Genomic DNA, 56,084 nt, shown 5'->3' with positions numbered 1-56,084 from the left:
GATCGGGGGTCGCGGCATCCACGCCTTCCACGCCGAGGGCGCCGGCGGCGGTCACGCGCCCGACATCCTGGCGGTGGCCTCGCTCCCCCACGTCATCCCCGGTTCGACCAACCCGACGCTGCCGCACACGGTCAACACCGTGGCCGAGCACCTCGACATGCTGATGGTCTGCCACCACCTCAACCCCCGCGTACCCGAGGACCTCGCCTTCGCCGAGTCGCGGATCCGGGCGACCACCATCGCGGCCGAGGACCTGCTCCATGACCTCGGCGCCCTCTCGGTCACCAGCTCCGACGCCCAGGCGATGGGGCGCATCGGCGAGGTCGTGTGCCGCACCTGGCAGGTCGCGCACGTGATGAAGGCGCGCTACGGCGACCTCGGCGGCCCCGCCGACAACGTCCGGGCCAAGCGGTACGTCGCCAAGTACACGATCAACCCGGCGATCGCCCACGGCATCGACCACGAGGTCGGGTCGATCGAACCCGGCAAGCTCGCCGACCTCGTGCTGTGGGACCCGCGGTTCTTCGGCATCCGGCCCCAGGTCGTCATGAAGGGCGGTGCCCTCGTGTGGGGCGCGCTGGGCGATCCCAACGCCTCGATCCCGACCCCGCAGCCGCAGCTCATGCGCCCGACGCTGATCGACCCGTCCGAGGGTTCGGGCGCCGACCACGCGGTGACCTTCGTGGCGCCGTCCGCGCTCGAGGACGGGCTCGCCGACCGCCTCGGGCTGCGACGACGCCTCCTCGGCGTCCGACCGACGCGGGACCTGACGAAGGCCGACATGGTCAACAACTCCTACCTGCCGACCATCGTCATCGACCCCGAGACCTTCGCCATCACCGTCGACGGCGAACTCGTCGAGCCCGCCCCGGCCACCAGCCTGCCGCTCGCGCAGCTCTACTCGCTGTTCTGACCCGGCCGCGATGACGTCCTCCTCCGCTCGCAGCGCCCCGGCCGAGATCGTCGCGATGCTGCTGGCCGACGCCCGGCTGCCGGTCGCCGGCCACACCCAGTCCGCCGGACTCGAGCCCGCGCTGGCCGACGGGATGGAGCCCGCCGACGTGCCGGTCTACCTCGAGCTCCGGCTCGCCACCGTCACGGCCATCGAGGCCGGCACCGCGGTCGTGGCGCTCCATCACCTCCGCGCGGGTCACGACCTGGCGAGCGTGGTCGAGGCCTGGACGGCGCGGACGCCCAGCCCGGCGCTGCGCGAGGTCGCCCGGCACCAGGGCCGTGCGCTGCTGCGGCTCCTGGTCCGCCTGTGGCCGCACGAGCCCGCCATCGCGGCGGTGGCCGACCTGCCCGCCGCGCCACGTGCCGTCGTCCTGGCGGCGGCGGCCCAGGCCGGTGCGCTGCGGCCGATCACCCTCGCCCGCATCGTCGGGTACGACGACGTCCAGACCGTGGTGGCCGCGGCCCTCAAGCTCACCCCCATGGACCCCGCGGATGCGACCGCATGGGTGCTCGACGCCGCCCCGGAGATCGAGGCGATGGCCGAGCGCGTGGCGACCCTGACCGACCCCGACCGGATCCCCCGGATCGGTTCTCCCCAGATCGAGGCGTGGGCGCAGGCCCACGCCGTGAGCACCCGGAGGTTGTTCCGTGCCTGACTCCACCCGATCCCTGCGTCTGGGCGTGTGCGGCCCCGTCGGCACCGGCAAGAGCTCGCTCATCGCGTTGCTGTGCCGCGAACTCTCCGGCGACCTCGCCCTGGGCGTGGTCACCAACGACATCTACACCGACGAGGACGCCCGCTTCCTGCGCTCCGCCGGGGTGCTGGACGCCGAGCGGATCCGCGCCGTGGAGACCGGCGCCTGCCCGCACACCGCCATCCGCGACGACATCACCGCCAACCTCATGGCCGTCGAGGAGCTCGAGGCCGACTTCCCCGGCCTCGACATCGTGCTGGTCGAGTCCGGCGGCGACAACCTCACCGCCACCTTCTCCCCCGCGCTCGTCGACACCCAGATCTTCCTCATCGACGTCGCCGGCGGCGGCGACGTCGCGCGCAAGGGAGGGCCCGGCATCACCCGTGCCGACCTGCTGGTCGTCAACAAGACCGATCTCGCACCGCATGTCGGGGTCGATCCCAAGCAGATGGTGCGCGACGCCGGATCGGTCCGCGACGGCCGACCCGTCATCGCCCTCTCCCGTACCGATCCCCGGTCGGTGGCCGCCCTCGTCGACTGGGTGCGCGGGCGCCTGGCGACCTACCGCGCCGGAACGCTGGAGCCGGCCGATCCCGGTCCGATGGCCCCGCACTCGCACGGCGACGGCGTCGTCCACACCCATGCGCACGCTCACTGACGGTTCCCACACCCGGATCGCCGTCGAACGCGTCGGGGTCCGCGACCGGGTGCACCTGGAGGCCTCGGGTGCGCCCGGCCGTCCGGTCATGCGGCCGATGCTCTGTCCGCTGCCGGGCTCCTCGGTCACCCGCATCTCGCTCGTCCCGGACGGCGCGCTGCTGCTGGCCGACGACGCCGTGCACCTCCAGGTGCACGTGGGGGCGGGGTCGACGGTGGAGATCGTCGAGCCGGGCGGCACCGTCGCCTACGACATGCGGGGCGGCTCGGCGCTGTGGCGGGTCGACGTCGAGGTCGAGGACGGCGGCACCCTCACGTGGGCGGGGCGGCAGTTCGTGGCCGCTGCCGGGTCGACCACCCATCGCGCGACGCGGGTCGAGCTCGGTGGGACCGCGCGTCTCGCGCTGCGCGAGACGCTGGTTCTCGGTCGCCACGGCGAACCGGTCGGCGGCTGCGTGCACAGCGACCTGGAGGTGCGTCGGGCCGGCCGCCCCCTGTTCCTCGACGGTCTGGCGCTCGATCAGCGTCGGGTGGCACGCCTGTCCCTCGGCGACCGGCGGGTCGTCGGTTCGGTGCTCGTCGCCGGCGTCCGCCTGCCCGACGACGTCGGGACGCCGGGTGCGCGGTTCGATCTCGACGGTCCGGGAACGCTGCTGCGCTCGCTTTGCGACGACGCGCACGACGCGGTCGATCCCGGCTGGTGGAGCGCGGCCCTGGCAGCCGTGACCGCGCCATGACCCGGCACTCAGGTCGCGGTCGCGATGCGCTCCTGCACCTCGAACTCCAGGCCGTCGGCGGCGGCCAGGTAGACGTCCTGGTCGACGAGGTTGCCGGCCAGTCGGAGCAGCCCGCGGGGGCTGTCGTAGTGATGTCCCTCGGTGAGGGGCCCCAGCCGGGCGATCTCGAGCGACCCGCACAGGTCGGCGACACGGGCCAGGAACCAGATCGCCTCGTAGCAGGACTCCCCGACGGCGTTGAGCGCCGGGGCCCACGGACCGTAGCGGGCGTGGTAGCTGCGGGCGAGCTCATGGCTCTCCAGCGTGTTCAGGCTGTCGAAGTAGGCGGCTGCGGCGTACAGGTTGCGATGCGCACCCGCGCCGCCGCCGAGCAGCGTGTTCTCCTCGACCGCGGGGCTGAGCCGCGCGAGACGATGGTCGAGACCGTGCCGGGCGAACTGACGGTTGAAGTGGACGGCGTCCTGCCCCATGAGCAGCATGACGACGCCGTCGCACTCGGTGCGTTCGAGCTCGGAGAGCACGGCGCCGAAGTGCTGGGTGCCGAGCGGCACGTAGGTCTCGCTGACGATCGAGGACGCCGTGTCGGCCAGTGCCAGGCGGGTGGTCGCGCCCGTGACCCGCGGGAAGACGTAGTCGTTGCCGACGATGGCCCAGCGACCGACGCCGAGCTGCTCGCGCATCCAGGTCACGGCGGGGAGCAGCTGGTTGAGGGGCCGCTCGCCCAGCATGAAGACGCCCGGGGTGTCGTCGCGGCCCTCGTGCATCGCGGCGTAGGCGTAGATCACGCGCCCGCCGATCCGGCGGGTGATCGCCTGGCGCACCGCGGAGATGTGCCAGCCGGCCACCGCCTCGACGCGGCCGGCGTCGACGAGCGCCCCGACGTCCTCGGCGACCTCGGCGGGGCCGCGCCCGGCATCGACGACGACCAGCTCGACCGGACGACCCAGGACGCCGTCGGCGGCGTTGAGCTGTTCGACGGCCAACTCACCGCACGCCAGACAGGAGGCACCGTAGATGCCGGTCGGCCCCTGCAGGGGCACCACGAACGCGATCGGGAGCGGACGGACCATGGGCACTCCCTCGTCGGCGATGCTCGCAAGCACGGGACGGCGGGCCACGGTGACCGCTGTTGCCCGACACCCTAGTCTTGGCAGCGACCGGACGGGAGCTCCCGATGCACGATGAGACGAAGTCGACGCCCACGCCGACGCGGCGTCAGCGGAGTGCGCGATGACCGAGCAGCTCACCGCTCCTGCGTCCAGCGACTCGCACCTGCGCCCACCGGAGGGCGGCAGCCTCGCCCTCCAGCTGCGTCGAGGCGCCCATGAGCTCGGCCAGCGGCTGATCCCGTCCCTCCACGAGCACGGACTGTCCCCCGAGCACTGGCAGATCGTCTCGGTGCTGCTCGCCCGCCCCGGCATCGGCATGTCGGAGCTGGCCGCCGCCGCGGTGCTGCCGGCCGCCACGCTCACCCGCCACATGGACCGCCTCGTCGAACGGGCGCTGGTCGTGCGGCGCATCGACCCGGCCGACAAGCGCCGGGTCGTGGCCGCACTCTCCCCGCGCGGACACGCGATCGCCTCGACGATCCGCGCCACCGAGCACCGGATCGAGCAGGAGTGGGTGGCCCGCCTCGACCCGGCGACCCGTGCTGCCCTGACCGGCCTGACCGACCTCACGGTCCAGCTGGATCAGCCGGCTCAGTCCTCCAACGCCGAGTAGGCCACCACGCCGCGGCGCATCCGTCGCACGACCTCCTGGGCCGTCGCCCGCAGGGGCGTGCCGGACGCCGCGTCGGCGATCTGGCCGGCGAGGTCGAGCAACTGCTTCATCCAGCGCACGAAGTCGCCGGCCGCCAGCTCGGTGGTGCCGAGCACCTCGTCGAGATCGTCGCCCTCGCACCAGCGGTAGGCGATCTGGGCGAAGCCGAGGTCGGGCGGGCGCAGGAAGTCGAGCCGGTTGTCCTTCTCGACCGCGTCGAGCTGGCCCCACAGGCGCACCATCGCGGCGATGGCGTCCTGCGTGGCTCCGCCCGGCAGGCGGGGTGCGGAGGCGTCGTCGGGACGCCGCGCCTCGAAGACCAGGGTCGAGAGGGCGGCCGCCAGGCCGGAGGGCGTGAGCTCGTCCCACAGGCCGGCCCGCAGGGATTCCGCGGCGAGCAGGTCGAGTTCGGAGTAGATGCGCCGCAGGCGCATGCCGCGGTCGGTGACCTCGTCGCCGTCGAGGTAGCCCAGGGTCGTGAGCACGTCGCAGACCCGGTCGAAGAGGCGGGCGACGGTGTTGGTGCGCTGTTCGACGCGCCGCGCGAGGGTGGCGGCGTCGCGCTCGAGCTTGAACCAGCGCTCGGCCCAGCGGGCGTGGTCCTCACGATCGGGGCACTCGTGGCAGGGATGCGCGCGCAGCTGGGTGCGCAGGTCGCGGACCTCCTCCTCCCACTCGCTGGGCTGCGCGCCGGCACCACGCGATCGCGCGGCCGTGTGGGGCGGGAGTTCCTGGACGCGACGGCGCAGTGCGGCCGCGAGATCGCGCCGCGACTGCGGATTGCGCCCGTCGAAGGAGCGCGGGACCTTCAATCGGGCCACCGGCTCGACCGGCGTCGGGAAGTCGATCATGGCCAGGCGGCGGGCCTGCCGCTCCAGGGTCACGACGTAGGGCCGGGGCCCTTCCGGGGACCACCCGGGATCGACGACCACGGCGTAGCCGGCGAACTTGCCGGTCGGGACGACGATGACGTCGCCCTGCTTCAGCTTCTCCAGGGAGGCCACCGCCTCGGCGCGCTGATCGGCGCGCCGAGCCCGGCTGGCCCCCTTCTCGAGCTCGCCGATACGCCGTCGCAGACCCGCGTAGGCCATGAAGTCGCCGCGATCGCAGGCGGCCGCCTCGGCGTAGCCATCGAGGGCCTCCTGGGCCTTGCGGAGCTGACGGGCCAGCCCGACGACGGCCTTGTCGGCCTGGAACTGGGCGAAGGACTGCTCCAGCAGTTCGCGGGCGCGCTCGCGGCCGAACTGGTGCACGAGGTTGACGGCCATGTTATAGGAGGGCCGGAAGGACGAGCGCAGCGGGTAGGTGCGCGTGGAGGCCAGACCGGCCAGCTCGCGGGGGTTCATGCCCGGCTGCCACAGGACGACGCCGTGCCCCTCGGTGTCGAGTCCGCGGCGTCCGGCCCGGCCCACCAGCTGGGTGTACTCCCCCGGCGTGATGTCGGCGTGGGTCTCGCCGTTCCACTTCGTCAGCTTCTCGATGACCACGGTGCGAGCCGGCATGTTGATGCCCAGTGCCAGGGTCTCGGTGGCGAAGACGACCTTGCACAGGCCGCGCAGGAACAGTTCCTCGACGATCTCCTTGAACACCGGGAGCATGCCCGCGTGGTGGGAGGCGATCCCGCGCGAGGCGGCGTCGAGGAAGTCGTGGTACCCGAGCACATGGAGGTCCTCCGGCGGCAGGTGCCGGCTGGACTCCTCCACGAAGGCGTAGATCTCGTCGCGCTCCTCCGGCGTGGTGAGCCGGACGCCGGCCTGGAGGCACTGCGTGACCGCGGCGTCGCATCCGACGCGGCTGAAGATGAAGACGATCGCCGGCAGCAGCCCGTCGCGCTGGAGCCGGTCGATCAGGTCGGGCCTGCTCGGAAGCCAGACGCGTCGACCGTTGCCGACCTGCTTGCCCTTGCCGCCCGGAGCGCCGCGGCCCTTGGGCGAGCGGCGGTCGCGGATGCGCGAGGAGGCCCAGTCGTCGCGGGCGACCTTGAGCAGCTCCTCGTTGACGGGGGCGCCCTCCTTGACGAAGCCGGCCGAGGCGTCGACGTCGGAGGAGGCGAAGAGGTCGAGCAGGCGGCGTCCGACCAGGACGTGCTGGTAGAGCGGCACCGGACGCCGCTCCTCGACCAGCGTGGCCGTCTCGCCGCGCACGGTGGCCAGCCACTCGCCGAACTCCTCGGCGTTCGAGACAGTCGCCGAGAGGGAGACGAGGGTGACCGACTCGGGGAGGTGGATGATGACCTCCTCCCACACCGCGCCGCGGGAGCGGTCGGCGAGGTAGTGCACCTCGTCCATCACCACGAAGCCCAGGCCGAGCAGGGTGCGCGAGCCCGCGTAGAGCATGTTGCGCAGCACCTCGGTCGTCATGACGACGATCGGGGCCTCGCCGTTCACGACGTTGTCGCCGGTCAGCAGGCCGACCTGCTCGGGGCCGTAGCGGCGCACGAGGTCGGCGTACTTCTGGTTCGACAGCGCCTTGATCGGCGTGGTGTAGAACGCCTTGCGGCCGGTCGCCAGGGCCAGGTGTATCGCGAACTCGCCGACGATCGTCTTGCCCGACCCGGTGGGGGCGGCGACCAGCACGCCGCGCCCGGCCTCGATCTCCTGGCAGGCCCGCAACTGGAAGTCGTCGAGCGGGAAGTCGTACATCGCCTGGAAGTCGCGCAGCACCGGGTTGGCCTGGGTACGGCGGTACTCCGCGTAGCGCTGCGCCGGGCTGAGTTCCTCGGTCATGCGTCGTCCCCTCCCAGGCGCCACTGCACCGACCACCGTCGCGGGTCGGCGCCCACGGCCCGGGCGAGCCGGGCCAGCGCTTCGAAGGCTACGGGGGCGTCGATACGGCGTCCCGGAACCGCCACCACGACGGCGTCCGCGGGCCCCGGATGCGGGGCGAGGACGACGATGCTGCCATGGCGCCACGCTTGGTGGGCGCGGGTGCGCAGGTCGTCCTCCATCACGGGCGCGGGGAACGCCTCGTCGACGGCAAGCACGTCACAGGCCAGCGCAGGCGGGCCGGCGGTCTCGGGGAGCAGGGAGCCGGGCAGGCGGTGTGCGGCGCACGCGGCGCGGTCACCGACCCGCCACACGACCTCGGTCGTGCCGAGCCACTCGGGGAGGTCGAACGGATCGACGTCGTGCCACGGCGGTCGGGCTGCCCCCGACGCCGACGTCACAGCTTCGACGCCTCGTCGACCGAGAGCCCCGCCCCCGGTCGCTGCCGGTCGCGACGGCGGTCGTTCACACGGGCGATCACCACGGAGATCTCGAAGAGGAACCACATGGGGAACGCCATGAAGCACATCGTGAAGGGGTCGGTGGACGGCGTGGCGGCCGCGGCGAAGATGAAGATGCCGATGATGACCCAGGGCCGGTAGCGGCTCAGCGTGCGGCCGGAGACGATGCCGGCGCGGTTGAGCAGGACGACGAAGACCGGGATCTCGAAGGCCAGGCCGAAGACCAGCAGCGTGCGCGTGTAGAACTGCAGGTAGTCGCCGAACTCGACGATGTTCGTGACGTCGTCGGGGTTCAGCCCCAACAGCACCCGCAGGCCGGTCGGCAGCGTGAGGTAGCCGAGCAGCACGCCGCCGAAGAACAGCGGGATGCCGGTGGCGAGGAAGATGTAGCTCCAGCGGCGCTCGTTGGCGTGCAGGCCGGGCATCACGAAGGCCCAGATCTGGTAAAGCCAGAACGGCGCGGTGCCGAGGACGGCGACGAAGCCGGCGAGCTTGAGGTGGAGCATGAGGCCGCCGCCGGCCCCGTTGGTGGTGATGAGCGTGCGCTGGTCGGCCGGCAGCGCCTGCCGGGCATCGACGTAGGGGCCCGAGACGAACTCGAAGAGCTGCGGGAAGTAGAAGAGGCCGATGATGAAGGCCAGCGAGACGACGAGTGCCACCTTCAGCACCCGGCCCCGCAGTTCACGCAGGTGGTCGGACAACGCCATCCGGCCGTCCGGGCCGACCGGATGCACCGGACGGCCGCGGAAGAGCCCGACGACGCCGGAGATCATCGCCACAGGGCGTCCTTCTCAGTCGCGGTCGGTTGGGTCGAGCTGGAGCAGGTCAGGCCGCTCAGGCCTGGTTCTGGTCCTTGCTCGGCGCAGCCTCGGGCGCGGCGTCCTGGACGCCCGGCAGCTCGGAGGTCGGCGTGGCGGCCTTGGAGTCGTCGGACTCGCGCAGGCTCTTGGTCTCGGCCTTGAAGATGCGCAGGGCCTGGCCCGAGCTGCGGGCGAGGTCGGGCAGCTTCGCAGCGCCGAAGACGAGCACCACGATGGCCAGGATGACCAGCCATTCGGCGCCCTGCGGCATCGCGATCAGGGGGTTGGTCATGGTTCGCACTCCAGTCATCGGTGAGGTGAAACGAGCTCGTGATCAGTCTACGACCACGGTGTCGAGCGGGGGGTCGTACCGGTGCAACGCCGACTGTACGGCCCGAAGGTGAGCATCGTGGAAACCGTCCGGCTCGACGACCCGCGCGAACGGCGTCAGGCGCAGGAGCAGGCGATGGAGCCACGCGTCGTCGGCCACCCGCATCCGCACCATCAAGCGGCCCTCGCCGAGCTCCTCGGCCTGCTCGACCGGGTAGTACTCGACCACCCAGCGCGCCTCGCGGGCGAGCTCGAGGGCGACCGTGCGGGTGCGGGAAGCCGGCGTGAAGGGGCCGTCGGCGAGATCGCGGGGCGGCTCGGGCTCGGTGAGGACCGGCTCGGCGGTCACCTCGGCACTGCGGATGCGGTCGAGCCGGAACAGACGCGGAGCCTCGGCGGTGTGGCACCACGCGTCGAGATAGCGCTGACCGCCGGAGGTGACGACACCGCGCGGGTCGACCGTGCGCTCGGAGACCTCGTCGCGCGCCGGAACGAAATAGGCCAAGCGCACCTGGACGGCGTCGCGGGCGGCGCGCTCGAGATCGGCGCCGAGGGCGTCCTGGGCGGCGTCGGTGACCGGCGCGCCCGGATCGATCAACGCCGCGGCCGAGCCCTCGGCCAGCGCCGTGTCGAGCTTGGCCAGCGTGCGGTCGACGATCTCGCGGGTCTCCTCTCCCGCACCGTTGCGCAGCGCCCGGAGCGCCACGACCACCGCCGTGGCCTCGGTCGGGGTCAGCCGTAGCGGACGCGCGAGGTACTCGGCGTTGGACACGCGGATGACGCCGTCGCCGTCCGGGCCCTCCAGCGCGTCGAGGTCGACGTCGATCAGGTCGTCGGGATAGCCGCCCGGCAACCCGCACATGAGCAGCACCTTGAGGTCGCGCAGCAGCTGACGGGGCGTGACGTCGAGGGCCCTCGCCGCCTCCTCCAGGTGCACGCTGTCGCGGGCGTGGAGGTAGGGCACCAGCGTCAGGAGTCGGGCGACCTGATCCTTGGAGTTCGCCGCCCGGGCGATCGGTCGCTCGCTCATGACAGCGCCTCCGCGCATCCGGTGGTCGAGGTGCGACGAGCGCCAGCGAGGAGCCGCGAGACCCCCGCACCCTCGCCGCCACGGTACCCACCGCCCTGCGCCACTCCCGGGGTCTGGCGGGTCGGCGCCAGAGCGCCTCCCACCCCGACCACCGACCTCGTCCACACGCTCACCGCGTCACCTCCGCTGGCGCTCCGGTCGCGATGACGCACTCGATGGCTCGCTCGCTCCGCTCGCTCACCGCGTCACCTCCGCTGGCGCTCCGGTCGCGATGACGCACTCGATGGCTCGCTCGCTCCGCTCGCTCACCGCGTCACCTCAGCCGGCGGGAAGCCTGCGAGTGCTGCGCGCAGGCGGGCGACGACTCGATCCTGGAGCTCCGCGGGCTCCTCGACGACGACGTCGGCGCCGTGCGCGAGCACCTCGTCGACCATCCCGAACGGGCTGCGGGTCAGCACCACCCGGTGCCAATCGTCCGCTCCGTCGGGGCCGGTCACACCGGTCTGGATGCTGTCGGCGCCCGTGCGCAGGGAGTGCCCGGCGTCGGGTCGCACCAGCAGGCTGATCCGGGTGCGCTCGGGGGGCGGCGCCAGTCGACGGGCCACGGCCCGCACATCGGTACCGGCCGGCACCTCGTACGCACCGGGCTCCCCGACCGTGCGCGCGTCCCCGACGACCCGGGAGAGCCGGAAGACCCGCTCGTCACCGCGGTCGACGTCGAATCCGACGACGTACCAGCGCCCCGCATGCCGAGCCACCCCCCACGGCTGGAGATGGCGTCGTGTCGTGGTTGTCTCACCCGTGCGTCGGTAGTCGAAGACCACCGCCTGCCGGGCCTGCACGGCCTCCCAGAACACGTCGAAGACCGGCTCGTCGGCACTGAGCCGCGGTTGGGCGATCTCCAGCGCCGCGAGATCGACCTCCAGACCCTGCGCCGTGAGCTTGCGCACCGCCTCCGAGGTCGCCTCGGCGAGCTTGGCGTGTTCCCAGACCCGGGTCGCCAGACCGACGACGGCGGCCTCATCGGGTTCGAGGCTCACCGGCGGCAGGGCGAAACGGTCGGGCCGGATGCGGTAGCCGGGCTCGTCGTCGAAGAGCGGGTCCAGCTGGCCGACCTCGATCGGGACGCCGAGGCTGCGCAACTCGTCCTTGTCACGGTCGAACATCCGGTCGAAGGCCTCGTCGGAGGCGTCGGGGTAGAGGATCGACCGGATGCGCGACTTGGGCACGTAGTGGCGCTGGACGAGCAGCATGATGAGCAGGTTGAGCAGCCGCTCGCTCTTCCGGACGCTCATCGTGCGCTCGTGCTACCCCGCGCCCCGACCTCAGCCGGCGGCGAGGATGTCGATGGCGAAGACGATGGTGTCGGTGCCCTTGATGCCCGCGCTCGGCTGGCCGGCGCTGCCGTAGCCGTACTTCGGCGGGATCGAGAGCAGCACCCGGCTGCCGGCCGGGAGCCCGACCAGCTCCTTCTGCCAGCCCTTCACCAGACCGGAGAGCTTGCCGACCAGCGGCTGGCCCTTGGAGTAGGACTGGTCGAACGGCTTGGACGCGCCGTAGACCTGACCGAGGTAGTCGACCGCGAGCGGGCCGTCGAGGGTGACGGCGGGCCCGGTGCCCTTCGAGACCACGGTGAGTGCGAGCTTCGGGTCGGGCTTGGAGGCCGCGAACGTCAGACCGGTCGGCTTGCCGTCGCCGTCGACCGTGACCCCCGGGACGGTGCCCTTCGCGGTGGCCGGGAAGGTGCCGGAGGGCGTGAACGGCCCGAGCACGTCGAGCACGAACAGCAGCGGGTCCTCGTTGCCGATGCCCAGGCTGGAGTTGCCCGCACCGCTGAAGACGTCCTTGGCGTTGGCGGTCACGAGGATGCGCGAGCCGACCGTGGCGCCGACGAGGTTGTCCTTGAGCACCGGCAGTGTGTCGGCGCCGGAGAGGTCGACGCTCTCGAGTCCCGAGCCGTTGGTGTAGCTGGAGTAGACGGTCTTCTTGTCGAAGCCGTTGCCGATGGTGAGGGCCACCAGGGCGGTGTCGGCGTCGGTGAGCTTGGGCCCGTCGCCGGTGACAGCCGTCGTGGTGTCGTCCTCCGAGTCCGCCGCCATGGCCTCCTTCCACTCCACCTTCGGCTCGGCGCCCACGTCGCCGGTGACCGAGACGGCCGCGAGGCCGTCGGCGGTGCCGGCGTCAGTGCCGCTGTCGTCGCTGCCGCAGGCCACCAGGGCGGGCGCGATCAGCAGGGGCAGGAGGGCGAGCTTCCAGGGGGCGGGTCGGGACACCGGTCCATCCTTCGTCGTCACGTCGGGGGACGGCGTGGCGCCGTCCGAGCGCATCCTACGAGCAGGCGGTGTCCGACCGGTGACGGCGGGGCCGCACGGCGTGGGACGTCACATGCCGTCGATGAGGCGCTGCACCCGCTCGTCGTGGGCACGGAAGGGGTCCTTGCACAGCACGGTGCGCTGTGCCTGGTCGTTGAGCTTGAGGTGCACCCAGTCGACGGTGAAGTCGCGGCGCCGCTCCTGGGCGCGACGGATGAACTCGCCGCGCAGCCGCGCCCGCGTGTTCTGCGGCGGGATCGACTTGGCCTCGAAGATCGCCAGGTCGTTGGTCACCCGGGCGACCGACCCGCGCTTCTCCAGCAGGTAATAGAGACCGCGGTTGCGCCGGATGTCGTGGTAAGCGAGATCGAGTTGGGCGATGCGCGGGTGGCCGAGCGGCAGGCCGTGGCGGGCCCGGTAGGCGTCGATCAGCTTCCACTTGATGACCCAGTCGATCTCGCGGTCGACCAGGCTGAGGTCGTCGGACTCCACGGCCTTCAGGCCGCGCTCCCACAGGTCGAGGGCCCGCTCGAGGGTGGGAGTGGCGATGCCGCGTCGGTCGACGAAGTCGCGGGCCTTGGAGAGGTACTCGTGCTGGATGTCGAGCGCACTGGCCTCCCGGCCGTTGGCCAGGCGGACCTTGCGGCGTCCGCTGACGTCGTGGGAGATCTCGCGGATGGCCCGGATGGGGTTCTCCATCGTGAGGTCGCGCATCACCACGCCCTCCTCGATCATCCGCAGCACGAGGTCGCAGCTGGCGACCTTGAGCATCGTCGTCGTCTCGCTCATGTTGGAGTCGCCGACGATCACATGCAGACGGCGGTACTTCTCGGCGTCGGCGTGCGGCTCGTCGCGGGTGTTGATGATCGGGCGGCTGCGGGTGGTGGCCGAGGAGACGCCCTCCCAGATGTGCTCGGCACGCTGGCTGACGCTGTAGGAGGCGCCCCGCGGGGTCTGGGTGACCTTGCCGGCGCCCACGATGATCTGGCGGGTCACCAGGAAGGGGATGAGGACGTCGGCGAGCCTGCTGAACTCACCGGATCGGCTGACCAGGTAGTTCTCGTGGCAGCCGTAGGAGTTGCCGGCGGAGTCGGTGTTGTTCTTGAACAGGTAGATCTCGCCCGCGATGCCCTCGTCGTGCAGCCGCTGCTCGGCGTCGATGAGCAGCCCCTCGAGGATGCGCTCGCCGGCCTTGTCGTGGGTGACCAGCTCGACGATGTCGTCGCACTCGGGCGTGGCGTACTCGGGGTGGCTGCCGACGTCGAGGTAGAGCCGGGCACCGTTGCGCAGGAAGACGTTGCTGCTGCGCCCCCAGCTCACGACCTTGCGGAACAGGTAGCGGGCGACCTCGTCAGGACTGAGGCGACGCTGTCCTTTGAACGTGCACGTGACGCCGTACTCGTTCTCGATCCCGAAGATCCGGCGGTCCATACCCCGACCCTACGCGCCCGATCCTCAGGACAGGAGGGATTCGAGCCGGGCCGGGGCCAACCGGGCGAACTTCCGCGGCTGCACCCGCGTGCGGTCGAGGACGGCGACCTCGAGGTCGCCGACCGCGATGGCACGGTCCTCGGTGTCGGTGTGGCCCAGCGCCGCGACTGCCAGCTTCAGCGCCTCGGCGAGCGGTGCGCCCTCGGCGTAGCGCTCCTCCAGGTAGGCCGCGACCGATTCGGCGGCGCCGCCCATGACGGCGTACTGGTGGACGTCGGCGACCTGCCCGTCGTAGGTGAGGCGGTAGATCTGGTCGTCGGCGGCGGTGTCGCCCACCTCGCCGACGAACAGCTCGACCTCGTAGGGCTTCTCGCCGCCGCTGGAGAACACCGCGCCGAGGGTCTGGGCGTAGGCGTTGGCCAGGCCCCGACCCGTGACGTCGCGCCGGTCGTAGGCGTAGCCGCGCATGTCGGCCAGCCGGACGCCCGCGATGCGCAGGTTCTCGAACTCGTTGTAGCGGCCGACCGCCGCGAAGGCGATGCGGTCGTAGATCTCCGAGACCTTGTGCAGGGCCTGCGAGGGGTTCTCGGAGGCGAAGAGGATGCCGTCGGCGTACTGGACCGCCACGACCGACCGGCCGCGGGCGATGCCCTTGCGCGCGAAGTCGGCGCGGTCCTTCATCAACTGCTCGGGCGAGACGTAGAACGGCATGCTCATGCGGAGGCACCTCCCTGCTCCAGCGCCCCGGCCGGGGCGGCGGCGCCGAGGGCCGCGACGGGGCCGTCGGGCTGGCCCATGCGGGCCGCCACCACACGGTTGGCGGTCTCGGCGACGCTCTCCTCGGTGAGGCGGCGTCCGCCCTCGGCGGTGATGACGTGGACGATCGGGAACAGCCGCCGGGTCAAGTCGGGCCCGCCGGTCGCGGAGTCGTCGTCGGCGGCGTCGTAGAGCGCCTCGACGGCGATGGTGACGGCCTCGGCCTCGGTGAGATCGGGGCGGAAGAGCTTCTTCAACGAGCCCTTGGCGAAGATCGAGCCCGAACCGACGGCGTGGTAGCCGGTCTCCTCGTAGCGCCCGCCGGTGACGTCGTAGCTGAAGATGCGGCCCTTGCCGGCGGCGAGGTCGTAGCCGACGAAGAGTGGCACGACGGCCAGGCCCTGCATCGCCATGCCGAGGTTGCCGCGGATGAGGGTGGCGAGCCGGTTGGCCTTGCCGTCGAAGGAGAGCGAGGTGCCCTCGATCTTCTCGTAGTGCTCGAGCTCGACCTGGAAGAGCTTCATCAGCTCGATCGCCAGGCCCGCGGTGCCGGCGAAGCCGCCCGCGCTGTACTCGTCGGTCGGGTAGACCTTCTCGATGTCGCGCGAGGCGATCATGTTGCCCATCGTCGCGCGGCGGTCGCCGGCGATCAGGACGCCGCCGGGGAAGGTCAGGCTGACGATCGTCGTGCCGTGGGGGGCGAGCTCGCCGACCTGTCCCGGCGGGAGGGCACGACGGCCCGGCAGCAGGTCGGGCGCCTGGGCGCCCAGGAAGTCGGCGAACGACGAGGTGCCGGACGACAGGTAGGCGTCCGGCAGGCGGGGGTCGCTCATTCTCCGCCCTTCTGGATGAACGACTTCACGAAGTCCTCGGCGTTCGTCTCCAGGACGTCGTCGATCTCGTCGAGGATGTCGTCCACGTCGGCGTCGAGGGCCTCCTTGCGCTCCGCGACGTCGGTCTCGGTGACATCCTGCGTGGCCTCGTCGGTCTCACCCGACCGCTTCGGCTGCTTCTGCTCCTGTGCCATGGTCCGACACTATCCACTCCCCCGGCATCGCACAGGGGTGCGGCGCGCGCGTTCGCTCTCAGCGGAGCCGCGCGGGGTGCGTGTCGCCGCGCCGGTCAGCGGGTGAGGCGGGCGAAGAGGTCGGCGGCGGTCGCGGACTCCTCGATGAGGCTGCCGACGTGGGCCCGGGTGCCACGCAGGGGGTCGATGGTCGGGATGCGCTGGAGCGATTCGCGGCCGGGCAGGTCGAAGATGACCGAATCCCAGGACGCCGCGGCCACCGCGTCGGCGTACTTCTCCAGGCAGCGGCCCCGGAAGTAGGCCCGCGTGTCGTGCGGCGGCTCGTGCATGGCCTCCTCGACGGCGGCGTCGTCGAGGAGGCGCTGGATGCGGCCGCCGGCGACGAGGCGGTGGTAGAGGCCCTTCTCGGGCCGGATGTCGCTGTACTGGAGGTCGATCAGCTGGAGCTTGGCGTCGTCCCAGTCCAGGCCGTCGCGGTCGCGGTACTGCAGGAGCAGCTTGTACTTGGCGACCCAGTCGAGCTCGCCGGCCAGCGTCATCGGGTCGTTCTCGAGGCGGTCGAGCACCGACTCCCAGCGTTCGAGGACATCGCGGGTCTCGGCGTCGACGTCCTGACCGAAGCGGTCCTCCACGTACTTGCGGGCGAGGTCGAGGTACTCCAGCTGGAGCTGGACGGCGGTGAGCTTGCGGCCGTCCTGGAGCGTGACGAGGTGGCGCAGGGTCGGGTCGTGGGAGACGGCGCGCAGGGCGGCGACGGGGCCGTCGACGGCGAGGTCGCGGGTGATGAAGCGATCCTCGATCATCGCGAGCACGAGGGAGGTCGTACCGACCTTGAGGTAGGTGGAGATCTCGGCGAGGTTCGCATCCCCGATGATCACGTGCAGGCGGCGGTACTTGTCGGGGTCGGCGTGCGGTTCGTCGCGGGTGTTGATGATGGGTCGCTTGAGGGTGGTCTCGAGACCGACCTCGACCTCGAAGAAGTCCGCGCGCTGGCTGATCTGGTAGCCGTGCTCACGACCGTCCTGCCCGATGCCCACCCGACCGGCCCCGCACACGACCTGACGGCTCACGAAGAAGGGGGTCAGGTGGCGGACGATCTCGGCGAACGCGGTCGAACGCCGCATCAGGTAGTTCTCGTGGGCGCCGTAGGAGGCGCCCTTGTTGTCGGTGTTGTTCTTGTAGAGCACGATCGGCGAGCCGCCGGGCAGCACGGCCGCGCGACGGGCGGCGTCCAGCATGACCTGCTCGCCGGCCTTGTCCCAGCGCACGATGTCGAGCGGCGTGGTCACCTCGGGGGTGGAGAACTCCGGGTGGGCGTGGTCGACGTAGAGCCGGGCGCCGTTGGTGAGGATGACGTTGGCCAGGCCGAGGTCCTCGTCGGTGAGCTGCGAGGGGTCGGCCACGTGCCGCGACATGTCGAACCCGCGCGCGTCGCGCAGCGGGGACTCCTCCTCGAAGTCCCATCGCGCGCGGCGAGCGGTCAGGGTCGCGCTCGCGTAGGCGTTGACGATCTGGGAGGAGGCCACCATCGGGTTGGCCAGGGGCTGCCCCTGGACGGCGATGCCGTACTCGACCTCGGTCCCCATCACGCGGCGCACGGTCATGGATCGAGCCTACGGGGTCGGGCGGCACCTGACAGGATGGGTCCGTCCGAGGAGCGAGGAGCGTGGTGCACGGCGATGTGGGGTGCTGGATCGAGACGCGACGAGCGAGCGGCTCGGGTCGAGGTGGAGGATCCGCGCACCGAGGTCGCCGACCTGGGGTACGTCTTCATCGTCACCTACGCCCGGTCGGGCTCCACCCTGCTGCAAGGCATCCTCAACAGCATCCCGGGCTATCTCGTCCGCGGTGAGAATCTCGGCGTCGTCGAACATCTCTACCGCTTCCACACCGTCGCCGCCGCCAAGCGTCGGTCCAACCGGCGACGCCGGCGACGTCAGGGCGTCACCGAGCCCTCCGGGCCCTCGACCCCGTTCTACGGCATCGAGGACTTCGCCGTCAGGCGCTCGCTCGACCATGCCCGCACGATGGTCGTCGACACCTTGCTGCGCCCCGAGCCGGATACGCGGGTTACGGGATTCAAGGAGATCCGCTACAACCTCGAGGATCTCCTCGGCTACGTCGACTGGATGCGCGAGGTCTTCCCCGGCGCCCGGTTCGTCGTCAACACCCGTGACCTCGACGCGGTCTCGCGCAGCAAGATCTGGTCGGATCTGGAGAACCCGCTGGAGATCCTGGTGGAGTCCGAACAGCGGCTCATGCTGCTGCTCGAGCATCTCGGGGACGCCGCGTTCCACGTGCGCTACGACGACTACATCACCGATCCGTCACGGCTGAGCGCGCTCTTCGCGTGGCTGGGCGAACCGTTCGACCTTCCCACGATCGAGGCCGTGCTCGCCGTCCCGCACTCCTACTGAGCATCCTCCGGGTCGCCCCGAGGCGGCTCGGGTGCCGCTGGTGGCGGAGCAGTGGCGGCCGGGACGACGATCAGTCCGTCGCGCTGGTCGCGGCGCACGGTGCGTCCGAACAGGGCCGTAACCCCGATGACGAGGACCGCCACCACGGCGACGATCTCGGCGACACCCATCCGGCGACTCCTCCCGGTGCGCGCGACCCTCGCGCCACCTCGGCCACCGTAGGTCGACCGGCTGAGAGCATCCCGACCGCGAACGTAAGGAACCCCTGAGGCCGCAGCCTCAGGGGTTCCCGGTGGTTCTGTCCGAACCGGCTCAGAGGTACTGGCCGGTGTTGGAGACCGTGTCGATGGAGCGGCCCGGCTCGGTGCCCTGCTTGCCCGTGATGAGCGTGCGGATGAAGACGATCCGCTCGCCCTTCTTGCCCGAGATGCGGGCCCAGTCGTCGGGGTTCGTGGTGTTCGGGAGGTCCTCGTTCTCCTTGAACTCATCCACGCACGCCTGGAGCAGGTGGCTGACCCGCAGACCCCGCTGCTGGTGCTCGAGGAGGTCCTTGATCGCCATCTTCTTGGCGCGGTCGACGATGTTCTGGATCATCGCGCCGGAGTTGAAGTCCTTGAAGTACAGGACCTCCTTGTCGCCGTTGGCGTAGGTGACCTCGAGGAAACGGTTCTCCTCGGTCTCGGCGTACATCCGCTCGACCGTGGCCCGGATCATGCCCTCGACGCACGCCTGCGGGTCGCCGCCGAACTCGGCGACGTCGTCGGCGTGCAGCGGGAGCCGTGCGGTGAGGTACTTGCTGAAGATGTCGCGCGCGGACTCGGCGTCGGGACGCTCGATCTTGATCTTCACATCGAGACGGCCGGGCCGCAGGATCGCGGGGTCGATCATGTCCTCGCGGTTGGACGCACCGATGACCAGCACGTTCTCGAGGGTCTCGACGCCGTCGATCTCGCTGAGCAGCTGCGGGACGATCGTGTTCTCCACGTCGGAGGAGACACCCGAGCCGCGGGTGCGGAACAGGGAGTCCATCTCGTCGAAGAACACGATGACCGGGGTGCCCTGGCTGGCCTTCTCGCGCGCCCGCTGGAAGACCAGGCGGATGTGCCGCTCGGTCTCGCCGACGTACTTGTTGAGCAGCTCGGGGCCCTTGATGTTGAGGAAGTAGGACTTCCCCTCGGCGCCGGTCTTCGCCGCGACCTTCTTGGCCAGCGAGTTCGCGACCGCCTTCGCGATCAGCGTCTTGCCGCAGCCCGGAGGGCCGTAGAGCAGGATGCCCTTGGGCGGCTTGAGCTCGTGCTCGGCGAACAGCTCGGGGTGCAGGTAGGGCAGCTCGACGGCGTCCTGGATCATCTCGATCTGGTTGCCCAGACCGCCGATCGACTCGTAGGCGATGTCGGGGACCTCCTCGAGGACGAGCTCCTCGACCTCCGACTTCGGCACCTTCTCGTAGACGTAGCCGGCCCGGGAGTCCAGCAGCAGCGAGTCGCCGGCGCGGATGGTCTCGGTGAGCAACGGCTCGGCGAGCCGCACGACCCGTTCCTCGTCGGCCCCGGCGATGACGAGCGCCCGCTCGCCGTCGGCCATGACCTCCTTGACCATGACGACCTCGCCCGTGCGCTCGAACTCCAGCGCGAGGACGACGTTGAGGGCCTCGTTGAGCATGACCTCCTGGCCGCGGCGCAGGGAGTCGAGCTCGACGTTCGGGCTCACGTTGACGCGCAGCTTGCGGCCGCCGGTGAAGACGTCGATGGTGTCGTCGTCGTTGCGCTGCAGGAAGGTGCCGAAGCCCGCCGGCGGCTGCGCCAGCCGGTCGACCTCCTCCTTCAGCTTCATGATCTGGTCGCGGGCGTCGCGCAGGGTCTGCGCCAACCGCTCGTTCTGCGACGTCAACGCCGCCAGCGAGCGCTGGGCGTCGGCGAGCCGCAGCTCGAGACCCCGGGACGAACCGGGCGCGTCGCCCGCACGGCGGCGGAGGTCGGCGACCTCGGCCTCGAGGAAGCGGACCTGGGCACGGAGCTCCTCGGGACTCTCGCCCGAGGAGCCGGTGGAACTGGATGTCGACATGAGCGCACCTCCTGTGTCCTCGACCCTACCTGCGCACCCCCGACGGCGCAGTGGGCTGGCGCGATGTCTCGGATCACGATTCGGCGACGCCACCGTGATCCTGACCCGTCCGGGTGAGAGGGCTGCGCTGGTCCGGTCCGGTGCTGGACCGGGGTCAGTCCAGGCCGCTGACCGCGTTCCCGGCGTCCTCGGCCCCGAACCCGGCACCGGTCTCGGCGCCGTTGCCGGCCTCGTGGGCGACGTCGGCCGGCCGGGGGCCGGTGTAGTCGACCCCGTAGGCCCCGGGCGCCGGACGCCGCGTGCGGCGCGGAGGCTTCGCGCCGGGCGCGAGGCGCCGGGCGGTGACCAGGAAGGCGGTGTGGCCGATCATCTTGTGGCCGGGACGGACGGCGAGGCCCTCGACGTGCCAGTCGCGCACGAGCGACTCCCAGGCGTGGGGCTCGGTGAAGCCCCCGTGCACCCGCACGGTCTCGACGAACCGCGAGAGCTGGGTCGTGGTGGCCACGTAGGCGCACACGATGCCGCCGGGCACCAGGGCGTCGGCCGCCGCCTCGAGGCACTCCCAGGGGGCCAGCATGTCGAGGATGATGCGGTCGCAGCGCTCGCCGCTCGCCGGCAGCGCCTCGGCGAGGTCGCCCAGGGTGAGGGTCCAGTTCGGGTGCGAGGCGCCCTCGGGGGCGCCGAAGAACTGGTGGACGTTGCGGCGGGCGACGTCGGCGAACTCCTCGCGACGCTCGTAGGACAGCACGTGGCCGTAGGGGCCCACGGCCCGCAGCAGCGAGCAGGTCAGGGCGCCGGACCCCACGCCGGCCTCCACGACGCGCGCGCCGGGGAAGATGTCGGCCAGGGCGACGATCTGGGCGGAGTCCTTCGGATAGACGACCGCCGCACCGCGGGGCATCGAGACCACGAACTCCGAGAGCAGCGGCCGGAAGACGAGGTACTCCCCGCCCATCGAACTGGCGATCGTGAAGCCCTCCTCGCGGCCGATGAGGTCGTCGTGCTCGAGGTGGCCGCGGTTGGAGAAGAAGCGCTTGCCGGCCACGAGCTCGAAGTTGTGCTTGCGCCCCTTCGCATCGACCAGACGCACCCACTCACCGGCGCGCAGCGGACCGCGGTGGACCCCCGACCAGGCCTCGGCCGGGACGTCGTCGAGGGCGCCGGGACCGGTCGCGGGGGTGGTGTCCATGGGGCCGCACCCTAACGAGTCGGCGCGGCGGGACCCCAATGCGCGGCGTGCGCCCGGGGGACTGCTCAGCGGGACACGTGCTCGCGGAACGCCCGATCGACGTCGGAGGTGGTCAGCACGCCGTACACGGTGCCGTCGGCCTCCACCAGCACGTACTCCCCGGCGGGGGTGCGGGAGATCGCCCGCACGAGCTCCTCGCCCGCGAGATCGGCCGGCAGGCGCAGCCCGGGATCGAGGTGCCGGGCGACGGCCGCGGTGGCCACCCAGGGACGGCGTTCCTCCGGCGTGGCGAGGAGGGCCGCCTCGTTGACGACGCCGACGGGGACTCCCGCGGGGTCGAGGGTGATGATGCTGCCGGCCTGGGCCTCCCGGGCGAGCCGGACCGCCTCCGCGAGCGGCACGTCGGCCGCCACCGCGACGGTGCGCCGCGCGAGTCGCCGGGCCTGGAGCGCGGGGAGCCGGCTGCGCAGGCGGGCGGATCCGAGCGCGGCGGTCGCCCCCGACCAGAGGAAGGCGGCCACGACGAAGGCGAGGATGAAGTCGAGGAGGTCGGGCGTGCTGCCCAGGACGGCCTCCTGGAGGAACGGCCAGGCGATCGCCGCGAGGGCCGTCACGCGGCCACCCCACGCGGCCGCGATGGTGCCGCGGTGCTGGTTGCCCGAGGCCTGCCAGACCGCCGCCTTGAGCACCCGGCCGCCGTCCAGCGGGAGACCCGGGATGAGGTTGAGGATGCCCACGAGGAGGTTGGCGCCCGCGAGGCCCTCGACCACCAGGCCGATGAGACCGCCCGGCACGACCAGCAGCAGCGCCAGCGCGCCGATGCCCACCGCGAGGCTGGTCAGCGGGCCGACCACGGCGATCATGAACTCCTCGCGCGGACGCCGAGCCTCGCCCTCGATCGCGGTCATGCCGCCGAGGAAGTGCAGCGTGATCGAGGTGACCGGCATGCCGTAGTGGCGCGCGAGGAAGGCGTGGGAGGCCTCGTGCAGCAGCACCGAGCCGTAGAGGACGACGGCGAAGACCAGGCCGGCCACGAACCGCCAGGGCCCCAGCCCCGGCTGCACCTGGTCGATGCGCGGCGCCATCACCGCGGCGATGAGCAGAGCGACCACGAACCACGAGGAGCTGACCAGCACGTCGCTGCCGGCGATGGAGCCGATGCGCACCGTGCCCGGGGGCCGGGGTGGGGGTGCGGCGGCGTGATCGGCGGGCGGTTCGGACACGTGGCGAGGCTAACCGACCGCTCCATGCCGGAGCGTCCGCTCCGGTTGTGTCGGCGCCATCGCCTAGCGTGCTCCCATGACGACGCGGACGGATGCGGAGGTCGGCGCCGACCGGGCGTCCAGCCCCGCCGAGCGGCGCTCGACCCCGGTCGACGGTGTCGAGGTCGTCGGAGCGCTCTCCCCCAGCCGGGCGGCCGACTTCCTGGGCTGTCCGCTGCTCTACCGCTTCCGCACGGTCGACCGGCTGCCCGAGCCGCGCTCGCCCGACGCCGTCCGGGGCACGCTGGTGCACAAGGTGCTCGAGGAGCTCTTCGACCTGCCCGCCCACGACCGCACCCCCGAGCAGGCGGTCGCGATGCTGCGACCGGTCTGGGAGCGCCTGGTCGAGACCGAGCCGGAGCTCGGTGAGCTCTTCGCCGCGGACGCCGCGTCGGGTTTCGAGGGCTGGCTGGCGGAGTGCTCCCGCGTGCTGAGCCGCTACTTCACCCTCGAGGACCCCACCCGCCTCGAGCCCCATGCGCGGGAGGAGTACGTCGAGACGCTGCTGGAGTCGCGCCTGCTGCTGCGCGGCTTCGTCGATCGCATCGACGTGGCGCCCGACGGCGCGATCCGGGTGGTCGACTACAAGACCGGACGGGCGCCCGGCGAGGGCTTCGAGGGTCATGCCCTGTTCCAGATGAAGTTCTACGCCCTCGTGCTGTGGCGCACCCGGGGCGTCGTCCCGGCGATGCTCCAGCTGGTCTACCTCGGCGACGGGCAGGTCGTGCGCTACGAACCCGACGAGCAGGACCTGCGCGGTGTCGAGCGCAAGCTCGAGGCGTTGTGGCGGGCGATCTCGGCCGCCCACGAGAGCGGGGACTGGCGCCCCAATCCCGGCCGCCTGTGCGGCTGGTGCGCCCACCGGGCCCTCTGTCCGAGCTTCGGGGGCACACCGCCTCCGCTGCCGACCTCGGACTGAGCCTGACGGCGCCCCCGTCTGAGCCCGGAGGCCGGTCGGGTCAGAGGCCGTTGCGTTCGGCCCAGAGCGCGGCCTGGGTGCGGTCGGTGACCCCGATCCGGGCGAACGCCGAGGTCAGGTGGGCCTTGACCGTGCGCTCGCTGATCTCCAGGCGTCGGGCGATCTGCTTGTTGGCCAACCCCTCGCGCACGAGCGCGAGCACCTCCAGCTCGCGGTTGGTCAACTGCCCCTGGCCGGTGCTGGGGCGCGAGCCGAGGAGCGCACGGGCCGCCTTCGGGTGCATCGGCGACTCGCCCCGTGCCACGGCGCGGATGCCGGCGATGACGTCGTCGGGGTCGGCGTCCTTGAGCAGGTAGCCGACGGCGCCGGCGTCGAGCGCCCCCAGGATGCGCTCGTTGTCGGAGTAGGAGGTGAGCACGAGGACGTCGATCGGGAGACCGGACTGCTTGATGCGCCGGGTCGCGGTCACGCCGTCGGTGCCGGGCATCTGGAGGTCCATGAGGACGACGTCGGGCACGAGGGTGGTCGCCACCTCGACGGCCTGGGCGCCGTCGGAGGCCTCGCCGACGACCTCGATGTCGGTGGCCGCGGCCAGCAGCTGGGCCAGGCCGGCCCGGATGACGGCGTGGTCGTCGACCAGCACCACCCGGACGATCTGCTCCCCGTTCACCGTCGACTCACCACCATGCGCACCTTCGTACCCTCTCCCACAGCGGAGGTCACTTCCAGTTCACCGCCCACATCGGCCACCAGCGATCGCATGCCGCGCAGACCGAAACGGTCGGAGGCGCGGTCGCCGGAGGGGTCGAAGCCCACCCCGTCGTCGACCACCTCGAGCACGATCTGCTCGGCGGTCGCCCGCACGGTCACCGCGAGCGTCGAGGCACCCGAGTGGCGGGTGGCGTTGCGGACCGCCTCCTGAGCGACCCGCCAGACCAGCGCGACGGAGGCGTCGGCGGCGTCCTCGACGCCGTCGACACTGACCGAGGCCGCGATGCCCGCGCTCGCGGCCGGGGCGGTGAGGTCCTCCAGTGCTGCCCGCAGGCCGGCGGCGCGCAGGTCGGGCGGGTGGATCTCGGCCAGCAGCGACCGCAGCGACTTCAGGCCGTCGCGCAACGAGTCCGAGGCCGACTCCAGCAGCGTGCGGCTGGCCTCCGGAACGGCGGGATCGCGCGCCAGGCCGGACACCGTGAACGCCGTCCCGGCGATGTCCTGGACGACGCCGTCGTGCAGGTCGCGGGCGATCCGGCGACGCTCGGCGTCGGAGGCCTCGATCGCCGTGCGCAGCAGACGCTCGCGCTCCCGCGACGCGCGGCGCACCTGCCGGGTCAGCAGCTGCAGCATGACGGCGGCGAACAGGGTCATCGCCACGAGCGGGGCGAGGGTGTTGAAGCGGAAGACCGAGAGGATCTGCTCGCGGCGGCTCGTGATGTCGTCGAGTCGGTAGTAGGCCTCGAACAGCAGGCGGCCGTTCTCCTTCGACCGGACCCGCGTGTAGATCTCCACCAGACCGTCGACCGACGTCGCGCTGGCCCGGTTGCGGGGCGAGTCGGGGTCGGCGGTCTCATAGCCGGTTCCCCCGCGCTCGAGGACGCGCTGCTCGCCCGGCGTGAGCTCGAACTTCTGGCCGACGAGCGCGAGATCCGTGCTGTAGACCAGCGTGCCGTCGGCGCGCCACAGGTTGATGCGGACGACGTCGCCGCCGATCTCGAGCGCCCGCTGGTCGATGTTGTCGATCGCCTGGGGCCGGCCCTCGACCAGCCGGTCGCGCAGCCGCGGCTCGAGCAGGGAGCGGGTGAGCAGGCGGGTGGTGTCGATGCGCGCGCTGATGCCGAGGTCCTGCGCGGCGTGCTCGGCCGCGCGGTTGGTCACCACCGTCATGCTGGCCAGCACGACACCCGCCACGATGAGGAAGGTGGCGACGGGCGTGCGCAGGATCGTGCGGAGCACGCCGGTCAGTCGACCACGACCTCGGCCCGGCAGACCTCGTTCGTGGTCTGGTTGACGGCCCGGAACACGATGTCGTCGGTGCCCGCGAGGTCGACCATGCTGCGCTGGATGCGGAAGGAGAGGTCGGCTGCCTTCGCCTGCACCTCGCCCTTGTAGGAGACGTCGTCGTTGTGGAGCATCCGCCACGACCAGATGTCGGAGTCGTCGCTGAAGACGACGCCGATGACGTTGAAGCGGCCGGAGTCGTCGACGTCGATCCGCAGCCGGACGTCGGCCGTGGAGTCGCCCTTGCACGGGATGCGACCCGAACTCGGCGGGTCGCCGGCCACCGCGACGGACGCGAACGCGAACGTCGTCACACCCAGCGCGGCGCCGAGGGCGAGGGTGGTCTTGAGCCGGGACGGCACGGATCCTCCTGTCGAGGGAGCGCAGGACTCCCGGTGGTACCCCATCGTGACGGAGTGCGGGGGCGACGTCACTTGTCCGGTGGTACTAGGACCCCGAGGGGGCGTCGTGCCGAGGACGTGACGACCGTCCCATCCTCTCAGCCGGTCTGGACCTGCGCAGCCGTTTCGCGAGCCTCGTCGAGAAGTCCGGCCAGATCGTCGGTGCCGAGGCCCTCGAGCGTGGTGCGGAACACCCGCCGCTCCCCCGCTGGCACCTCGACGTGGTTGGGCACCACCAGGACGGCGCAGCCCGCTGCCGCCGCCGACGCCGCGCCCGGCGGCGAGTCCTCGATCGCCAGGCAGGCCGCCGGGTCGAGCCCCAGACGCTTCGCCGCGACCAGGTACGGTTCCGGATGCGGTTTGCCGTGCCGGACGGCGTCCCCCGTCACGGTGGTGACGAAGGTGCCCTCCGGCAGGTGGGCGAGGATCGGCTCGACGAAGCGGGTGTAGGACATGGTCACGAGCGCGCACGGGACGCCGTCGGCGTGGAGCCGCTCGAGCAGCTCGCGCGCGCCGGGCTGCCAGGGCACCCGCCGGGCGATCCGGGCGACGACGCCGTCGAGCAGCTCCTCGACGATCTCCTCGGCCGTGCGGTCGATGCCCATGTGCTCGCGGATGTAGCGGCCCGACTCCATGAGGTCGTTGCCGACGAGCTGGAGGGCGTGCTCGTGCGACCACGTGCCCCCATGGCGCTCGGCGAGCTCGTACTCGGCCTCGATCCAGTAGGGCTCGGTGTCGACCAGCGTGCCGTCCATGTCCCACAGGACGGCGGCGGGCCGGCGTTCGGCCTCAGTCATCGGGGTCGTAGCCGAGGTTCGGGGAGAGCCACTTCTCGGCCTCCTCGACCGACCAGCCCTTGCGCTCGGCGTAGTCGACGATCTGGTCGCGGGAGAGCCGCCCGACCACGAAGTACTGCGACTCGGGGTGGCTGTAGTACACGCCCGAGACCGAGGCGCCGGGCCACATCGCCATCGACTCCGTGAGGCTGATGCCGGTGGTCGCCTCCGCATCGAGGAGGTCCCACAGCACGAGCTTCTCGGTGTGGTCGGGGCAGGCGGGGTACCCGGGGGCCGGCCGGATGCCGGTGTAGCGCTCGGCGATGAGGTCGTCGTTGCTCAACGCCTCGTCGGCGGCGTGACCCCAGAACTCGGTGCGCACCCGCTGGTGCAGCCGCTCGGCGAACGCCTCGGCGAGCCGGTCGGCGAGCGCCTCCAGCAGGATGGCGGAGTAGTCGTCGAGCTCGGCCTTGAAGGCCTCCACCCGCTCGGGCAGGCCGAGGCCCGCGGTGACGGCGAAGGCGCCGACGTGGTCGGGCAGCCCGGTGGTCTCGGGGGCGACGAAGTCGGCCAGGGAGCGGTTGGGGATGCCGTCGCGGTGCTGTCCCTGCTGGCGCAGCTGGTGCAGGACGGCGCGCTCGGCGACCCGGTCGGCGTCCTGCCAGACCACGACGTCGTCGCCGCGGGAGTTCGCGGGCCAGAAGCCGTAGACACCCCGCGCCTCGAGCCACTTCTCCTCGATGATGCGGTCGAGCATCGCCTGGGCGTCGTCGTAGAGCTTGCGCGCCGCCTCGCCCGCGTGCGGGCTGTTGAGGATGTCGGGGAAGCGGCCCTTCATCTCCCAGGCGTTGAAGAACGGCTGCCAGTCGATGTACTCGCGCAGCTCGGCGATCGGGTAGTCCGCGAGCACGTGCACACCCGACTGGCGCGGCGCCGGAGGCGTGTAGCCCTCCCAGACGACCGGGGTGGCGTTGGCGCGGGCCTGCTCCAGGCTGAGCTGCGGACGGTCGGACTTCTGCGCGTGGCGGGCACGCAGGCTGTCGTAGTCGTCGCGGAGGTCGGCCAGCAGCGGCTCGCGCCGCTCCTCGTGCAGCAGCGCGGCAGCCACCGGCACCGACCGCGAGGCGTCCTTGACCCACACGACCGGGCCGTCGTACTTGGGATCGACCTTGACCGCGGTGTGGGCGCGCGAGGTGGTGGCGCCGCCGATGAGCAGCGGGATCTCCAGGCCCAGGCGCTGCATCTCGGTGGCGATGCCGACCATCTCGTCGAGCGAGGGGGTGATCAGCCCCGACAGGCCGATGATGTCGGCGCCGACCTCGACCGCGGTGTCGAGGATCTTCTGTGCCGGCACCATGACGCCGAGATCGATGACCTCGAAGTTGTTGCACTGGAGCACGACGCCGACGATGTTCTTGCCGATGTCGTGGACGTCGCCCTTGACGGTGGCCATCACGATCGTGCCGTTGGTGTCCTTGGCCGTCGCGAGCTCGGGGTTCGCGGTCTTCTCGGCCTCGATGAAGGGGATCAGGTGGGCGACGGCCCGCTTCATCACGCGGGCCGACTTCACGACCTGCGGGAGGAACATCTTGCCGGCGCCGAAGAGGTCGCCCACGACGTCCATGCCGTCCATCAGCGGGCCCTCGATGACCTCGATCGGACGGCCGCCGCGCGCCTCGATCTCGCGGCGCAGCTCCTCGGTGTCGGCCTCGATGTGGGCGTCGAGGCCCTTCACCAGCGCGTGGGTGATGCGCTCGGTGACCGGACGCGTGCGCCACTCCTCCTCGGCGGCCTCGTCCTTCTCGGCGGCGGCGTTGTAGGACTCCGCGACCTCCAGAAGCCGCTCGGCGGCGTCGGCACGGCGGTTGAGGACGACGTCCTCGATGCGCTCGCGCAGTTCGGGCTCGACCTCGTCGTAGACCGCCAGGGCGCCGGCGTTGACGATCGCCATGTCCATGCCGGCAGCGATCGCGTGATAGAGGAAGACGGCGTGGATCGCCTCGCGCACGGGGTTGTTGCCGCGGAAGGAGAAGCTCACGTTCGAGATGCCGCCGCTGACCTTCGCGCCCGGGAGGTTCTGCTTGATCCATCGGGTGGCCTCGATGAAGTCGATGCCGTAGGTGGCGTGCTCCTCGATGCCGGTGGCGACCGCGAAGACGTTGGGGTCGAAGATGATGTCCTCGGCCGGGAAGCCCACGCGGTCGACGAGGATGCGGTAGGCACGCTCGCAGATCGCGATGCGCCGCGCGTAGGTGTCGGCCTGACCGGCCTCGTCGAAGGCCATCACCACGGCCGCGGCGCCGTACTTGCGGCACAGGCGGGCGTGCTCGATGAACGCCTCCTCGCCCTCCTTGAGCGAGATCGAGTTGACGATCGGCTTGCCCTGCACGTTCTTCAGGCCCGCCTCGATGACCTCCCACTTGGAGGAGTCGACCATCAGCGGCACCCGGCTGATGTCGGGCTCGGAGGCGATGAGCCGCAGGAAGCGGTCCATGGCCGCGACGCCGTCGATCATGCCCTCGTCCATGTTGACGTCGATGATCTGGGCGCCGCTCTCGACCTGCTGCGCGGCCACCGACAGCGCGGTGTCGTAGTCGCCGGCCTTGATGAGGTTGCGGAAGCGCAGGGAGCCGGTGATGTTGGTGCGCTCGCCGACGTTCACGAACAGGCTGTCGTCGTCCATCGTGAACGGCTCGAGCCCGGCCAGGCGCATCGCGGAGGGCCGGGTGGGCACCTCGCGCGGCGCCAGGCCGCTCATCGCGGCGCCGATCGCGGCGACGTGGGCCGGGGTGGTGCCGCAGCAGCCGCCGACGATGTTGACCAGGCCGGCCTCCGCGAACTCCCGGACGACGGCGGCGGTCTCCTCGGCGGCCTCGTCGTACTCGCCGAAGGCGTTCGGCAGACCCGCGTTCGGGTAGCAGGACACGAAGGTGTCGGCCACGCGGGAGAGCTCGGCGATGTAGGGCCGCATCTCCTTCGCGCCGAGCGCGCAGTTCAAGCCGACCGCGAGCGGGCGTGCGTGCCGCACCGAGTTCCAGAACGCCTCGGTGACCTGGCCCGAGAGCGTGCGACCGGAGGCGTCGGTGATGGTGCCGGAGATGATGACCGGCCAGCGTCGTCCGGTCTCCTCGAAGAGCGTCTCGACGGCGAAGATCGCCGCCTTGGCGTTGAGGGTGTCGAAGATCGTCTCGATCACCAGGAGGTCGGAGCCGCCGTCGACGAGGCCGCGGGCCGCCGTGAGGTAGGCGTCCACGAGGTCGTCCCAGGTGACGTTGCGGGCGCCGGGGTCGTTGACGTCGGGCGAGATCGACGCCGTCCGCGTGGTGGGGCCGAGCGCGCCCGCGACGTAGCGGGGGTGCTCGGGGGTGTCGAACTCGTCGGCGACCCGGCGGGCCAGGCGCGCGGACTCCAGGTTGAACTCGTAGGAGTACTCCTCCAGGCCGTAGTCGGCCAGGGAGACGGCGTTGGCGTTGAAGGTGTTGGTCTCGACGATGTCGGCGCCGGCGGCGAGGTACTCGCGGTGGATGCCGGCGATGATGGCCGGCTGGGTGAGCGTCAGCAGGTCGTTGTTGCCGACCAGGTCGCTGGGCCAGTCGGCGAAGCGCTCGCCCCGGTAGCCGGCCTCGTCGGGCCGGTCGCGCTGGATCGCGGTGCCCATCGCGCCGTCGAGCACCAGGATCCGCTCCCGCATGAGCGACGCCAGGGCGTCGGTCGCGTCGGGGCGCCAGGCGGCGCGCGGATCGGTGCGGTCGGACACGGGGACTCCTCTCGGGCGGCGGTTCGCAGCGCCGCTCCCCTCCACCGTACGGACGGGTGTCCGAAGGGTGGAACGGTTTCCCAGATCGTGACACCGCGCGGGTGGGCGGACGAAATCCCGGCCGGGCGCGCCGGGTGTGTCCTTCCTCGCTCGCCGTCCTCGCGGAAGACCTAGGCTGGAGGCGTGATCGAACTCGAGCACGCGCCCGATCTGCAGGACCCTCTGGTCATCGCCGCCTTCGAGGGCTGGAACGACGCGGCCGACGCCGCCTCCGCCGTGATCGACCACCTCATGCGGGTCTGGAACGCGCGCGTCGTCGGCGCGGTCGACCCCGAGGACTTCTACGACTTCCAGGTCAACCGGCCGCTCATCGGCACCGACGAGCACGGGCACCGCCGCATCACCTGGCCCAGCACCCAGATCGCGATCGCCTCGCCGCCCGACCTCGGCCGCGACGTCGTCCTGATCCGCGGCATCGAGCCGAACATGCGGTGGCGTCAGTTCTGCGCCGAGCTGCTGGCTGCCTGCGACGACCTCGGCGCCGAGATCGTCGTGACGCTCGGGGCGCTGCTGGCCGACACCCCGCACACCCGCCCGATCCCGGTCACGGGCACCGCCACCGAGCCCGACCTCGTCGACCGGCTCAAGCTCGAGCAGTCCAACTACGAGGGGCCGACCGGCATCGTCGGCGTCCTCCAGGACGCCTGCATGCGCATCGACATGCCGGCCGTCTCCTACTGGGCGGCGGTGCCGCACTACGTCGCCCAGCCGCCGTGCCCGAAGGCCACCCTCGCCCTCATCGGCCAGCTGGAGGACCTCCTGGAGATCTCGATCCCGCTCGGCGACCTGCCCGAGGACGCCCGGGCCTGGGAGCGCGGCGTCGACGAGCTCGCCGAGGAGGACGAGGACATCGCCGAGTACGTCCGCTCGCTCGAGGAGACCCGCGACACCGCCGACCTCCCCGAGGCCTCGGGCGAGGCGATCGCCCGCGAGTTCGAGCGCTACCTCAAGCGCCGCTCCGAGGACGACTGACCCGACCCACCTATCGCTGAACGAGCGCACCCAGCCCGACCGCTGGTCGAGGTGCGAGCGCAGCGAGCCGCGAGACCCCCGCACCCAAGGCACCCACCGGTAGCGCACGCCGCCCGTCTCACCGGGTCTCGCGGCTCGTCGCTAGCGCTCCTCGCACCTCGACCACCGCAGCTCCCCGAACCGGTGGTTGAGGTGCGAGCGCAGCGAGCCGCGAGACCCCCGCACCCGAGGCACCCACCACTCCCGCACGCCGCCCGTCTCACCGGGTCTCGCGGCTCGTCGCTAGCGCTCCTCGCACCTCGACCACCGTCCCGAGCGCAGCGAGCCGCGAGACCCCCGCACCCAAGGCACCCACCGGTACCGCACGCCGCCCGTCTCACCGGGTCTCGCGGCTCGTCGCTAGCGCTCCTCGCACCTCGGCCGCTCGTTCAGACGGCACCGGTACCGGACGCCGTCCGGGGGCCTCAGAGCGCTAGCCCCAGGGCGGCGTCGAGGAGCCGGGCGATGGTCAGCGCGGCCTCGGGGTCGCTGGCGTCGGCCAGACCGTGGGTGCCGAGCGTCGCGCGGACCCAGGCGTCGACCGCGGCCACCGCGCGCGGGGCGTCGAGATCGTCGGCGAGCGCGGCCAGCACCTCGGTGACCACCGGCTCGGCCGGTGCGCCCGCGCCGAGGGAGAGCGCGCGCCGCCAGTCGACCAGGGTGTCGACGGCGTCGAAGAGCTGGTCGTCGGTCCACTCCCAGTCGCTGCGATAGTGGTGGCGCAGCAGCGTCAGCCGGATGGCCATCGGGTCGACGTCGGAGTTGCGCAGCGCCGAGACGAAGACCAGGTTGCCCTTCGACTTCGACATCTTCTCGCCGTCGTAGGCGACCATCCCGGCGTGGTTGTAGATCTGCGCGAAGGACGTGCCGCCGGTGGCGGTCTGCACGTGGCCGGCGCACATCTCGTGGTGGGGGAAGATCAGGTCGCTGCCGCCGCCCTGGACGTCGAAGTCGCCGCCGAGGTGCTCCAGCGCGATGGCCGCGCACTCGATGTGCCAACCCGGACGACCGGGCCCGAAGGGGCTCTCCCAGGACGGCTCGCCCTCGCGGCGCGCACGCCACACCAGCGGGTCGAGCGGGTCGCGCTTGCCCGGACGGTCGGGGTCGCCGCCGCGCTCGGGGAAGATCCTCAGCATCTCCTCGCGGCTGTAACGCGACTCCTCGCCGAACCGCGGGTCGGCGCCGACGCTGTAGTAGAGGTCGTCGTCGACGCGGTAGATCGCGCCTGCGGCGTCCAGCTTCTCGATGAGCGCGATCACCAGCGGAATCGACTCCACCGCGCCGACGTAGGCGGCCGGCGGGAGCACCCGCAGCGCCTCCATGTCGTGGCGGAACAGCTCGGTCTCGCGCTCGGCGAGCTCGACCCAGTCGACATGCACCTTCTCGGCCCGCTCGAGCAGCGGGTCGTCGACGTCGGTGACGTTCTGGACGAAGGTGACGTCGTGGCCGGCGCTGCGCCAGGCCCGGTTGAGCAGGTCGTAGGCGACGTAGGTGTTGGCGTGGCCCATGTGGGTGGCGTCGTAGGGCGTGATGCCGCAGACGTAGAGGCGGGCCCGCTCGCCGGGGGTGGTGGTCACCGGTCCGCCCGAGGAGGTGTCGAACAGGGCGACCGCCGGACCCGTGACGGGCAGGGCGGGCACCTCGGGAGCAGACCAGGCACGCATGCTGCGCAGCCTAGCCGGGGCACGACTCAGAACGGCGGCCAGGGGATCGCGGGCCACTCCCGCGGTTCGGGCAGCCGGCCCTGGGCCAGCAGCCGGTCGCAGCGACGCGCGATGCAGTCGATCTCGAGATCGGTGAGCAGGCCGCTGAGGGCGTCGCCGAGGCTCCCGCCGATCGCCTCCCGCACGGTGCGGACGACGTCCTGCTCCTCCTCGGTGAGCGGTGCGCCCGCCCACCCCCAGAGCACGGTGCGCAGCTTGTGCTCCTCGTGGAAGGCGATGCCGTGGTCGACGCCGTAGCGGTGGCCGTCGGGCATCTCCAGCACGTGGCCGCCCTTGCGGTCGGCGTTGTTGACGACGACGTCGTAGACGGCGAGGCGGCGCAACGCGACGGTGTCCTCGTGCACCAGGGCGATCGGCTGGTCGCGGGCGTCGACGCCGTCGAAGACGTGCAGGTAGCCCTCGGGCGTCTCCCCCTCGGGGACGAGCGTCACCGCGGCCTGCTCCGGGTCGGGCTCGCACCACAGCTGCACCATGCCGGGGCCGTGCGGCCCCTCCCGCACGACCGTGGGAGGCACGAGCCCCCAGCCGGTGGCCTCGGAGACCAGGTAGGCCGCCTCCTCGCGACGCGCCAGGACGGCGCCCGGGAAGTCCCAGAGCGGTCGTTCGCCGCTGACCGGCTTGTAGACCACGACCGTGCCGCTGCCCGGACCGCCGTCACCGCCGACACGACCGATGAAGGTCGCGTTGGAGGCCGGCATGATGCGGCCCTCGAGCTCGAGATCGCCCTCGCGGAGGACCGCGCAGGCGTCGGGGCGCGGGTCAGGGATCACGTCGCCTGAACCCGTTGGCCCGCACGCACAGGTGCCCGTCGGGGTCGATCGGCTCGGCGCAGAACGGGCACGACGGGCGCCCGGCCTCCAGCACCCGTTCGGTGCGCTGGACGAAGGCGCGCGCCTGACCCGCGCTCATGCGCACGAGCAGCAGCTCCTCGGGCTCGGGCTCCTCGAAGTCCTCGTCGAGCTGGTCGGGCGAGACGACCGCCGCCTCGGTGAAGGGGAAGACCTCCACCACGACGCGCTCGTCGTCGGAGTCCCAGGCCAGCGTCATGGTGCCGGCACGGAACTCCTCCTGGATCGGCTGCTCGAGCGGGTCGGTGTCGACCAGGTCGAGCGGCGCGACGGCCGGGACGACGCCGCGCGACAGCTCGCTGCTCATGATCTCGTCGAGGAGCTCGTCGATGCGCTCGGCCAGAGCCGCGACCTGCTGCTTCTCCAGCGCGACGCTGACGAGCCGGACGCCGGCACGCGCCTGGAGGAAGAAGGTGCGCTGGCCCGGAGGGCCGACCGTGCCGGTCACGAACCGCTCCGGCGGGTCGAAGCCGTGGATCACTGGCATGTCGTCACCCTCTCACGCGTTCGCCGAGCCGGACGCCGACGGTCCCGCTCCCCCGCCGACCATCGCGTCGGAGGACGCCGCCCGACGGGTCGAGCCGCGTCGTCCCTTGGCCGGTGGCGGCGCCAACCAGGCCAGATCGCCCTCGTGCGTGTTGGTCGCGAGCACGTAGGGCCGGGTCTCGGTGTAGCGGATGATCGAGATCGACGCCGGGTCGACGTTGATGCGCTGGAACAGGTCGAGATGCATGCCGAGCGCGTCGGCGAGGATCGACTTGATGATGTCGCCGTGGGAGACGGCCACCCACACGGCGTTCTCGCCGTGCTCGGCCGCGATGCGCGCGTCGTGGCCGCGGATCGCCGCCACCGCCCGCGACTGCATGGTGGTCATGGCCTCGCCGCCGGGGAAGGCCGCCGCCGAGGGCTGCGCCTGCACGGTGCGCCACAGCTTCTCCTTCGCGAGCTCCTTCAGCGGCCGGCCCTGCCAGTCGCCGTAGTCGCACTCGGTGATGCCGCGCTCGCTCACGATGCGCGGCGCGGACTCCCGACCGGCGACCAGCAGCTTGGTGGTCTGGCGGCAGCGCTCCAGCGGGCTGGTGACGACCTCGGCCACCGGCACGGGCGCCAGGCGTCGTCCGGCTCGCTCGGCCTGTCCGCGGCCGACGTCGTCCAGCTTCACGCCGGGCAGGCGTCCGGCCAGCATGCCGCTGGCGTTGGCCGTCGTCCGGCCGTGGCGGACGAGGATCACTGTTGCCATGCCGGTCAGCGTAGAGGGGCCTTCAACGCCGGGGATGCTCAGCCGATGCGCCCACGGAGCGCCTCGGGATCGGCCGGTCGTTCCTCGGCGAGGACCTTCACCGCCTCGTCGGCGCGGTCCCAGACGTTCCACAGCAGGACGCCCCGGACGCGCTCGTCGTCGAGGTAGTACACGACCGTGCCGTCGCCGACGGCGTCGACCACCGTGGTCAGCCGGGTCGAGAGCGTGCCCACGGCCTCGTACCCGAGGTCGCCGATGTCGGACCAGAAGATCGGGGTGTGGTCGTAGAGGTCGCGGGCACCGGCCATCGCCCGGCCCGCCGCCTCGCCCATGGACGTCGCGTTGTCGACGTGCTCGACCCGGGTCGAGCCGAGCACCGGGTCGGGGTAGCGGGCGATGTCGCCGGCGGCCCACACGTGGGCGGCGGAGGTGGCCAGGTGGGAGTCGATGACGACTCCCCCGTCGTCGTCGAGGGTGACGGCGTCGCCGAGGAAGCCGGTGGCCGGGGTGACGCCGAGGCCGACGACGACGGCGTCGGCCTCGAGCGTGGTGCCGTCGTCGAGGTGCAGCACCACGCCGCCGGCGGCCACCTCGCCGCGCTCGACCCCGGCGCCGCCGCGCAGGACGACGTCGCGTCGGGTCAGCTCCTGCTCGATCTGGGAGGTGATCGCGGGCGGGAACGCGTGGTCGCCGACCTGCTCGCCCGGGTGCACGAGCACGACGGTGGCCGGGGTGCCGCTGAGAGCGGCGGCGATCTCGGTGCCGATGAACCCGGCGCCGACGACGGCGATCCGCGGGGCGGGCTCCTGCTCGGCGAGCGCGCGCAGGTGGCGGTAGTCGGCGAGGGTGCGGAAGTGGACGACGCGATCGCCGGCCGGCAGCCCGTCGATCGTGCGGGGCGTGCCTCCGGTCGCCAGCAGCAGCGCGCCGTAGGAGTGCTCGGCGCCCGCAGCCGTGCGGACGACCCGACGCTCGACGTCGACAGCCACCACGGGATCGCCGAGGTGCAGCGTCGCGCCGGTCTCGCCTGCGGTGTCGCGGATCGCGCCGGCGCCGTCCCGGTCGTCGGTGCCCCAGAGGTCCTTGCTCAGCTGCGGCCGCTCGACGGGCGGGTCGACCTCGGCGCCGAGGATCGCGATGGAGCCGGTGGCGCCCTCCGCGCGGATGCCGGTGGCGGCAGCGTGGGCCGCCATCCCGGCGCCGACGATGAGGAAGTCGTGGTGCTGCGGGTCGCTCATGGGTCCTCCGAGACGGTGGGGTGCGGTCCTTCCACCCTGACGCGCCGATCACCGCCGGACACCACCGAAAGGGCGGGACGGGCTAGCGTGGTGGGGTGATCGTCGACAGCGCGGTGTACCGCTCCGGTGCCCGGATCGACGTCTCCTGCGCCCACGGCGACTACCGGCGGCTGCGCGAGGCGGCCGCGGAGGAGGGCGGCTTCGTGTGGGTCGGGCTCCTCGAGCCGGACGCCGGCGAGCTGGCCGAGGTGGCGAAGGCCTTCGACCTCCACCCGCTCGCCGTCGACGACGCGCTCTCGGCCCACCAGCGCCCGAAGGTCGAGACCTACGACGCCAGCCTCTTCCTCGTGCTGAAGACCCTCTGGTACATCGACGACGCCGACGCCGTGGAGACCGGCGAGATCCATCTGTTCGTCGGCTCGGACTTCATCGTCAGCGTGCGTCACGGTCAGGGCAGCGAGCTCGCGAGCGCGCGGCGGGCCCTGGAGTCCCAGCAGTCGGTGCTCACCCACGGGCCCTCGGCGGTCGTCTACGGCGTCTGCGACCGGGTCGTCGACGAGTACGAGCGGGTGCTCGACGAACTCCAGACCGACGTCGACGAGGTGGAGGCCTCGGTCTTCTCCACCGCCCGCACCGACGACGCCGTGCGCATCTACACCCTCAAGCGCGAGATCGCCGAGGTGCGGCGGGCGGTCACGCCGTTGCGCGAGGCGATGCGCCGTCTCGCCGCCGGCGAGATGGTCGGGATCGAACCGGCCGCCGCACCGTTCCTGCGCGACGTCCACGACCACCTCCAGCGGGCCGGCGAGTCCGTCGACGCCCTCGACAGCCTGCTGTCCACCGCGTTCGACGCCCACCTGGCGCGCATCTCGATCCAGCAGAACGACGACATGCGCAAGATCTCGGCCGGCGTGGCGCTGGTCGCCGTCCCGACCCTCCTCGCCGGCATCTACGGCATGAACTTCCAGCACATGCCCGAGCTGTCGTGGACCTACGGGTACCCGCTGTCGCTGCTGCTGATGGCGGCGATCTCGCTCGGGCTGTGGGTGGTCTTCAAGCGCTCCGGCTGGCTCTGAGCAGGGTCAGGCGGCGATGACGCCGCCGGCGACCAGCAGCAGCGTGAGCGAGCCGAGAGCGACCCGGTAGAGCACGAACGGCGTGTAGGAGTTCGTGGAGACGTAGCGCAGCAGCCAGGCGATGGCCGCGTAGCCGACGACGAAGGAGACGACGGTGGCGACGATGGTCGGCGTCCAGCCATAGGGGTTCTCGCCCGACCCGATGTCCTTGAGCTCGAAGATGCCGGCCCCGACCACCGCCGGGATGGCGAGCAGGAAGGCGTAGCGCGTGGCCGCTTCGCGGTCGTAGCCCAGGAAGCGGCCCATCGAGAGCGTGGCGCCCGAGCGGGAGACGCCGGGGATGAGCGCGCACGCCTGCGCCGCGCCCATGAGGACGGCGTCGCGCAGGGTGAGGTTCTTGATCGTGCGCTCGGTGCCGCCGATCCGGTCGGCCAGCCCCAGGATCAGGCCGAGCACGATGAGCGTGGTGCCGATGATCCAGAGGCTGCGGAAGTCCTCCTCGATGACGTCCTTGAGCAGCACGCCCAGGACGACGATCGGCAGCGAGCCGACGATGATGAACCAGCCCATCCGGGCGTCGAGGTGGCCGCGGTACTCCGGCTTGACCAGCGAGCGCAGCCACATCGAGGAGATCCGCCAGATGTCCTCGCGGAAGTAGAGCAGCACGGCCAGCTCGGTGCCGATCTGGATGACGGCGGTGAACGCGGCGCCGGGGTCACCCCACCCGAAGATCTCGGGGAGGATGCGCAGATGGGCGCTGCTGGAGATGGGCAGGAACTCGGTCAGGCCCTGGATCACGCCGAGCACCACGGCCTGGAGGAAGTCCACCACGCGCCGAATCCTAGGGTCGATCCCACGTCCCGCGTGCGGCAGTCGCTACGGTGAGCCGCATGCAACTGCGTCACCTCGGTCACAGTGGCCTGCGGGTCTCCCGGCTCGGCCTGGGCACGATGACGTGGGGACGCGACACCGACGAGCACGAGGCCCGCGACCAGCTCATCGCCTTCGCCGAGGCCGGCGGCACGCTGGTCGACACCGCCGCCGCCTACGCCGAGGGCGCCTCGGAGCGCATGCTCGGCGCCCTCATCGGCGATGTCATGGCGCGCGAGGAGATCGTGATCGCCACCAAGGCCGGCCTCGAGGCCCGCGACGGACGCCTGCGCTACGACACCTCGCGGCGTGCCCTGCTGGCCGGTCTCGACGCCTCGCTCCGGCGTCTCGGGGTCGACCACGTCGACCTCTGGCAGGTGCACACCTGGCACGACGGCGCTCCGTTGGAGGAGACCCTGGCCGCCCTCGACCAGGCGGTCACGAGCGGTCGGGCCGTCTACACGGGCATCTCGAACTACTCCGGCTGGCAGACCGCCCGCGCCGCGACCTGGCAGACGGCGGTGCCGGGCCGCACCCCCATCGCCTCGACCCAGGTGGAGTACTCGCTGCTCAACCGCGACATCGAGCTGGAGGTGCTGCCGGCCGCGCGGGCCCTGGGCCTCGGCGTCCTGCCCTGGTCGCCGTTGGGCCGCGGCGTCCTGACCGGCAAGTACCGCACCGGCACGCCCTCGGACAGCCGGGCGGCGACGTCGCAGTTCTCCCGCTTCGTCAGCCACTACCTCGACGACCGGGCCGCCGGCATCGTCGAGGGCGTCGCGCGCGCGGCCGAGGGCCTGGGCTGGACGCCGGCCGAGGTCGCACTGGTGTGGGTGCGCGACCGGCCCGGGGTGACGGCGCCTATCGTGGGGGCACGCACCGCCACCCAGCTGCGGGCCACCCTCAGCGTCGAGGAGTTGGCCCTTCCCCCGGAGATCACCGAGGCCCTGGACGACGTCTCGGCCGACTGACACCACCCGATCCGGGGCACGAGCCCGAGGAGGTCTGATGGCAGCAGCCCGCCGCCCCTACCGCGCCGGCGTGGAGTGGGAGTTCGACCACATCACGTTCCCACGGGACTTCTCGCGCAACGTCGTCACGAAGCTGCTCACCGATCGCGCCGAGTACGGCGGTTGGGAGCTCGACCGGCTGCGCATCACACCCGACGGCACCCGCCGGGTGATCCTGCGGCGCAAGATCATCCGCGCCGTCCGCACGGCCTGACGGGCAGGACCTCAGGCCGGCGTGTCGGCGTCGGCGAGGAACCGGTCGAAGACCCGCGCCCCGAACTCCAGCGCGTCGACCGGCACCCGCTCGTCGACCCCGTGGAACAGCGCGGTGAAGTCGAGGTCGGCCGGCAGTCGCAGGGGCGCGAACCCGAAGGCGCGCATGCCGAGGGCCCGGAAGTGCTTGGCGTCGGTGCCGCCGCTCATCAGGTAGGGCGCCACGACGGCCTCGGGGTCCTCGGCGAGCAGCGAGCGCGTCATGGCGTCGACCAGACGGCCCTCGTACGGCGTCTCCCAGGGCTGCTGGCGGCTCAGGTAGTCGACCTCGATGCCCTCGCCGATGAGCTCGGCCATGGTGGCGAAGAACTCGTCCTCGAAGCCGGGGAGGAATCGCCCGTCGACGTGCGCGGTGGCCTCGGTCGGGATCACGTTCACCTTGTAGCCGGCCCGCAGCATCGTGGGGTTCGTGGTGTTGCTCAGCACGGCGCCGAGCATGCGGGCCGCTCCTCCGAACTCCTCGACGAGGTCGCGGGCGTTCTCCGGGGTCGCCTCGACGCCGGCGATCTCGCCGACCGAGGCGAGCAGCACCTCCATCGTGGGCGTGAGCCGGATCGGCCACTCGTGGGCGCCGATCCGCGCGACGGCGCCGGCGATGCGGGCGACCGCGTTGTCGCCGTTGATCATCGAGCCGTGACCCGCGCGGCCCCGGGCGGTCAGGCGCATCCACGCCATGCCCTTCTCGGCTGCCTCGATGAGGTACATCCGGCGCCCGCGCACGGTCGTGCTGAACCCGCCGACCTCGCCGACGGCCTCGGTGACCCCCTCGAACTCCTCGGGGTGCTGCTCGACGAGCACCTGCGCACCGAGGTGACCGCCGGCCTCCTCGTCGGCGGTGAAGCAGAGCACGATCGGACGACGAGGCACGTCGCCGCGGCGCTGGCGATCGCGGACGACGCTGAGCAGCATCGCGTCGAAGTCCTTCATGTCGACCGCGCCACGGCCCCAGACGTACCCGTCGCGGACCTCGCCCGAGAACGGGTGCACCTGCCAGTCCTCGGCGGCTGCCGGGACGACGTCGAGGTGACCGTGCAGGAGCAGCCCCTCGCCGTCCTGACCGCCCCAGCGGGCGACGACGCTGGTGCGGCCGGGGCGGCTCTCGTAGAGCCGCGCCTCGATGCCGACCTCGTCGAGCAGCCCGGCGACGTGCTCGGCCGCCTTCCGCTCGCCGGGCCCGTCGTCCTCGCCGTAGTTGGAGGTGTCGATGCGGATCAGGTCGTGGCACAGCTGCACGACCTCGGCGTCGGGGCGGGCGGCAGGGGCGGTCTCACGGATCTCGGAGTCGGCCATGGGCCCAGCATGGCATCGCCCGCCAGCGGGCCGATCCCCCGGGACGGTGGCCGGTGGGCCCCTTCAGCGGATCAGCCCGCGGATCGCTCAGCGGATCTGCTCGAGGAACTCCAGCACGTGGGTGCGCAGGTCCGTCGAGAGCCGGGCGAGTTCGAGGGCGGCGGAGGTCATCTCCGACGCACCCGCACTGGTCGCCTCGGTCGCGGTGCCGATGGCGCCGATGTCGTGGTTGACCCCGGCCACCGCGTCGGCCGCCAGGGTCGTGGTGCGGCTCAGCTCGGCGGCCGCCTGGCGTTGACCCTGCACCGAGCTCGCGATGCCGCCGATCGACTCCCCCATCGCCCGCACCGCGCCGCCGATCGACTCGATGGCGGCGAGGACGTCGCCGGACGCCGTCTGCATCGCCCCGACCTGCTGCTCGATCTGCTCGGTCGCCTCGGCGGTCTGGGAGGCCAGCGCCTTGACCTCGGCGGCCACGACGGCGAAGCCCTTCCCGGCCTCGCCGGCCCGGGCCGCCTCGATCGTGGCGTTGAGGGCCAGCAGCCGGGTCTGGCTCGCGACCTGGCTGATGAGGCCGAGGATGTCGCCGATCTCGTGGGAGGCCGACGCCAGGTGGCGGGCCGTGCCGGCGACCTCGTCGGCCTCCTCGACCGCCAGCGCGCCGGATCGATGGGACTCCCCCACCTGCTCGTCGATCGCGCTCACGGTCGCGGCGAGCTCCTCGACCGCGGCGGCGGCCCCGGTGACGGCGTCGGAGGCGTTGCGGGAGTTCTCCCCCACCTGGACGGCGCGGGTCGCGGTGCCGTCGGCGCTGTCGGCCAGGGTGCGGGCCGCCGACTCCATCTCCACCGCGGCCGCCGCCACCTGGTCGGCCAAGGCCAGGACGGCGTCCTCGAAGGCGTCGGCGAGGCGCAGCCGATCGGCCCGCTCCTGCTCGAGGCGCGCATGGGTGAGCGCCATCTCCTCGATGGCCGCGTTGATGATCCGGGCGCCGGACTGGAAGCTGCCCCGCATGCCGCGCACGAGGAAGTGCCGGTAGAAGCGGGCCTCGCTCGCCGCGGTCAGCGACGCCGAGGACTCCCGCACGTAGGCGTCGGTGAGGTCGAGCAGGGTGTTGATCGCATCGCGCAGGCCGGCGAGGTCGGCGTCGTCCCCGAGGTCGGGGATGCGGCGCTCGAGGTCGCCGGCTGCCGCCGCCTCGCAGACCGAGCGGATGGCGTCGACGGCGTCCCGGATCCCGGCAGCGGGTCGGACATCGGCGAGGAGGCTCATGCCGCGACTCCCGTCTCCAGCGACCAGATCCACCGGTCGTAGTCCATCCCGGCCTCCGCCAGGCGGGCCGCGAGGAGGGCCGATCCGGCGGCGAGGGCGTCGGGGCTCGAGGTCGCCGCGCGCTCGGCCGCGAGGAGGTCGCGGTAGAGGGCCTGGACGACGCTGAGGGCCCGGGCGTCGGGGGTGCGCCGGTTGGAGTGGTAGCCGACGATCGCGCCCGAGGGGTCGATCGTGGGTGTCACGTGCGCGAGGACCCAGTAGTGGCCGCCGTCGGCGGAGAGATTGACGACGTAGGCGAAGAGCTCCGCGCCGCTGCTGATCGTCTCCCACAGGAGCTTGAAGATCGAGCGCGGCATGTCGGGGTGGCGGATGACGTTGTGGGGCTTGCCGATGAGGTCGGCCTCCGCGTACCCGCTGATCTCGACGAACACCGGGTTGACGTAGGTGAGCCGGCCCTGGCGATCGGTCTTCGACACGATCACCTGGTCGGGCCGGAACCTCTTCTCGACACCGGTCGGGACCACGGTCGTGGTGCGCATCGGATCCTCCTGGGCGTTCCGGGGGTTGGTGCCGCCCTGATCGGCCGGGACGGCGGGATCCGTAGACCCCGGCGTCCGTCCCGGCCGGATTCGGGACCCTCGGCGCCGTGGAGGTGACCAAGGTCCCCCGTCACGACGACCCGCGGCCCCTGGTCCGATGCAGGCTCACGCGTGGTCGGCGTCGGGATCGCGCTCGACGGCGAGCACGAAGTCGTCGCCGTGCTGGGTGACACCGGCGACGACCGCCTGCTCGACGGCCTCGACGGCGTACCGGCGGCGGACGACGAGCGGGTCCTGCTGGAGGTCGCGCACCAGGGAGACCGCGAGTCCGATCATCACCACGACGAACGGCAGCGCGGCGACGATCGTGATGGTCTGGAGTCCGGTGAGGGCATCGCTGCCGCCCACCAGCAGCATGACCGCCGCGACCGCACCGGTGGCCACGCCCCAGAACACCACGGTGCGACGGCGCGGCTCGTCGGTGCCGCGCTCGGAGAGCGTGCCCATGACGATCGAGGCGGCGTCGGCGCCCGAGACGAAGAAGATGGCCACCAGCACCATCACCACGACGCTGGCGACCGTGGCGAGCGGGAACTGGTCGAGGGTGGTGAACAGCTGGGACTCCACGCCGCCCGCACCGCCGATGTCGGTGCCCTGCTGCTGGAGCCGGATCGCGGTGCCGCCGAAGATCGCGAACCACACGAGGGAGACCACGCTCGGCACGAGCAGCACACCGGAGACGAACTGGCGGATCGTGCGACCACGACTGATGCGAGCGATGAACATGCCGACGAACGGCGTCCAGGAGAGCCACCAGGCCCAGTAGAAGATCGTCCACGACTGGAGCCAGGCGTTCGCGGCAGGCCCCTCGGCGCCCGTGCGGGCCGCCATCTCGGGCAGGTCGGCGAGGTAGGACCCCAGCGCCGTCGGGAGCATGTTGAGGATGAAGATCGTCGGGCCGAGCACGAACACGAAGAGCGCGAGCACGACGGCGAGCACCATGTTGATGTTCGACAGCCACTGGATGCCCTTGGCGACGCCGGAGACCGCCGACAGCACGAACGCGACGGTGAGGACGGCGATGATCGCGACCAGGACGCCGTTGCCGATGCTCCCGATGCCGCCGACGATCTGCAGCCCGGAGCGGATCTGGAGCGCCCCGAGGCCCAGGCTCGCGGCGGAGCCGAACAGCGTGGCGAAGATCGCCAGCATGTCGATCAGCCGGCCGCCCCAGCCGGCGGCGTGCCGGCCGAGCAGCGGCTCGAAGGCCGCCGAGATGAGCTGCGTGCGGCCCTTGCGGTAGACGCCGTAGGCGATGGAGAGACCGACGACCGCGTAGATCGCCCACGGGTGCAGCGTCCAGTGGAAGAGCGTCGTGGCCATCGCGGCCTCGGCGTCACCGGGCGAGACACCCGGCGGCGGGTCTGAGGTGAAGAAGGTGATCGGCTCGCTGACGCCGTAGAACATCAGGCCGATGCCCATGCCGGCGCTGAACATCATCGCCACCCACGAGACGGTCGAGAACTCCGGCTCCTCGTCGTCGCGGCCCAGCGGGATCCGGCCGTAGCGGCTCAGCGCGAGCCAGAGCACGAAGACGACGAACCCGCTCGCGGTCAGCACGAAGAGCCAGCCGGTCGACTCCATCACCCAGGTGAGGGCCGAGGCCGACGAGCTGGCCAGGCTGTCGGTGCTGACCGACCCCCAGACCAGGAAGGCGATCGCGAGTGCCGCCGGCACGCCGAAGACCCAACGGTCGAGGCCCGGCCGGGGTGGGGTGCCCGGGTCGGGTGGGAGATCGAGCGCCGGATGCGCCGGCTCGTCCGCCTGCGCGGACGGCGTCGCCGCGGGCTCCTGCGGGGGGCGGGTGGTGTGGTCGGTCGGAAGGTCCTGGATCGCCACGATGTCGGCGCCGGCGCGCCGCCTCCTTCAGCTCGGGTGCCTTGGTCGGTGGCCCGCGTGAGGTGCGGGCCGTCCGATCTCCTGCCCCGTGAGAGGCGGCGCCTACCACCGAAGGGGTGGGATGCCGATCACCTCCCGGTGGTGAGGTGCGAGCGGAGCGAGCCTCGAAACCCCCGCACCCGACCACCCCTCCGGTACCGAAGTGGGCCCGCCGATCACGTCAGTTCAGGATCCGCATGGACGCCGGCACGCCGCCGCCCGCGTGCACCGCCTCGACGAGTTCGGCGAGCGCGGTGAGGGCGACGTTCTGCGACATCGGGCCGTAGGAGACGCGCGCGACGCCGAGCTCCTGGAGCCGCGCGAGCGAGGGCAGACCGGGGATGCCGATGAGGGTGAGGCGCTGGGGACCGAAGGCGTCGACGAGCGTGCTGATCTGGGCCTCGTCGAGCCGGCCGGGCACGAAGACCACCGGCGCGCCGGCGTCCAGGAACGCCTTGCCGCGCGTGACGGCCTCCTCCAGAGCGTTGTCGACGCCCTTGACGAAGGCGTCGGTGCGGGCGTTGAGGACGAAGTCCGGGACGCCCTCGGCGCGTGCGGCCTCCATGACGGCCTCCACGCGGGCCGCCGCCTCGGCGAGCGGACGCATCTGGTCCTCGAGGTTGCAGCCGACGACGCCGACGCCGATGGCGCGGCGCACGGTGTCGGCGGGGTCGCCATAGCCGCCCTCGAGGTCGGCCGAGACGGGCAGGTCGGTGACGGCGACGATGCGGCGCACCTCCTCGATCATCTCGGCGACCGGGATGTTCTCGCCGTCCTCGTAGCCGCGGCTGGCGGCGATGGAGTGGCTGGCGGTGGCCAGGGCGTGGGTGCCCTCGATGTCGGCGACGACGGTGGCGGAGATGGCGTCCCACACGTTGACGACGGTGAGCAGCTCGGGGGCGCGGTGGAGGTCGAGGAGGCGGGTGGCACGGGCGGCGATGTCGGTCATGACCCGAGCCTGACGGACGCCTCCAAGCCGCGCCATCCCCGGCTCGCGACCCGGGCCCCGATACGACCGGCCCCGGATGCGACCGGGCCCCGACCCTCCGGTGGAGGATCGGGGCCCGGTGCTGCCGTTCAGAGACGGATGACGCTGCGGGTCGACCCCAGGTCAGCGCAGGTCGAACCGGTCGAGGTCCATGACCTTGGTCCACGCGGCCACGAAGTCGTGCACGAACTTCTCGGCCGCGTCGTCGCTGGCGTAGACCTCGGCGAGGGCGCGCAGCTCGGAGTTGGAGGCGAACACGAGGTCGGCACGCGTGCCGGTCCACTTCGCCTCGCCCGTCGCGCGGTCACGGCCCTCGAAGGTGCTGGAGTCCTCCGCCGTCGAGCTCCACACGGTGCCGAGGTCGAGCAGGTTGACGAAGAAGTCGTTGCTCAGCACCCCGACACGGTCGGTGAGGACGCCGTGGGTCGACCCGGCGGCGTTCGCACCGAGCACCCGCAGGCCGCCGACGAGCACGGTCATCTCCGGCGCGCTCACGGTCAGCAGGTTCGCGCGGTCGAGCAGGTGGTGCTCGGCGCCGAGGACGGCCTCCTTGCCCTGCCAGTTGCGGAAGCCGTCGGCCTTGGGCTCCAACCAGGAGAACGACTCGATGTCGGTCTGCTCCTGGGTGGCGTCGGTACGACCGACCGAGACCGGGACGGTCAGGCTGACGCCGGCGTCGGCAGCGGCCTTCTCGACGGCGGCGGAACCCGCGATGACGACGAGGTCGGCGAAGCTGACCTTCTTGCCACCGGTGGCGGTGGCGTCGAAGGACTCCTTGATGCCTTCGAGCACCCGGATGACGCCGGCGAGCTCGTCGGGGTCGTTGACGGTCCAGCCGGCCTGCGGCTGCAGGCGGATGCGGCCGCCGTTGGCGCCGCCGCGCTTGTCGCTGCCGCGGAAGGACGACGCCGCGGCCCAGGCCGCCTTGACCAGCGAGGAGACCGAGAGGCCGGAATCGAGGACCTGCTGCTTGAGCGCCGCGACGTCCGCGTCGTCGATGAGCGGGTGGTCGACGGCCGGCACGGGGTCCTGCCACAGCAGCACCTCGGAGGGCACCTCGGGGCCGAGGTAGCGCTGGATCGGACCCATGTCGCGGTGGGTGAGCTTGAACCAGGCGCGGGCGAAGGCGTCGGCGAACTGGTCGGGGTTCTCGTAGAAGCGGCGCGAGATCTCCTCGTAGATCGGGTCGACACGCAGCGCCAGGTCGGTGGTCAGCATGCTCGGCGCGATCTTCGTCGAGGCGTCGTGCGCGTGCGGGACGGTGCCCTCGCCGGCGCCGTCCTTCGGCTTCCACTGGTGGGCGCCGGCGGGGCTCTTGGTGAGCTCCCACTCGTACTCGAAGAGGTGCTTGAAGTAGTCGTTGCTCCACTGGGCCGGGGTGGTGGTCCAGGTGACCTCGAGGCCGCTGGTGATGGTGTCGGCGCCGGCACCGGTGCCGAAGGAGTTCTTCCAGCCCAGACCGACCTCTTCCAGGCCGGCACCCTCGGGCTCGATGCCGACGTACTCGTCGGGGTTGGCGGCACCGTGGGTCTTGCCGAAGGTGTGGCCGCCGGCGATCAGCGCGACGGTCTCCTCGTCGTTCATCGCCATCCGGCGGAAGGTCTCGCGGATGTCGCGGGCGGCGGCCAGCGGGTCGGGCTGGCCGTTGGGGCCCTCGGGGTTGACGTAGATGAGTCCCATCTGGACGGCGGCGAGCGGGTTCTCCAGCTCGCGGTCGCCGGTGTAGCGCTCATCGCCGAGCCACTCGGTCTCCGGGCCCCAGTAGACGTCCTCGTCGGGCTCCCAGACGTCGGCGCGACCGCCGCCGAAGCCGAAGGTCTCGAAACCCATCGACTCCAGGGCCACGTTGCCGGTGAGCACCAGCAGGTCGGCCCAGGAGAGCTTCTGGCCGTACTTCTTCTTGATCGGCCACAGCAGGCGGCGGGCCTTGTCGAGGTTGGCGTTGTCGGGCCAGCTGTTCAGCGGGGCGAAGCGCTGCTGGCCGGTGCCGGCACCGCCGCGACCGTCCTGCACCCGGTAGGTGCCGGCGGCGTGCCAGGCCATGCGGATCATGAACGGGCCGTAGTGGCCGAAGTCGGCCGGCCACCACTCCTGGGAGTCGGTGAGGAGGGCCGCGATGTCCTTCTTCACCTCCGCCAGGTCGAGGGAGTTGAAGGCCTCGCGGTAGTCGAAGTCGCCGCCGAGCGGGTTCGCCACGACGGGGTTCTTGGCGAGGATCTTGAGGTTGAGGCCCTCGGGCCACCAACCGCGGTTGCCCGAGCGCTGCTGGGTCGGGTACGGCGCCGCCTCGGCTCCGTGGACGACGGGGCAGCCCTTGCTGCTCTCGTTCATCTCGCCGACGCGGGTCTCGTGGTTCTCGGTCATGACTTCCTTCCCGGACTTCTGGTGCAGCGGACCCGGCGGGTCACGCCGTGGGGACGGGGGTGGTGGAGGGGACGCGGGCGTCCGGTCTCGCACACGCGGGGCAGGTGCCCCAGTAGATGACCTCGGCCTCGTCGATGAGGAAGCCGTGGTCGTCCTCGGCGGTGAGGCAGGGCGCCTCACCGATCGCACAGTCGACGTCGGCGACGTCGCCGCAGGAGCGGCACACCACGTGGTGGTGGTTGTCGCCGACCCGGGCCTCGTAGCGCGCCACGGAGCCCATGGGCTGGATGCGACGCACGAGCCCGGCCTGGTGGAGCGCCCGCAGGACGTCGTAGACGGCCTGGTGGGACACCTCCCCCAGGTGCCGGCGCACGGCGCCGATCACCGCGTCGGTATCGGCGTGCGGGTGCTGGTGGACGGCCTCCAGGACGGCGAGGCGCGGCTTGGTCACCCGCAACGACGCCTCACGCAGCAGGCGTTCGTAGTCGTTCGCGGTCATGGCGGCAGCCTGCCGCATAGACTTGAATGAATCAAGAAAAGACACGGAACTCTTTCCGTCGCCTCGGCCTTGATCCGCCGGTGCGCCGCGTAGCGAGCGGCACCAGGCGGGTGTCCTGGCAAGGCGCCGGCGCGACGGCGGTCTGGTTGCACCATCGAGCGTCGGCAACGAAGCCAGGGCGCCCGGATGGTGTCGCGCAGTAGCGGCGAACTGGTGGATCTCGGCCCCTTCCCGAGTGCTGTGGCGACTTCTCCGTGCTCGACGGTGCCACGCCGTCGGCAGCCGCCCAAGCAAGGCAGCACTGCCTTGCCGCCGCTCGAGGACGGGTCGGGAAATGCAGAACGGCGGCCCGTGGGCCGCCGTTCTCCTCTGTGTCCGAGGGGGGACTTGAACCCCCATGCCCTTTCGGGCACTAGCACCTCAAGCTAGCGCGTCTGCCAATTCCGCCACCCGGACGAGTGCGGGAGAAACGTAGCAAAAGGTCGCCGGAATCGCCGCATCGGGGTGATGACATCGACCCTCGGGATCGTGTTCACCGCATGAAGCCGAGCCGACGCAGGCCGCCGGCGTTCGGGAGGACCTTCGTGCGGTCGACCGCGGGGAACCGCGACTCGAGGATCTCGCCCCACACGTGGCGCACATCGGTGGTCACCGCGAGGTCGCCGTCGACCTGCTTGCCGGCGGAGAGACCGGGCCAGCGTCCGTAGTAGCCACCCTTGACTCCCCCGCCGAGGACGAGCACCGCGTTGCCGTACCCGTGGTCGAGACCGTGGGCGCCGTTCTGCGCCAGCCGCCGACCGAACTCGCTCACCGTCACCAGCGTCACGCGCTCGGCCAGGTCGCCGAGGTCGGCGAAGAACGCCGCCACCGAGGAGGCCAGGTCGCCGAGCACCGTGGGGAGCAGCGAGGACAGGTTGACGTGGTGGTCCCACCCACCGGAGTCGACCGCGATGGCGCGGACGCCGAGGTCGGCCCGGATCAGTGCGGCGCTCTGCTTGAGCGCGGCGCCGAGGTCGGAGTTCGGATAGGAGGTCCGCGTGGAGGCCGCGGCGATCACCCGGCGTCCGCGACGCGTCACCGAGATCGCCTCGCGACCCACCTGGGACACGGCGTCCGAGCCGCCGTGCAGGCTGCGCAGCGCCGCCGCGACGCCGGCCGCCTGATCGCTGCCGGCATAAGGCAGCACGAGCTCGGCGGCGTCCGCCATCGCCAGGGTGTGGCGGGGGCCGGTCAGGGAGGTCGGGAGCAGCGAGGATCCCGAGGCGACACCGGAGAAGGCGTCGGCGTGGGGGCCCTCGAGGGCGCCGATGAGGCGGTTGAGCCACCCGGCCCGCACCGAGGAGCCGGGAGCGGCGTCCTCGAGCTCGACCATGGCGTCGAAGTGCGAGCGGTTCGGCACCGGCATGCCCACGGCCTGGATGGCGGCCATCCGGCCCGACGACCAGAGCGGGAGCAGCGGCTTGAGCGAGGGGTGGAGCCCGAAGCGGCTGTCGGGCACCAGGAGGCTGCTCTTCGCCACGGCGATGGAGGGCCGGGCCGCGTAGTACGCCGACTCCGCGTGCGGGACGACGATCGAGAGACCGTCGGCGCCTCCGCGCTGGGAGAGGACGACGAGTATCCGCTCGCCGGGCGCGGCGCCGAAGACCGCGGAGGTCATCACGTCGCCGAGCATCGTGGTCGTCACGCCGGCGAGGCCGGCCGCGGCGCCGAGGCCGAGGAAGCCGCGGCGCGAGGTGGCGTAGCCGCTGCACTCGCCGCAGCCGGACTGGTCGTTCGATCGGCTCGTCATCGTCGGATCCCCGCAGGCTGGTTGAGCACCGTGCCGCGCAGCAGCTGGTACTCGAGGTCGGTCAGGGCGTCGGCACTGGCGTAGGAGGCGTTCGCCTTGCGTCCGAGGGCCGAGGCGCAGGCCTGCACCAGGGCGCGATCGGCCGCACGGCCGAGCAGCAGGCGGGACTGGTGGTCGGCCAGGCTCGCCAGGGTCTGGGGCCAGGACGACGGCAGCTGGGTCGCCTTGGCCGGCACCTGCACCTGCTGGGTGGCCGCCACCTTCGGCGCGGCGAGCAGGTAGTGCTTCTCCCACGACCGCAGGAGTCGGGTGGGGTTGAGGTAGGGGGCGTCGGTCTCGGGCCAGCCGTTGGGGGCCGGCCATGCGTAGCTGACCTGGCCGACGTCCTGGGCCATCAACACGAGCTGGCGGATGAACGCGCCCGAACCGACGGCGCCGCTGGGCTGGAGGCCCAGGACGCGGCAGGCGCGCACCAGGTCGTCGCCGGGCTTGAGGACCTTCGTCGCCCGTGCGTCGGCGAAGGCCGGGTGCTTGACGAGCGTGCGCAGCATCGGCGCCGTCGCACCGCCCGAGCGCCGGTACGACGCTGCGACCGCCCGCACCAGGTCTGCGGGCGGGGAATCCTCGAGGAACCGCGTGCACAACCGCTGGGCGATGCGGCGGGCCGTCGCCTCGTGGAGCGCGAGGTGGCGCAGTGTGCGGGCCAGCGCCGCGCGCCCGTCGGCGTTCTGGTTGGCCTCGGTGTGCCCGAGCACGCGCGCCTTGCCGGTCTGGTGCCGGTTGGGGTCGTAGCCGCATTGCGAGGTGTTGCCGGTGGTGACGGTGAAGCCCGTGAGCAGGCGGCTCATCGAGCGCACGTCGGACTCGTCGTAGGCGTCGCGCCCCACCGTGTGCAGCTCGAGGAGCTCCCGCCCGAGGTTCTCGTTGATCGCGCCCTTGGCGTTGAGGTCGTTGCTCAGGTAGGTCGCCATCGCCGGGTGCTCGACCGAGGCGGCCAGCATGTCGGGGAAGCGACCGAAGGCGTGATCGCGGATCACGGTGCTGTCGAAGTCGGCCCGCCAGGCGAAGGACCGCGCCTCCGCCACGGGGATGTAGAGCAGGTTCGACCAGAAGTCGCACATCGCCTCGTAGAGCTGGTGGCGCGAGAGGATGCGCAGCGCCAGCGTCTGCGCCACCAGGTCGAGACCCACCTGGTAGCGCGGCCGCACCCCGCGGGAGTCGAGCAGCTGGGCCAGGGCGGGCGTGTTGCGCAACGCGACGAACCACAGCGGCACCGTGGCGGCCAGGTCGTACTCCGGCTCGGCACGGTCGAGCTGGGCCTCGACCCACGCCGTCGGCGAGGAGTACCCGGCCATGTCACGACGCAGCGCGGGTGTGACACCGTAGGTCAGGCGACGCGCGAACAGATCGCGGGCTGGCTCGGCCCGAGATGACAGCGACACAGGTCCGTCCTTGGGGAGGAAGATTCGTCAGGGGGGGTCGACGACGGCGCGACTCTACGCCTGACGGAGGATGACGCGACGATGAACGGGACAAGTAGCACGGGCAGTTCGTCACACTTCCGGCTGGGCTTCGTCGAGGGCGCGACCCCCGACAAGTGGATCCGGATCTGGCGCGAGCGGCAGCGGCGACCGCTCGACGCCGTGCCCCTGGCGGGCGCCGGCGCCGAGCAGCACCTGCGCGACGGCGAGCTGACGATGGCCCTGCTGCGCCTGCCCGTCGATCGCGACGGCCTGCACTGCATCCCGCTCTACGAGGAGCAGCCGATGGTCGTGGCCGGGCGTGAGCATCTCGTCGCCGCAGCCGACGAGGTCGTGCTCGACGACCTGAGCGACGAACAGCTCGTGCGCCCGCTCGATCCGGGCCACGGCACGGACTGGACGCCGTCGGCTGCGCAGCTCGCGTGGCCCGCGATGTCGGCGGCCGAGGCCGTCGAGACCGTCGCGGCCGGTACCGGCATCGTCGTGCTCCCCCAGTCGATCGCGCGGCTGCACCATCGCAAGGACGTCGTGGCGCGACCCATCACCGACCTCGAGCCGACCCGCATCGGGCTGGTCTGGCCGATCGACGACCCCGACCCCGACACCGAGGTCTTCATCGGCATCGTCCGGGGACGCAGCGTCAACAGTTCGCGGGGTCGCTAGCTCTAGGGTGTCCGCGTGACTGTCTGGGACGCCGGCGACCCGGCGCTGATCGCCGCCCGCCTCGCCGAGGAGTTCCTCGCCCGCTACGACACCCCTGCGACGTGCGTCGGTCGCGCTCCCGGCCGGGTCAACCTCATCGGGGAGCACACCGACTACAACGCCGGGCTCGTGCTGCCCGTCGCGCTCCCCCACGCCACCTACGCGGCCGTGCGGCTGCGCGAGGACGGCGTCGTGCGGATCGCGAGCTCCCAGATCGAGGACCCCTGGACCGGTCACCGCGACGACCTCGCCTCGAGCGAGGTGCCCGGATGGGTCGGCTACGCCGCCGGCGTCCTGACGACCCTCGGGGAGGCCGTGCCCGCCGACCTCGGGATCGACGTCGTCCTGGACTCCACCGTGCCGATGGGCGCCGGACTCTCCAGCTCCGCCGCGATCGAGTGCGCCGTGGGCGTCGCCTCGCTCGCGGCGGCCGGGCGGAGCGTCGAGGCCGATCGCGACCTGCTGGTCGCCGCGGCGATCCGCGCCGAGACCGAGGTGGTCGGTGCCCCGACCGGCGGGATGGACCAGACGATCTCGGTGTTCGGCCGGCCGGGTGAGGCCCTGCTCATCGACTTCCGCAGCGGCGAGCGGCGCGGCGTCCCCGCGGAGATCGAGGGCCACTGCTGGCTCGTCACCGACACCCGGGTCAGCCACGCGCTCACCGACGGCGGCTACGGATCGCGGCGCGCCGACTGCGAACGAGCCGCTGCCGCCCTCGGCGTCGCGACCCTGCGCGAGGCCGACCTCGCGGCCGTCGAGGCGCTCGACGACGACCTCGCCCGCCGTCGGGCACGGCACGTGGTCACCGAGATCGCCCGGGTCGAGGTCGCCGCGACGGCGCTGCGCGAGCATGATCTGGCCACGCTCGGCGCCCAGATGGCCGGCTCGCACGCCTCGATGCGCGACGACTTCGAGATCTCCTGCGCCGAGCTCGACACCGCGGTCGAGGCCGCGACCGCCGCCGGCGCGGTCGGCGCCCGGATGACCGGGGGCGGGTTCGGCGGATCCAGCGTGGCGCTCGTCCCGATCGACCGCAGGGACACCGTGATCGCTGCCATCGACGCAGCGTTCGCCGCCGCCGGCTACGCGGCACCCCGTCACCTGGTCGCGACGCCGTCCGCGGGCGCGGCGATCGTCGGCTGAGCAGCTCCGGGAACGGCGAAGGGGCCCCGCCGCCCCCCACGGGCAGCAGGACCCCTCGTCGGGACCGTCAGCGGGTCACTTGAGCTCGGCGCTGGACAGACCGAGGATCCGGCGCGCCACGATGAGCTGCTGGATCTGCTGGGTGCCCTCGAAGATGTCGAGGATCTTGGAGTCGCGACCCCACTTCTCCAGCAGCTCGGCCTCGGAGTAGCCGAGCGTGCCGCACAGTTCGACGCAGCTGAGCGTGATGTCGGAGCCCACACGGCCGGCCTTCGCCTTGGCCATCGAGGCCTCCAGCGAGTTGGCCTTGCGGTTGTCGGCCATCCACGCCGCCTGCATCATCAGCAGCCGCGCGCCCTCCCAGTCCGACTCCATCTGCAGGAACTTCGCAGCGGCGGCCGACTGGTTGTAGGCAGGGCGGTCGTAGTCGACGACGACGCCGGCCTGGGCGAGCAGGTCGCGGGTGAGGTCGAGGGCGGCGCGAGCGCAGCCGACGGCCATCGCGGCGACCAGCGGGCGGGTGTTGTCGAAGGTCGCCATGGCGCCCGCGAAGCCCTGCGAGACGTCGATGTCGGGCGAGCCGAGCAGGTTCTCCTTCGGCACGCGGCAGTTGTCGAAGATGATCACCGCGGTGTCGGAGGCCTTGATGCCGAGCTTGTGCTCGAGACGCTCGACCCGCATGCCGGGCGTGCCCTTCTCGACGACGAACGACTTGATCGCGGCGCGACCCAGCGACTTGTCGAGGGTGGCCCACACGACGACGGAGTCGGCACGGTCACCGGAGGTGACGTAGATCTTCTCGCCGTTGAGCACGTACTCGTCGCCGTCGAGGACGGCGGTGGTGGAGATGTTGGCGGAGTCCGAGCCGACGGCGGGCTCGGTGATCGCCATGGCCGCCCAGGTGCCCTTGAAGCGCTCGAGCTGCTCGTCGTTGGCGACCGAGGCGATGGCGGAGTTGCCCAGGCCCTGGCGCGGCATGGAGAGCAGCAGGCCGACGTCGCCCCAGCACATCTCGGCGATCGACATGACCGAGGCGAGGTTCGAGCCGTTCTTGTTGCCGGCCGGCTCGCCCTTGTCGTCGCGGCGGACGCCGGCGGCACCGGCACCCTCGCCCGCGCCGGACTCCGAGAGCCCGTCGATCATGGCGACGAGCATGTCGAGTTCCTTGGGGTACTCGTGCTCGGAGAGGTCGTACTTGCGGCTGATCGGCCGCAGCATGTTCATCGCGACCTGGTGCGCCTGGTCGCGCAGCGGGCGGAACTTCTTGGGGTCCTCGAGGTTGATGGCCATCAGACCAGCACGCTCCCTTCCATGACGCCGACGGCCCGCAGGTCGCGGTACCACCGCTCCAGCGGGTACTCCTTGGTGAAGCCGTGGCCGCCGAGCAGCTGGACGCCGTCGAGGCCGATCTGCATGCCCTTGTCGGTGCAGATCTTGCGGGCGAGGCCGACCTCGCGGGCGAAGTCCTTGCCCGCCGCGGCGCGGCCGGCCGCCTGGTAGGTGAGCAGGCGCATCGCCTGGAGCTCGATCGCGATGTTGGCGACCATGAAGGCGACCGCCTGACGGTGCGCGATCGGCTCGCCGAACGCGGTGCGCTCCTTGACGTAGGGGGTCACGTAGTCGAGCACGGCCTGCGCGGTGCCGACCGCCAGGGCGCACCAGCCCAGGCGGGACAGGCGCACGCACTCGGCGTAGGTCGAGCCGTCGGTGGCGCCGAGGACGGCGTCCTTGGCGACGGTGACGTCGGTGAGGGTGAGCTTGGCGAGCGAGGCGGCGCGCAGGCCCATGGCCGGGTCGCCCTCGACCTCGAGGCCGGCCGAGGTGCTCTCGACCAGGAACAGCACCGGCTTGCCGGCGAGCGAGGCGCCCACGACGAACAGCTCGGCCTCGGCGCCGCGGACGACCGCGGACTTCACGCCGTTGAGCACGTAGCCCTCGGCGGTCTCGACGGCGGTGGTGCCGGGCTCGAGCACGTCGAAGAGCACGGTCGGCTCGTTCAGCGCCAGCGCGGCGGCCGGGACGTCGTCGCCGGTGAAGGCCGGCAGGTAGGTCTGCTGCTGGGCCTCGGTGCCCCACAGCCCGAGGGCGGTAGCGACGGCACCGGGGGCGAGGACGGCGAGGGCGAGGCCCATGTCGCCCTTCGCGAGGGCCTCGGCGACCAGCGTGCCGGCGACCGCGCTGCGCTGCTCGGCGATGCCGCCGAGCTCCTCGGGCACGCCGAGGATCGGGACGCCGA

52 protein-coding genes and 1 tRNA gene (2 of these 53 running past the window's edge) are annotated in these 56,084 nt (G+C 71.9%); 13 read left to right on the top strand and 40 right to left on the bottom strand.

What is annotated here, in order from left to right; genetic code table 11:
* The 4 genes in view from ABD671_RS18010 to ABD671_RS17995 are tightly spaced (at most 10 nt apart) and all read left to right on the top strand, a layout consistent with a single transcriptional unit that may run on beyond the window.
* On the top strand, positions 1–913 hold the 3' portion of the coding sequence (locus ABD671_RS18010; RefSeq protein WP_344734827.1) for an urease subunit alpha. 791 nt of this gene lie to the left of the window's left edge; 913 of the gene's 1,704 nt are visible here — the last part of the coding sequence; its start codon lies beyond the left edge, outside the window; its stop codon occupies positions 911–913.
* 10 nt (positions 914–923) lie between these two features.
* Positions 924–1,610, top strand: coding sequence for an urease accessory protein UreF (locus ABD671_RS18005; RefSeq protein WP_344734826.1), 687 nt, complete (start codon positions 924–926; stop codon positions 1,608–1,610).
* The gene (gene ureG / locus ABD671_RS18000; protein ID WP_344734825.1) at positions 1,603–2,307 is read left to right on the top strand and encodes an urease accessory protein UreG; all 705 of its coding nucleotides are present in this window, start codon (positions 1,603–1,605) and stop codon (positions 2,305–2,307) included. Before ABD671_RS18005 ends, ureG begins: the two co-directional genes overlap by 8 nt.
* Positions 2,291–3,043 carry an urease accessory protein UreD gene (locus ABD671_RS17995; protein WP_344734824.1) on the top strand — a complete coding sequence of 251 codons (753 nt, stop codon included), beginning with the start codon at positions 2,291–2,293 and terminating at the stop codon, positions 3,041–3,043. The genes ureG and ABD671_RS17995 overlap by 17 nt, the downstream gene beginning before the upstream one ends.
* Positions 3,044–3,051: 8 nt before the next feature.
* On the opposite strand, the gene ABD671_RS17990 is transcribed toward ABD671_RS17995, so the two are convergent.
* Complete coding sequence (locus ABD671_RS17990; RefSeq protein ID WP_344734823.1) at positions 3,052–4,113, bottom strand: substrate-binding domain-containing protein; 1,062 nt, start codon at positions 4,111–4,113, stop codon at positions 3,052–3,054.
* Positions 4,114–4,273: 160 nt separating this feature from the next.
* On the opposite strand from ABD671_RS17990, the gene ABD671_RS17985 reads away from it, so the two are divergent.
* Positions 4,274–4,765 carry a MarR family winged helix-turn-helix transcriptional regulator gene (locus tag ABD671_RS17985; protein ID WP_344734822.1) on the top strand — a complete coding sequence of 164 codons (492 nt, stop codon included), beginning with the start codon at positions 4,274–4,276 and terminating at the stop codon, positions 4,763–4,765.
* Here the strand turns inward: ABD671_RS17985 and ABD671_RS17980 are convergent.
* From ABD671_RS17980 to dop, 12 genes are all read right to left on the bottom strand, one after another.
* Positions 4,744–7,530 (bottom strand): DEAD/DEAH box helicase, encoded by a 2,787-nt coding sequence (locus tag ABD671_RS17980; protein ID WP_344734821.1) that lies wholly within the window; start codon positions 7,528–7,530, stop codon positions 4,744–4,746. The genes ABD671_RS17985 and ABD671_RS17980 overlap by 22 nt on opposite strands.
* Positions 7,527–7,970: a hypothetical protein gene (locus ABD671_RS17975; RefSeq protein ID WP_344734820.1), complete on the bottom strand. Its 444-nt coding sequence runs from the start codon at positions 7,968–7,970 to the stop codon at positions 7,527–7,529. The genes ABD671_RS17980 and ABD671_RS17975 overlap by 4 nt, the downstream gene beginning before the upstream one ends.
* A complete protein-coding gene (gene tatC, locus ABD671_RS17970) occupies positions 7,967–8,803 on the bottom strand; it encodes a twin-arginine translocase subunit TatC (RefSeq protein ID WP_344735026.1) in 837 nt (278 codons plus the stop codon). The genes ABD671_RS17975 and tatC overlap by 4 nt, the downstream gene beginning before the upstream one ends.
* Positions 8,804–8,864: 61 nt before the next feature.
* Positions 8,865–9,122 carry a twin-arginine translocase TatA/TatE family subunit gene (gene tatA / locus ABD671_RS17965; protein ID WP_344734819.1) on the bottom strand — a complete coding sequence of 86 codons (258 nt, stop codon included), beginning with the start codon at positions 9,120–9,122 and terminating at the stop codon, positions 8,865–8,867.
* Between the two features lie 42 nt (positions 9,123–9,164).
* Entirely contained in the window at positions 9,165–10,190 is a 1,026-nt protein-coding gene (locus ABD671_RS17960; protein ID WP_344734818.1) for a helix-turn-helix transcriptional regulator, read from the bottom strand.
* A gap of 305 nt (positions 10,191–10,495) precedes the next feature.
* On the bottom strand, positions 10,496–11,485 hold the full coding sequence (locus ABD671_RS17955) for a helix-turn-helix transcriptional regulator (protein ID WP_344734817.1): 990 nt from the start codon (positions 11,483–11,485) through the stop codon (positions 10,496–10,498).
* A 30-nt stretch (positions 11,486–11,515) separates the two neighbouring features.
* Positions 11,516–12,463 carry an FKBP-type peptidyl-prolyl cis-trans isomerase gene (locus ABD671_RS17950; RefSeq protein WP_344734816.1) on the bottom strand — a complete coding sequence of 316 codons (948 nt, stop codon included), beginning with the start codon at positions 12,461–12,463 and terminating at the stop codon, positions 11,516–11,518.
* Between the two features lie 108 nt (positions 12,464–12,571).
* Positions 12,572–13,933, bottom strand: coding sequence for a Pup--protein ligase (pafA, locus tag ABD671_RS17945; protein WP_344734815.1), 1,362 nt, complete (start codon positions 13,931–13,933; stop codon positions 12,572–12,574).
* Positions 13,934–13,957: 24 nt separating this feature from the next.
* A complete protein-coding gene (gene prcA, locus ABD671_RS17940; RefSeq protein WP_344734814.1) occupies positions 13,958–14,650 on the bottom strand; it encodes a proteasome subunit alpha in 693 nt (230 codons plus the stop codon).
* Entirely contained in the window at positions 14,647–15,522 is an 876-nt protein-coding gene (gene prcB, locus ABD671_RS17935) for a proteasome subunit beta (protein ID WP_344734813.1), read from the bottom strand. Before prcB ends, prcA begins: the two co-directional genes overlap by 4 nt.
* Positions 15,519–15,716, bottom strand: coding sequence for a ubiquitin-like protein Pup (locus ABD671_RS17930; protein ID WP_344734812.1), 198 nt, complete (start codon positions 15,714–15,716; stop codon positions 15,519–15,521). The genes prcB and ABD671_RS17930 overlap by 4 nt, the downstream gene beginning before the upstream one ends.
* A 95-nt stretch (positions 15,717–15,811) precedes the next feature.
* Complete coding sequence (gene dop, locus ABD671_RS17925) at positions 15,812–17,320, bottom strand: depupylase/deamidase Dop (RefSeq protein WP_344734811.1); 1,509 nt, start codon at positions 17,318–17,320, stop codon at positions 15,812–15,814.
* A 123-nt stretch (positions 17,321–17,443) separates the two neighbouring features.
* Between dop and ABD671_RS17920 the strand changes: the two genes are divergently transcribed.
* Positions 17,444–18,133: a sulfotransferase gene (locus ABD671_RS17920; protein ID WP_344734810.1), complete on the top strand. Its 690-nt coding sequence runs from the start codon at positions 17,444–17,446 to the stop codon at positions 18,131–18,133.
* On the opposite strand, the gene ABD671_RS17915 is transcribed toward ABD671_RS17920, so the two are convergent.
* The 4 genes from ABD671_RS17915 to ABD671_RS17900 all read right to left on the bottom strand — a co-directional run bounded on the left by ABD671_RS17915 (position 18,127) and on the right by ABD671_RS17900 (position 22,609).
* Positions 18,127–18,303, bottom strand: coding sequence for a hypothetical protein (locus ABD671_RS17915; RefSeq protein WP_344734809.1), 177 nt, complete (start codon positions 18,301–18,303; stop codon positions 18,127–18,129). The genes ABD671_RS17920 and ABD671_RS17915 overlap by 7 nt on opposite strands.
* A gap of 142 nt (positions 18,304–18,445) precedes the next feature.
* A complete protein-coding gene (arc, locus tag ABD671_RS17910; RefSeq protein ID WP_344734808.1) occupies positions 18,446–20,197 on the bottom strand; it encodes a proteasome ATPase in 1,752 nt (583 codons plus the stop codon).
* A 154-nt stretch (positions 20,198–20,351) separates the two neighbouring features.
* A complete protein-coding gene (locus ABD671_RS17905; protein WP_344734807.1) occupies positions 20,352–21,386 on the bottom strand; it encodes a tRNA (adenine-N1)-methyltransferase in 1,035 nt (344 codons plus the stop codon).
* Between the two features lie 65 nt (positions 21,387–21,451).
* Positions 21,452–22,609 (bottom strand): site-2 protease family protein, encoded by a 1,158-nt coding sequence (locus ABD671_RS17900; protein ID WP_344734806.1) that lies wholly within the window; start codon positions 22,607–22,609, stop codon positions 21,452–21,454.
* Between the two features lie 76 nt (positions 22,610–22,685).
* Here ABD671_RS17900 and ABD671_RS17895 point away from each other — a divergent pair, with 76 nt between their 5' ends.
* The gene (locus tag ABD671_RS17895; protein ID WP_344734805.1) at positions 22,686–23,567 is read left to right on the top strand and encodes a RecB family exonuclease; all 882 of its coding nucleotides are present in this window, start codon (positions 22,686–22,688) and stop codon (positions 23,565–23,567) included.
* A 40-nt stretch (positions 23,568–23,607) separates the two neighbouring features.
* Here ABD671_RS17895 and ABD671_RS17890 read toward each other — a convergent pair whose 3' ends face one another.
* The 5 genes from ABD671_RS17890 to metH all read right to left on the bottom strand — a co-directional run bounded on the left by ABD671_RS17890 (position 23,608) and on the right by metH (position 30,496).
* Entirely contained in the window at positions 23,608–24,237 is a 630-nt protein-coding gene (locus tag ABD671_RS17890) for a response regulator (protein ID WP_344734804.1), read from the bottom strand.
* Positions 24,234–25,517, bottom strand: coding sequence for a sensor histidine kinase (locus ABD671_RS17885; protein ID WP_344734803.1), 1,284 nt, complete (start codon positions 25,515–25,517; stop codon positions 24,234–24,236). The genes ABD671_RS17890 and ABD671_RS17885 overlap by 4 nt, the downstream gene beginning before the upstream one ends.
* A gap of 5 nt (positions 25,518–25,522) precedes the next feature.
* Positions 25,523–25,924 (bottom strand): hypothetical protein, encoded by a 402-nt coding sequence (locus ABD671_RS17880; RefSeq protein WP_344734802.1) that lies wholly within the window; start codon positions 25,922–25,924, stop codon positions 25,523–25,525.
* Between the two features lie 137 nt (positions 25,925–26,061).
* Entirely contained in the window at positions 26,062–26,760 is a 699-nt protein-coding gene (locus ABD671_RS17875; RefSeq protein ID WP_344734801.1) for an HAD family hydrolase, read from the bottom strand.
* Entirely contained in the window at positions 26,753–30,496 is a 3,744-nt protein-coding gene (gene metH, locus ABD671_RS17870; protein ID WP_425574931.1) for a methionine synthase, read from the bottom strand. Before metH ends, ABD671_RS17875 begins: the two co-directional genes overlap by 8 nt.
* A 183-nt stretch (positions 30,497–30,679) precedes the next feature.
* Here metH and ABD671_RS17865 point away from each other — a divergent pair, with 183 nt between their 5' ends.
* On the top strand, positions 30,680–31,528 hold the full coding sequence (locus ABD671_RS17865) for a PAC2 family protein (RefSeq protein ID WP_344734800.1): 849 nt from the start codon (positions 30,680–30,682) through the stop codon (positions 31,526–31,528).
* Positions 31,529–31,992: 464 nt separating this feature from the next.
* On the opposite strand, the gene mshC is transcribed toward ABD671_RS17865, so the two are convergent.
* The 5 genes from mshC to ABD671_RS17840 are packed head-to-tail and all read right to left on the bottom strand — an operon-like array spanning position 31,993 to position 36,617.
* The gene (gene mshC / locus ABD671_RS17860) at positions 31,993–33,231 is read right to left on the bottom strand and encodes a cysteine--1-D-myo-inosityl 2-amino-2-deoxy-alpha-D-glucopyranoside ligase (protein ID WP_344734799.1); all 1,239 of its coding nucleotides are present in this window, start codon (positions 33,229–33,231) and stop codon (positions 31,993–31,995) included.
* A 26-nt stretch (positions 33,232–33,257) separates the two neighbouring features.
* Entirely contained in the window at positions 33,258–34,061 is an 804-nt protein-coding gene (locus ABD671_RS17855; protein ID WP_344734798.1) for an SCO1664 family protein, read from the bottom strand.
* Positions 34,051–34,626, bottom strand: a complete 576-nt coding sequence (locus tag ABD671_RS17850) for a DUF3090 domain-containing protein (RefSeq protein ID WP_344734796.1) — start codon at positions 34,624–34,626, stop codon at positions 34,051–34,053. Before ABD671_RS17850 ends, ABD671_RS17855 begins: the two co-directional genes overlap by 11 nt.
* A 12-nt stretch (positions 34,627–34,638) precedes the next feature.
* A complete protein-coding gene (locus tag ABD671_RS17845; protein ID WP_344734795.1) occupies positions 34,639–35,379 on the bottom strand; it encodes a histidine phosphatase family protein in 741 nt (246 codons plus the stop codon).
* Between the two features lie 38 nt (positions 35,380–35,417).
* On the bottom strand, positions 35,418–36,617 hold the full coding sequence (locus tag ABD671_RS17840) for an NAD(P)/FAD-dependent oxidoreductase (protein WP_344734794.1): 1,200 nt from the start codon (positions 36,615–36,617) through the stop codon (positions 35,418–35,420).
* 95 nt (positions 36,618–36,712) lie between these two features.
* Between ABD671_RS17840 and corA the strand changes: the two genes are divergently transcribed.
* Entirely contained in the window at positions 36,713–37,693 is a 981-nt protein-coding gene (corA, locus tag ABD671_RS17835) for a magnesium/cobalt transporter CorA (RefSeq protein WP_344734793.1), read from the top strand.
* 6 nt (positions 37,694–37,699) lie between these two features.
* Here the strand turns inward: corA and ABD671_RS17830 are convergent, their stop codons facing one another.
* Positions 37,700–38,524: an undecaprenyl-diphosphate phosphatase gene (locus ABD671_RS17830; RefSeq protein ID WP_344734792.1), complete on the bottom strand. Its 825-nt coding sequence runs from the start codon at positions 38,522–38,524 to the stop codon at positions 37,700–37,702.
* Between the two features lie 59 nt (positions 38,525–38,583).
* Here ABD671_RS17830 and ABD671_RS17825 point away from each other — a divergent pair, with 59 nt between their 5' ends.
* Together ABD671_RS17825 and ABD671_RS17820 are read left to right on the top strand one after the other, a co-directional pair.
* Positions 38,584–39,531 carry an aldo/keto reductase gene (locus ABD671_RS17825; RefSeq protein ID WP_344734791.1) on the top strand — a complete coding sequence of 316 codons (948 nt, stop codon included), beginning with the start codon at positions 38,584–38,586 and terminating at the stop codon, positions 39,529–39,531.
* 37 nt (positions 39,532–39,568) lie between these two features.
* Positions 39,569–39,784 (top strand): DUF5703 family protein, encoded by a 216-nt coding sequence (locus tag ABD671_RS17820; protein ID WP_344734789.1) that lies wholly within the window; start codon positions 39,569–39,571, stop codon positions 39,782–39,784.
* Positions 39,785–39,795: 11 nt separating this feature from the next.
* Here ABD671_RS17820 and ABD671_RS17815 read toward each other — a convergent pair whose 3' ends face one another.
* From ABD671_RS17815 to ABD671_RS17770, 10 genes are all read right to left on the bottom strand, one after another.
* The gene (locus ABD671_RS17815) at positions 39,796–41,133 is read right to left on the bottom strand and encodes a M20/M25/M40 family metallo-hydrolase (protein ID WP_344734788.1); all 1,338 of its coding nucleotides are present in this window, start codon (positions 41,131–41,133) and stop codon (positions 39,796–39,798) included.
* Between the two features lie 87 nt (positions 41,134–41,220).
* Positions 41,221–42,405, bottom strand: coding sequence for a methyl-accepting chemotaxis protein (locus tag ABD671_RS17810; protein ID WP_344734787.1), 1,185 nt, complete (start codon positions 42,403–42,405; stop codon positions 41,221–41,223).
* Entirely contained in the window at positions 42,402–42,944 is a 543-nt protein-coding gene (locus ABD671_RS17805; protein ID WP_344734786.1) for a PAS domain-containing protein, read from the bottom strand. The genes ABD671_RS17810 and ABD671_RS17805 overlap by 4 nt, the downstream gene beginning before the upstream one ends.
* A 165-nt stretch (positions 42,945–43,109) precedes the next feature.
* A complete protein-coding gene (locus ABD671_RS17800; protein ID WP_344734785.1) occupies positions 43,110–44,681 on the bottom strand; it encodes a BCCT family transporter in 1,572 nt (523 codons plus the stop codon).
* A gap of 382 nt (positions 44,682–45,063) precedes the next feature.
* A complete protein-coding gene (locus ABD671_RS17795; RefSeq protein WP_344734783.1) occupies positions 45,064–45,831 on the bottom strand; it encodes an isocitrate lyase/PEP mutase family protein in 768 nt (255 codons plus the stop codon).
* A gap of 162 nt (positions 45,832–45,993) precedes the next feature.
* A complete protein-coding gene (katG, locus tag ABD671_RS17790) occupies positions 45,994–48,234 on the bottom strand; it encodes a catalase/peroxidase HPI (RefSeq protein WP_344734782.1) in 2,241 nt (746 codons plus the stop codon).
* Between the two features lie 40 nt (positions 48,235–48,274).
* Positions 48,275–48,733 (bottom strand): Fur family transcriptional regulator, encoded by a 459-nt coding sequence (locus ABD671_RS17785; protein ID WP_344734781.1) that lies wholly within the window; start codon positions 48,731–48,733, stop codon positions 48,275–48,277.
* A 372-nt stretch (positions 48,734–49,105) separates the two neighbouring features.
* Positions 49,106–49,189: transfer RNA gene (locus ABD671_RS17780), tRNA-Leu, on the bottom strand.
* Positions 49,190–49,265: 76 nt separating this feature from the next.
* Positions 49,266–50,522: a DUF1501 domain-containing protein gene (locus tag ABD671_RS17775; RefSeq protein ID WP_344734780.1), complete on the bottom strand. Its 1,257-nt coding sequence runs from the start codon at positions 50,520–50,522 to the stop codon at positions 49,266–49,268.
* Entirely contained in the window at positions 50,519–51,964 is a 1,446-nt protein-coding gene (locus ABD671_RS17770; protein ID WP_344734779.1) for a DUF1800 domain-containing protein, read from the bottom strand. The genes ABD671_RS17775 and ABD671_RS17770 overlap by 4 nt, the downstream gene beginning before the upstream one ends.
* Positions 51,965–52,045: 81 nt before the next feature.
* Here ABD671_RS17770 and ABD671_RS17765 point away from each other — a divergent pair, with 81 nt between their 5' ends.
* A complete protein-coding gene (locus ABD671_RS17765; protein ID WP_344734778.1) occupies positions 52,046–52,666 on the top strand; it encodes a LysR family transcriptional regulator substrate-binding protein in 621 nt (206 codons plus the stop codon).
* 15 nt (positions 52,667–52,681) lie between these two features.
* Positions 52,682–53,848, top strand: coding sequence for a galactokinase (gene galK / locus ABD671_RS17760; protein WP_344734776.1), 1,167 nt, complete (start codon positions 52,682–52,684; stop codon positions 53,846–53,848).
* A gap of 75 nt (positions 53,849–53,923) precedes the next feature.
* Here the strand turns inward: galK and ABD671_RS17755 are convergent, their stop codons facing one another.
* Both ABD671_RS17755 and ABD671_RS17750 read right to left on the bottom strand, forming a co-directional pair.
* The gene (locus tag ABD671_RS17755) at positions 53,924–55,138 is read right to left on the bottom strand and encodes an acyl-CoA dehydrogenase family protein (protein ID WP_344734775.1); all 1,215 of its coding nucleotides are present in this window, start codon (positions 55,136–55,138) and stop codon (positions 53,924–53,926) included.
* A protein-coding gene (locus ABD671_RS17750) for an acyl-CoA dehydrogenase family protein (RefSeq protein WP_344734774.1) crosses the window boundary here: on the bottom strand, positions 55,138–56,084 show its 3' portion. Its footprint extends 439 nt past the window's final position; only the last 947 of its 1,386 coding nucleotides appear in the window; its start codon lies beyond the right edge, outside the window; the stop codon is at positions 55,138–55,140. The genes ABD671_RS17755 and ABD671_RS17750 overlap by 1 nt, the downstream gene beginning before the upstream one ends.

Origin of the sequence: Nocardioides fonticola, assembly GCF_039536805.1 — a bacterium.
Classification (GTDB): domain Bacteria; phylum Actinomycetota; class Actinomycetes; order Propionibacteriales; family Nocardioidaceae; genus Nocardioides; species Nocardioides fonticola.
Note: the sequence above shows the minus strand (reverse complement) of the source record. Positions and strands in the feature narration are given on the sequence as shown.

Bases quoted from the DNA above. Each gene is read 5' to 3' on its own strand.
- ABD671_RS18005 (WP_344734826.1), top strand. From the start codon at position 924: ATGACGTCCTCCTCCGCTCGCAGCGCCCCGGCCGAGATCGTCGCGATG.
- ABD671_RS17995 (WP_344734824.1), top strand. From the start codon at position 2,291: ATGCGCACGCTCACTGACGGTTCCCACACCCGGATCGCCGTCGAACGC.
- ABD671_RS17990 (WP_344734823.1), bottom strand. From the start codon at position 4,113: ATGGTCCGTCCGCTCCCGATCGCGTTCGTGGTGCCCCTGCAGGGGCCG.
- ABD671_RS17985 (WP_344734822.1), top strand. From the start codon at position 4,274: ATGACCGAGCAGCTCACCGCTCCTGCGTCCAGCGACTCGCACCTGCGC.
- ABD671_RS17980 (WP_344734821.1), bottom strand. From the start codon at position 7,530: ATGACCGAGGAACTCAGCCCGGCGCAGCGCTACGCGGAGTACCGCCGT.
- tatC (WP_344735026.1), bottom strand. From the start codon at position 8,803: ATGATCTCCGGCGTCGTCGGGCTCTTCCGCGGCCGTCCGGTGCATCCG.
- tatA (WP_344734819.1), bottom strand. From the start codon at position 9,122: ATGACCAACCCCCTGATCGCGATGCCGCAGGGCGCCGAATGGCTGGTC.
- ABD671_RS17960 (WP_344734818.1), bottom strand. From the start codon at position 10,190: ATGAGCGAGCGACCGATCGCCCGGGCGGCGAACTCCAAGGATCAGGTC.
- ABD671_RS17955 (WP_344734817.1), bottom strand. From the start codon at position 11,485: ATGAGCGTCCGGAAGAGCGAGCGGCTGCTCAACCTGCTCATCATGCTG.
- pafA (WP_344734815.1), bottom strand. From the start codon at position 13,933: ATGGACCGCCGGATCTTCGGGATCGAGAACGAGTACGGCGTCACGTGC.
- prcA (WP_344734814.1), bottom strand. From the start codon at position 14,650: ATGAGCATGCCGTTCTACGTCTCGCCCGAGCAGTTGATGAAGGACCGC.
- prcB (WP_344734813.1), bottom strand. From the start codon at position 15,522: ATGAGCGACCCCCGCCTGCCGGACGCCTACCTGTCGTCCGGCACCTCG.
- ABD671_RS17930 (WP_344734812.1), bottom strand. From the start codon at position 15,716: ATGGCACAGGAGCAGAAGCAGCCGAAGCGGTCGGGTGAGACCGACGAG.
- dop (WP_344734811.1), bottom strand. From the start codon at position 17,320: ATGACCGTGCGCCGCGTGATGGGGACCGAGGTCGAGTACGGCATCGCC.
- ABD671_RS17915 (WP_344734809.1), bottom strand. From the start codon at position 18,303: ATGGGTGTCGCCGAGATCGTCGCCGTGGTGGCGGTCCTCGTCATCGGG.
- arc (WP_344734808.1), bottom strand. From the start codon at position 20,197: ATGTCGACATCCAGTTCCACCGGCTCCTCGGGCGAGAGTCCCGAGGAG.
- ABD671_RS17905 (WP_344734807.1), bottom strand. From the start codon at position 21,386: ATGGACACCACCCCCGCGACCGGTCCCGGCGCCCTCGACGACGTCCCG.
- ABD671_RS17895 (WP_344734805.1), top strand. From the start codon at position 22,686: ATGACGACGCGGACGGATGCGGAGGTCGGCGCCGACCGGGCGTCCAGC.
- ABD671_RS17875 (WP_344734801.1), bottom strand. From the start codon at position 26,760: ATGACTGAGGCCGAACGCCGGCCCGCCGCCGTCCTGTGGGACATGGAC.
- mshC (WP_344734799.1), bottom strand. From the start codon at position 33,231: ATGCGTGCCTGGTCTGCTCCCGAGGTGCCCGCCCTGCCCGTCACGGGT.
- ABD671_RS17850 (WP_344734796.1), bottom strand. From the start codon at position 34,626: ATGCCAGTGATCCACGGCTTCGACCCGCCGGAGCGGTTCGTGACCGGC.
- ABD671_RS17845 (WP_344734795.1), bottom strand. From the start codon at position 35,379: ATGGCAACAGTGATCCTCGTCCGCCACGGCCGGACGACGGCCAACGCC.
- ABD671_RS17840 (WP_344734794.1), bottom strand. From the start codon at position 36,617: ATGAGCGACCCGCAGCACCACGACTTCCTCATCGTCGGCGCCGGGATG.
- ABD671_RS17825 (WP_344734791.1), top strand. From the start codon at position 38,584: ATGCAACTGCGTCACCTCGGTCACAGTGGCCTGCGGGTCTCCCGGCTC.
- ABD671_RS17820 (WP_344734789.1), top strand. From the start codon at position 39,569: ATGGCAGCAGCCCGCCGCCCCTACCGCGCCGGCGTGGAGTGGGAGTTC.
- ABD671_RS17815 (WP_344734788.1), bottom strand. From the start codon at position 41,133: ATGGCCGACTCCGAGATCCGTGAGACCGCCCCTGCCGCCCGCCCCGAC.
- ABD671_RS17810 (WP_344734787.1), bottom strand. From the start codon at position 42,405: ATGAGCCTCCTCGCCGATGTCCGACCCGCTGCCGGGATCCGGGACGCC.
- ABD671_RS17805 (WP_344734786.1), bottom strand. From the start codon at position 42,944: ATGCGCACCACGACCGTGGTCCCGACCGGTGTCGAGAAGAGGTTCCGG.
- ABD671_RS17795 (WP_344734783.1), bottom strand. From the start codon at position 45,831: ATGACCGACATCGCCGCCCGTGCCACCCGCCTCCTCGACCTCCACCGC.
- katG (WP_344734782.1), bottom strand. From the start codon at position 48,234: ATGACCGAGAACCACGAGACCCGCGTCGGCGAGATGAACGAGAGCAGC.
- ABD671_RS17785 (WP_344734781.1), bottom strand. From the start codon at position 48,733: ATGACCGCGAACGACTACGAACGCCTGCTGCGTGAGGCGTCGTTGCGG.
- ABD671_RS17775 (WP_344734780.1), bottom strand. From the start codon at position 50,522: ATGACGAGCCGATCGAACGACCAGTCCGGCTGCGGCGAGTGCAGCGGC.
- ABD671_RS17765 (WP_344734778.1), top strand. From the start codon at position 52,046: ATGAACGGGACAAGTAGCACGGGCAGTTCGTCACACTTCCGGCTGGGC.
- ABD671_RS17755 (WP_344734775.1), bottom strand. From the start codon at position 55,138: ATGGCCATCAACCTCGAGGACCCCAAGAAGTTCCGCCCGCTGCGCGAC.